The sequence below is a fragment of the Vibrio astriarenae genome (genome assembly GCF_010587385.1).
Lineage (GTDB): Bacteria > Pseudomonadota > Gammaproteobacteria > Enterobacterales > Vibrionaceae > Vibrio > Vibrio astriarenae.
In genome coordinates this window covers 1,556,472-1,614,142 of sequence record NZ_CP047475.1, presented here as the reverse complement: position 1 = coordinate 1,614,142, position 57,671 = coordinate 1,556,472, and the positions used below count along the sequence as shown (strand labels likewise).

The 57,671-nt window shown below is 45.0% G+C and carries 54 protein-coding genes (2 of these 54 cut by a window edge); 27 read left to right on the top strand and 27 right to left on the bottom strand.

Annotated elements, in window-relative coordinates:
• Positions 1-1,837 carry the 5' portion of a class 1a ribonucleoside-diphosphate reductase subunit alpha gene (gene nrdA, locus GT360_RS07700; RefSeq protein ID WP_164648304.1) on the bottom strand. 446 nt of this gene lie to the left of the window's left edge, so the window shows 1,837 of its 2,283 coding nt (coding positions 1-1,837); the start codon lies at positions 1,835-1,837; the stop codon falls past the left edge of the window.
• 490 nt (positions 1,838-2,327) lie between these two features.
• Positions 2,328-3,038, bottom strand: a complete 711-nt coding sequence (ubiG, locus tag GT360_RS07695; RefSeq protein ID WP_164648303.1) for a bifunctional 2-polyprenyl-6-hydroxyphenol methylase/3-demethylubiquinol 3-O-methyltransferase UbiG — start codon at positions 3,036-3,038, stop codon at positions 2,328-2,330.
• A gap of 315 nt (positions 3,039-3,353) precedes the next feature.
• Between ubiG and gyrA the strand changes: the two genes are divergently transcribed.
• Positions 3,354-5,999, top strand: coding sequence for a DNA topoisomerase (ATP-hydrolyzing) subunit A (gene gyrA, locus GT360_RS07690; protein WP_164648302.1), 2,646 nt, complete (start codon positions 3,354-3,356; stop codon positions 5,997-5,999).
• 333 nt (positions 6,000-6,332) lie between these two features.
• Positions 6,333-7,910 (top strand): BCCT family transporter, encoded by a 1,578-nt coding sequence (locus GT360_RS07685; RefSeq protein WP_164648301.1) that lies wholly within the window; start codon positions 6,333-6,335, stop codon positions 7,908-7,910.
• Positions 7,911-7,960: 50 nt separating this feature from the next.
• Here the strand turns inward: GT360_RS07685 and metA are convergent, their stop codons facing one another.
• Entirely contained in the window at positions 7,961-8,902 is a 942-nt protein-coding gene (gene metA / locus GT360_RS07680) for a homoserine O-acetyltransferase MetA (RefSeq protein ID WP_164648300.1), read from the bottom strand.
• Between the two features lie 123 nt (positions 8,903-9,025).
• On the opposite strand from metA, the gene GT360_RS07675 reads away from it, so the two are divergent.
• The 5 genes from GT360_RS07675 to queC all read left to right on the top strand — a co-directional run bounded on the left by GT360_RS07675 (position 9,026) and on the right by queC (position 12,851).
• Entirely contained in the window at positions 9,026-9,496 is a 471-nt protein-coding gene (locus GT360_RS07675) for an ATP-binding protein (protein ID WP_164648299.1), read from the top strand.
• Positions 9,480-9,968 carry a GNAT family N-acetyltransferase gene (locus GT360_RS07670; protein WP_164648298.1) on the top strand — a complete coding sequence of 163 codons (489 nt, stop codon included), beginning with the start codon at positions 9,480-9,482 and terminating at the stop codon, positions 9,966-9,968. The genes GT360_RS07675 and GT360_RS07670 overlap by 17 nt, the downstream gene beginning before the upstream one ends.
• Before the next feature lie 21 nt (positions 9,969-9,989).
• Positions 9,990-11,411: a bifunctional NUDIX hydrolase/phosphatase PAP2 family protein gene (locus GT360_RS07665; protein WP_164648297.1), complete on the top strand. Its 1,422-nt coding sequence runs from the start codon at positions 9,990-9,992 to the stop codon at positions 11,409-11,411.
• Positions 11,412-11,488: 77 nt separating this feature from the next.
• A complete protein-coding gene (queE, locus tag GT360_RS07660) occupies positions 11,489-12,157 on the top strand; it encodes a 7-carboxy-7-deazaguanine synthase QueE (RefSeq protein WP_164648296.1) in 669 nt (222 codons plus the stop codon).
• Positions 12,158-12,167: 10 nt separating this feature from the next.
• Positions 12,168-12,851: a 7-cyano-7-deazaguanine synthase QueC gene (gene queC / locus GT360_RS07655; RefSeq protein ID WP_164648295.1), complete on the top strand. Its 684-nt coding sequence runs from the start codon at positions 12,168-12,170 to the stop codon at positions 12,849-12,851.
• Positions 12,852-12,905: 54 nt separating this feature from the next.
• Here queC and GT360_RS07650 read toward each other — a convergent pair whose 3' ends face one another.
• The 5 genes from GT360_RS07650 to GT360_RS07630 all read right to left on the bottom strand — a co-directional run bounded on the left by GT360_RS07650 (position 12,906) and on the right by GT360_RS07630 (position 17,741).
• Entirely contained in the window at positions 12,906-13,703 is a 798-nt protein-coding gene (locus tag GT360_RS07650; protein WP_164649617.1) for a Cof-type HAD-IIB family hydrolase, read from the bottom strand.
• Between the two features lie 19 nt (positions 13,704-13,722).
• Entirely contained in the window at positions 13,723-15,186 is a 1,464-nt protein-coding gene (locus GT360_RS07645; protein ID WP_164648294.1) for an ATP-binding cassette domain-containing protein, read from the bottom strand.
• Between the two features lie 111 nt (positions 15,187-15,297).
• A complete protein-coding gene (locus GT360_RS07640; protein WP_164648293.1) occupies positions 15,298-15,648 on the bottom strand; it encodes a DUF2750 domain-containing protein in 351 nt (116 codons plus the stop codon).
• Positions 15,649-15,790: 142 nt separating this feature from the next.
• On the bottom strand, positions 15,791-16,435 hold the full coding sequence (locus GT360_RS07635) for an OmpA family protein (protein ID WP_164648292.1): 645 nt from the start codon (positions 16,433-16,435) through the stop codon (positions 15,791-15,793).
• A 1-nt stretch (position 16,436) separates the two neighbouring features.
• Positions 16,437-17,741, bottom strand: a complete 1,305-nt coding sequence (locus GT360_RS07630; protein WP_476718527.1) for a TolC family outer membrane protein — start codon at positions 17,739-17,741, stop codon at positions 16,437-16,439.
• 547 nt (positions 17,742-18,288) lie between these two features.
• On the opposite strand from GT360_RS07630, the gene ihfA reads away from it, so the two are divergent.
• From ihfA to GT360_RS07615, 3 genes are all read left to right on the top strand, one after another.
• Complete coding sequence (ihfA, locus tag GT360_RS07625; protein WP_164648291.1) at positions 18,289-18,585, top strand: integration host factor subunit alpha; 297 nt, start codon at positions 18,289-18,291, stop codon at positions 18,583-18,585.
• A 156-nt stretch (positions 18,586-18,741) separates the two neighbouring features.
• Positions 18,742-19,398, top strand: coding sequence for a thiopurine S-methyltransferase (locus GT360_RS07620; protein ID WP_164648290.1), 657 nt, complete (start codon positions 18,742-18,744; stop codon positions 19,396-19,398).
• A gap of 315 nt (positions 19,399-19,713) precedes the next feature.
• A complete protein-coding gene (locus GT360_RS07615; protein WP_164648289.1) occupies positions 19,714-21,117 on the top strand; it encodes a cytochrome c peroxidase in 1,404 nt (467 codons plus the stop codon).
• Positions 21,118-21,196: 79 nt separating this feature from the next.
• On the opposite strand, the gene purT is transcribed toward GT360_RS07615, so the two are convergent.
• The gene (gene purT / locus GT360_RS07610; protein ID WP_164648288.1) at positions 21,197-22,372 is read right to left on the bottom strand and encodes a formate-dependent phosphoribosylglycinamide formyltransferase; all 1,176 of its coding nucleotides are present in this window, start codon (positions 22,370-22,372) and stop codon (positions 21,197-21,199) included.
• A 261-nt stretch (positions 22,373-22,633) separates the two neighbouring features.
• On the opposite strand from purT, the gene GT360_RS07605 reads away from it, so the two are divergent.
• Positions 22,634-24,052, top strand: coding sequence for an SLC13 family permease (locus GT360_RS07605; RefSeq protein ID WP_164648287.1), 1,419 nt, complete (start codon positions 22,634-22,636; stop codon positions 24,050-24,052).
• A 16-nt stretch (positions 24,053-24,068) separates the two neighbouring features.
• Positions 24,069-24,545, top strand: coding sequence for a response regulator (locus GT360_RS07600; protein ID WP_164648286.1), 477 nt, complete (start codon positions 24,069-24,071; stop codon positions 24,543-24,545).
• Positions 24,546-25,042: 497 nt separating this feature from the next.
• Here the strand turns inward: GT360_RS07600 and cdd are convergent, their stop codons facing one another.
• The 4 genes from cdd to sbcB all read right to left on the bottom strand — a co-directional run bounded on the left by cdd (position 25,043) and on the right by sbcB (position 28,573).
• Entirely contained in the window at positions 25,043-25,930 is an 888-nt protein-coding gene (cdd, locus tag GT360_RS07595) for a cytidine deaminase (RefSeq protein ID WP_164648285.1), read from the bottom strand.
• 141 nt (positions 25,931-26,071) lie between these two features.
• Positions 26,072-26,752, bottom strand: a complete 681-nt coding sequence (locus tag GT360_RS07590; RefSeq protein ID WP_164648284.1) for an LrgB family protein — start codon at positions 26,750-26,752, stop codon at positions 26,072-26,074.
• 3 nt (positions 26,753-26,755) lie between these two features.
• On the bottom strand, positions 26,756-27,133 hold the full coding sequence (locus tag GT360_RS07585) for a CidA/LrgA family protein (protein ID WP_338062477.1): 378 nt from the start codon (positions 27,131-27,133) through the stop codon (positions 26,756-26,758).
• 12 nt (positions 27,134-27,145) lie between these two features.
• A complete protein-coding gene (gene sbcB / locus GT360_RS07580; RefSeq protein WP_164648283.1) occupies positions 27,146-28,573 on the bottom strand; it encodes an exodeoxyribonuclease I in 1,428 nt (475 codons plus the stop codon).
• A gap of 221 nt (positions 28,574-28,794) precedes the next feature.
• On the opposite strand from sbcB, the gene GT360_RS07575 reads away from it, so the two are divergent.
• Positions 28,795-29,727: a DUF3179 domain-containing protein gene (locus tag GT360_RS07575; protein WP_164648282.1), complete on the top strand. Its 933-nt coding sequence runs from the start codon at positions 28,795-28,797 to the stop codon at positions 29,725-29,727.
• Between the two features lie 59 nt (positions 29,728-29,786).
• On the opposite strand, the gene GT360_RS07570 is transcribed toward GT360_RS07575, so the two are convergent.
• From GT360_RS07570 to GT360_RS07555, 4 genes are all read right to left on the bottom strand, one after another.
• On the bottom strand, positions 29,787-31,220 hold the full coding sequence (locus GT360_RS07570) for an efflux transporter outer membrane subunit (protein WP_164648281.1): 1,434 nt from the start codon (positions 31,218-31,220) through the stop codon (positions 29,787-29,789).
• Positions 31,217-34,360, bottom strand: coding sequence for an efflux RND transporter permease subunit (locus tag GT360_RS07565; RefSeq protein ID WP_164648280.1), 3,144 nt, complete (start codon positions 34,358-34,360; stop codon positions 31,217-31,219). The genes GT360_RS07570 and GT360_RS07565 overlap by 4 nt, the downstream gene beginning before the upstream one ends.
• A gap of 10 nt (positions 34,361-34,370) precedes the next feature.
• The gene (locus GT360_RS07560; RefSeq protein ID WP_164648279.1) at positions 34,371-35,522 is read right to left on the bottom strand and encodes an efflux RND transporter periplasmic adaptor subunit; all 1,152 of its coding nucleotides are present in this window, start codon (positions 35,520-35,522) and stop codon (positions 34,371-34,373) included.
• A gap of 101 nt (positions 35,523-35,623) precedes the next feature.
• On the bottom strand, positions 35,624-36,310 hold the full coding sequence (locus GT360_RS07555) for an NAD(P)H-binding protein (RefSeq protein WP_164648278.1): 687 nt from the start codon (positions 36,308-36,310) through the stop codon (positions 35,624-35,626).
• A gap of 294 nt (positions 36,311-36,604) precedes the next feature.
• Between GT360_RS07555 and GT360_RS07550 the strand changes: the two genes are divergently transcribed.
• The 8 genes from GT360_RS07550 (at position 36,605) to btuD (ending at position 43,260) form a co-directional block, all read left to right on the top strand.
• Positions 36,605-37,216, top strand: coding sequence for a flavin reductase family protein (locus GT360_RS07550; RefSeq protein ID WP_164648277.1), 612 nt, complete (start codon positions 36,605-36,607; stop codon positions 37,214-37,216).
• Positions 37,217-37,237: 21 nt separating this feature from the next.
• Positions 37,238-38,266 (top strand): nicotinate-nucleotide--dimethylbenzimidazole phosphoribosyltransferase, encoded by a 1,029-nt coding sequence (gene cobT / locus GT360_RS07545; protein ID WP_164649614.1) that lies wholly within the window; start codon positions 37,238-37,240, stop codon positions 38,264-38,266.
• Positions 38,266-39,042 carry an adenosylcobinamide-GDP ribazoletransferase gene (locus GT360_RS07540; RefSeq protein ID WP_164648276.1) on the top strand — a complete coding sequence of 259 codons (777 nt, stop codon included), beginning with the start codon at positions 38,266-38,268 and terminating at the stop codon, positions 39,040-39,042. The genes cobT and GT360_RS07540 overlap by 1 nt, the downstream gene beginning before the upstream one ends.
• Positions 39,043-39,061: 19 nt before the next feature.
• Positions 39,062-39,607, top strand: coding sequence for a bifunctional adenosylcobinamide kinase/adenosylcobinamide-phosphate guanylyltransferase (gene cobU, locus GT360_RS07535; RefSeq protein ID WP_164648275.1), 546 nt, complete (start codon positions 39,062-39,064; stop codon positions 39,605-39,607).
• 2 nt (positions 39,608-39,609) lie between these two features.
• Positions 39,610-40,224: a histidine phosphatase family protein gene (locus GT360_RS07530; RefSeq protein WP_164648274.1), complete on the top strand. Its 615-nt coding sequence runs from the start codon at positions 39,610-39,612 to the stop codon at positions 40,222-40,224.
• Positions 40,225-40,462: 238 nt separating this feature from the next.
• Positions 40,463-41,494 carry a succinylglutamate desuccinylase gene (locus tag GT360_RS07525; protein ID WP_164648273.1) on the top strand — a complete coding sequence of 344 codons (1,032 nt, stop codon included), beginning with the start codon at positions 40,463-40,465 and terminating at the stop codon, positions 41,492-41,494.
• A 28-nt stretch (positions 41,495-41,522) separates the two neighbouring features.
• Positions 41,523-42,518, top strand: a complete 996-nt coding sequence (gene btuC / locus GT360_RS07520) for a vitamin B12 ABC transporter permease BtuC (protein ID WP_164648272.1) — start codon at positions 41,523-41,525, stop codon at positions 42,516-42,518.
• Positions 42,505-43,260 carry a vitamin B12 ABC transporter ATP-binding protein BtuD gene (gene btuD / locus GT360_RS07515; RefSeq protein ID WP_164648271.1) on the top strand — a complete coding sequence of 252 codons (756 nt, stop codon included), beginning with the start codon at positions 42,505-42,507 and terminating at the stop codon, positions 43,258-43,260. Before btuC ends, btuD begins: the two co-directional genes overlap by 14 nt.
• A gap of 250 nt (positions 43,261-43,510) precedes the next feature.
• Here the strand turns inward: btuD and GT360_RS07510 are convergent, their stop codons facing one another.
• Positions 43,511-44,086, bottom strand: coding sequence for a nucleoside triphosphate pyrophosphohydrolase family protein (locus GT360_RS07510; protein WP_164648270.1), 576 nt, complete (start codon positions 44,084-44,086; stop codon positions 43,511-43,513).
• A gap of 306 nt (positions 44,087-44,392) precedes the next feature.
• On the opposite strand from GT360_RS07510, the gene GT360_RS07505 reads away from it, so the two are divergent.
• Positions 44,393-45,256, top strand: a complete 864-nt coding sequence (locus GT360_RS07505; RefSeq protein WP_164648269.1) for a DNA ligase — start codon at positions 44,393-44,395, stop codon at positions 45,254-45,256.
• On the opposite strand, the gene GT360_RS07500 is transcribed toward GT360_RS07505, so the two are convergent.
• Together GT360_RS07500 and GT360_RS07495 are read right to left on the bottom strand one after the other, a co-directional pair.
• A complete protein-coding gene (locus GT360_RS07500) occupies positions 45,227-46,225 on the bottom strand; it encodes a DUF3080 family protein (protein ID WP_164648268.1) in 999 nt (332 codons plus the stop codon). The genes GT360_RS07505 and GT360_RS07500 overlap by 30 nt on opposite strands.
• 105 nt (positions 46,226-46,330) lie before the next feature.
• The gene (locus GT360_RS07495) at positions 46,331-47,701 is read right to left on the bottom strand and encodes an MATE family efflux transporter (protein ID WP_164648267.1); all 1,371 of its coding nucleotides are present in this window, start codon (positions 47,699-47,701) and stop codon (positions 46,331-46,333) included.
• Positions 47,702-47,832: 131 nt separating this feature from the next.
• On the opposite strand from GT360_RS07495, the gene GT360_RS07490 reads away from it, so the two are divergent.
• A complete protein-coding gene (locus GT360_RS07490) occupies positions 47,833-48,441 on the top strand; it encodes a riboflavin synthase subunit alpha (RefSeq protein ID WP_164648266.1) in 609 nt (202 codons plus the stop codon).
• A 78-nt stretch (positions 48,442-48,519) separates the two neighbouring features.
• Here the strand turns inward: GT360_RS07490 and GT360_RS07485 are convergent, their stop codons facing one another.
• Positions 48,520-48,723, bottom strand: coding sequence for a CPXCG motif-containing cysteine-rich protein (locus tag GT360_RS07485; RefSeq protein ID WP_164648265.1), 204 nt, complete (start codon positions 48,721-48,723; stop codon positions 48,520-48,522).
• 204 nt (positions 48,724-48,927) lie between these two features.
• On the bottom strand, positions 48,928-49,818 hold the full coding sequence (locus GT360_RS07480; RefSeq protein ID WP_164648264.1) for a fructosamine kinase family protein: 891 nt from the start codon (positions 49,816-49,818) through the stop codon (positions 48,928-48,930).
• A 285-nt stretch (positions 49,819-50,103) separates the two neighbouring features.
• Between GT360_RS07480 and GT360_RS07475 the strand changes: the two genes are divergently transcribed.
• Positions 50,104-50,448 (top strand): DUF3802 family protein, encoded by a 345-nt coding sequence (locus tag GT360_RS07475; RefSeq protein WP_164648263.1) that lies wholly within the window; start codon positions 50,104-50,106, stop codon positions 50,446-50,448.
• Positions 50,449-50,515: 67 nt separating this feature from the next.
• On the opposite strand, the gene GT360_RS07470 is transcribed toward GT360_RS07475, so the two are convergent.
• Both GT360_RS07470 and GT360_RS07465 read right to left on the bottom strand, forming a co-directional pair.
• Positions 50,516-50,965 carry an NlpC/P60 family protein gene (locus tag GT360_RS07470; protein ID WP_420825424.1) on the bottom strand — a complete coding sequence of 150 codons (450 nt, stop codon included), beginning with the start codon at positions 50,963-50,965 and terminating at the stop codon, positions 50,516-50,518.
• Between the two features lie 43 nt (positions 50,966-51,008).
• Complete coding sequence (locus GT360_RS07465; protein ID WP_164648262.1) at positions 51,009-51,794, bottom strand: sterol desaturase family protein; 786 nt, start codon at positions 51,792-51,794, stop codon at positions 51,009-51,011.
• Positions 51,795-51,921: 127 nt separating this feature from the next.
• On the opposite strand from GT360_RS07465, the gene GT360_RS07460 reads away from it, so the two are divergent.
• Both GT360_RS07460 and nagK read left to right on the top strand, forming a co-directional pair.
• The gene (locus GT360_RS07460) at positions 51,922-52,698 is read left to right on the top strand and encodes a tRNA-uridine aminocarboxypropyltransferase (RefSeq protein WP_164648261.1); all 777 of its coding nucleotides are present in this window, start codon (positions 51,922-51,924) and stop codon (positions 52,696-52,698) included.
• A 178-nt stretch (positions 52,699-52,876) separates the two neighbouring features.
• A complete protein-coding gene (gene nagK, locus GT360_RS07455; RefSeq protein ID WP_164648260.1) occupies positions 52,877-53,785 on the top strand; it encodes an N-acetylglucosamine kinase in 909 nt (302 codons plus the stop codon).
• Between the two features lie 94 nt (positions 53,786-53,879).
• On the opposite strand, the gene GT360_RS07450 is transcribed toward nagK, so the two are convergent.
• The 3 genes from GT360_RS07450 to GT360_RS07440 form a co-directional block, all read right to left on the bottom strand.
• Positions 53,880-54,140, bottom strand: coding sequence for a DUF2960 family protein (locus GT360_RS07450; protein ID WP_164648259.1), 261 nt, complete (start codon positions 54,138-54,140; stop codon positions 53,880-53,882).
• A 61-nt stretch (positions 54,141-54,201) separates the two neighbouring features.
• Positions 54,202-55,074, bottom strand: coding sequence for a mechanosensitive ion channel family protein (locus tag GT360_RS07445; protein ID WP_164648258.1), 873 nt, complete (start codon positions 55,072-55,074; stop codon positions 54,202-54,204).
• 2 nt (positions 55,075-55,076) lie between these two features.
• Positions 55,077-57,434 carry an ATP-binding protein gene (locus GT360_RS07440; RefSeq protein ID WP_239502607.1) on the bottom strand — a complete coding sequence of 786 codons (2,358 nt, stop codon included), beginning with the start codon at positions 57,432-57,434 and terminating at the stop codon, positions 55,077-55,079.
• Positions 57,435-57,642: 208 nt separating this feature from the next.
• Here GT360_RS07440 and cobB point away from each other — a divergent pair, with 208 nt between their 5' ends.
• A protein-coding gene (gene cobB, locus GT360_RS07435) for a Sir2 family NAD+-dependent deacetylase (protein WP_164648257.1) crosses the window boundary here: on the top strand, positions 57,643-57,671 show its 5' end (the start). It continues 703 nt past the right edge of the window; 29 of the gene's 732 nt are visible here — the first part of the coding sequence; the start codon lies at positions 57,643-57,645; its stop codon lies beyond the right edge, outside the window.

Here is a 57,671-nt window from a genome sequence, read left to right as displayed (position 1 = left end):
TACGCAGTCCATGCTCCATGATTTCCTGGCGCAGCCCATCCCAATCGTAGTGAAGAGGCTCATCACAAATTAGGTCGATATCTTTCTTGTACGTGTCGATTGGCAGTAGGCCTTTTGCGTAGTTTGTCTCGTTAAATAACGGACATGCACCTTGCTCTTTAGCCAGCTCAACTGACGCTTTCAGCAAGTAGTATTGCATGGCTTCAAACGTACGGTGAGTCAGGCCATTTGCACTGCCGTCAGAGTATTTGGTGCCATTTTTCGCTAGGTAGTAAGCAAAGTTGATTACACCAACACCGAGTGTGCGACGGTTCATTGTTGAACGGTAAGCAGCAGGTAGAGGGTAGTCTTGGTAATCAAGCAGTGCATCTAGGGCGCGAACAACGAGCTCAGAGAGTTCTTCAAAGTCATCAAGCGACTCAATTGCACCAAGGTTGAATGCAGAAAGAGTACAAAGCGCGATTTCACCTTCTTCATCTTCAACATTAGACAGCGGCTTGGTTGGCAGCGCAATCTCAAGACACAAGTTAGACTGACGTACTGGTGCTACCTGCGCGTCAAATGGGCTATGAGTATTACAGTGGTCCACGTTCTGAACGTAAATACGGCCCGTAGATGCGCGCTCTTGCATCAAGATAGAGAACATCTCAATGGCTTTAACCGTCTCTTTCTTGATTGAAGGATCGTTCTCGTATTTTACATACAGGCGTTCGAATTCTGCTTGGTCTTGGAAGAATGCATCATATAGACCCGGAACGTCGGATGGAGAGAACAGCGTAATGTTGCCACCCTCTACTAGGCGTTGGTACATCAACTTGTTAAGTTGAACACCATAGTCCATATGGCGAACACGGTTTTCTTCAACACCACGGTTATTCTTTAGAACCATCAAAGAAGGCGATTCACGGTGCCAGATAGGGTAGAACACTGTTGCAGCGCCACCACGCACACCACCTTGAGAGCAGCATTTCACCGCCGTCTGGAAGTATTTATAAAATGGAACACAACCTGTGTGGAACGCTTCACCCCCACGGATTTCAGAGCCTAGAGCGCGGATACGGCCTGCGTTGATACCAATGCCGGCACGTTGAGATACGTAGCGTACAATAGAGCTCGCTGTTGCATTGATTGAGTCTAAGCTATCACCACACTCGATCAGTACGCATGAGCTGAATTGACGAGTAGGCGTACGCACACCCGACATAATTGGAGTGGGTAGCGAGATCTTAAATGTTGATGTCGCATCGTAAAAGCGCTTGATGTAATCAAGACGCGTCTCTTTCGGATAGGTAGCGAATAGGCAAGCGGAAACCAACATATATAGGAACTGCGCACTTTCATAGATCTCACCGGAAACACGGTTTTGAACGAAGTATTTACCTTCCAACTGTTTAACTGCTGCATATGAGAAGTCTAGGTCGCGTTTATGATCGATGTAGCCATCAAGTAGCTCAAGCTCTTCTTTCGTGTAATCTTCCAACAAGTGGTGATCATACTTGCCCATATCAACTAAACGAGCAACGTGCTCGTACAGCTTCGGTGGCTCATATTGCCCATAGGCCTTCTTGCGAAGATGAAAGATAGCTAGGCGAGCAGCAAGGTATTGATAATCAGGAGTCTCTTCAGAGATAAGGTCGGCGGCAGACTTGATGATTGTTTCATGGATATCAGATGTAGTGATGCCGTCATAGAACTGAATGTGAGCTTTCAGTTCTACCTGAGAAACAGAAACATTGTTGAGACCTTCTGCTGCCCAAGTAATCACTCGGTGGATTTTCTCTAAATCGATACTTTCTTTGCGACCATTACGCTTAGTAACGGTAAGTTGTTGGTTCATTCTTCTTTATTTCCCTAAGAAAACTGATCAAAGCTGGAATTGTATGTAACTTTTGTATATGCGTGGTTTCGCTTTGTGATCATTATCCGCTTGTGCGATTGCTGAAAACACTACATATGGGGTCTTTCTCGTTAATGGTGTACAAGATAGTGCTATATTTCGTATTTGGCAAGAACACAGACCACTACAAATAGTGCCAAATGACGGCAAATTGAAAATAATTGTTAGTGACTACTCACCGATGAAGAAAGGGCAGGTTTAGCGACAGAAATTCGCAGTTTCTTAAATGATTAAAAGCTAGCCTTAGAAAAAAATATTTTGCTTGATCTTTTTTATCAGTTACAGCTCAAACTTTTGGTGCAATTTGCAACCAAACAGATGACATTTCTGTTAATGAGAGTTTTGAATGTTGTGAGTGATTGGTATGGCTTGTAATAAGCACCGTCGCTCAGAAAAGGCTACGATGCTTATAGATCAATCACTTGGTTGCTTAAATTGGTTTAATGCAATGAACGATATAGTTTACATCGACATTTGAGCCCAAGCGGTAGCTGTCTGTGAGTGGGTTATAGTGCAGTCCGGTTATCCCTCTTTCTTGCAGCACGGTGTGGTCGATCATTTTGATCATTTCCGATGGCTTGATGAATTTTTCATGGTCATGCGTACCTTCCGGAACGATTTTGAGTAACTTCTCGGCACCAACGATGGCAAATAAGTACGACTTAATATTGCGGTTCAGCGTTGAGAAGAAAACATGTCCGCCGGGTTTGACCAAGTGGCTCACAGCGCGGATGACAGACTGAGGGTCTGGTACGTGTTCGAGCATTTCCATGCAGGTGACAACATCGTATTGCTCTGGGTGGTCTTGTGCGTGTTGCTCTACAGTGCTTTGCGTGTAGGAGACTTTAATACCACTTTCTAAACTATGTAGACGAGCGACTTCTAATGGCTCTTTACCCATGTCCAACCCAGTGACAATAGCACCTTGCTTTGCCATGCTTTCTGCTAAGATGCCGCCACCGCAACCCACATCTAACACGTGCTTATCAAAAAGACCATTTGCGTTATCAAGGACGTAGTTTAGGCGTAGTGGGTTGATTTGGTGGAGAGGTTTAAACTCACCTTCTAGATCCCACCAACGAGAGGCCATCTCTTCAAATTTACGAATTTCCTTAGGGTCGACGTTTTGTCCGTTTGTCATGCTACGTGCTCGATAAAAAAGAGAATGCGCCCATATTAGCGAATGAAAAGGATCAGTCTAGTGACTTTTTACCGATAATTTAACCCAACTCTAAATTCCAAACTGGAGAGAATTGAGAAGTAACCGAATAAAAAATAAACACTTTTCAGTCATCTACACACTGATTGTATGGAAACTCACCACTTAGAGCGTAATACAGGTCACAACCAGCGAAAACGGTAGGGAAAGTAATGCCGTTACCAACTATTATGTGTTATATTTTTTCTCCTTATACGTATTGTAAATACGATCAAACTATAGAGGGACAATGGCTCTATGAGCGATCTAGCAAAAGAGATCACGCCCGTAAACATTGAAGATGAGCTTAGAGGTTCATACCTAGACTACGCGATGTCAGTTATCGTGGGTCGTGCTCTTCCAGATGTGCGTGATGGCCTAAAACCAGTGCACCGCCGCGTTTTATTCGCGATGAATGTACTAGGCAACGATTGGAATAAACCATATAAAAAATCTGCCCGTGTTGTCGGCGACGTAATCGGTAAATATCACCCACACGGTGATAGTGCGGTATACGACACTATCGTACGTATGGCGCAGCCGTTTTCGCTGCGTTACATGCTTGTCGATGGTCAAGGTAACTTTGGCTCAATCGATGGCGACTCCGCTGCGGCAATGCGTTATACCGAAGTTCGTATGGCGAAAATTGCCCACGAGCTACTGGCAGACCTAGACAAAGAAACTGTGGATTACGTACCAAACTACGATGGTACGGAGCAAATTCCAGCGGTTCTTCCAACTAAGATTCCTAACCTATTGGTTAACGGTTCGTCCGGTATCGCAGTAGGTATGGCAACCAACATTCCTCCTCATAACTTGGGCGAAGTGATTGATGGCTGTCTTGCATACATCAACAATGAAGCGATTACGATTGATGAGCTAATGGATTACATTCCTGGCCCTGATTTCCCGACTGCTGCATTGATCAGTGGCCGTAAAGGCATCGTTGACGCCTACAAAACGGGTCGCGGTAAAATCTACATGCGCTCTAAAGCCGATATCGAAAGTGATAAGAACGGCAAAGAGACCATCATCGTTACTGAAATTCCTTATCAAGTGAACAAAGCGCGTCTGATTGAGAAGATCGCCGAGCTTGTTAAAGATAAGAAAGTAGAAGGTATTAGTGCACTGCGCGATGAGTCTGATAAAGACGGTATGCGTATTGTTATCGAATGTAAGCGTGATGCTGTGGGTGAAGTGGTTCTGAACAACCTTTACGCTCAAACTCAGCTTCAGACGACGTTCGGTATCAACATGGTTGCGCTCGATAACGGCCAGCCTAAGCTATTCAACCTAAAAGAGATGCTGAAGTGCTTCGTTGATCACCGCCGTGAGGTCGTGACTCGTCGTACTATCTTTGAATTGCGTAAGGCTCGTGAGCGTGCTCATATCCTTGAAGCATTGTCACTAGCGCTAGCAAACATTGACGAAGTTATTGAGCTTATCAAGAACGCACCAACGCCAGCAGAGGCGAAAGTAGGTCTTGTTTCGCGCGGTTGGGATCTTGGCAACGTAGCATCTATGCTAGAGCGTGCGGGTACTGACGCAGCTCGTCCAGAGTGGCTAGAGCCAGAGTTTGGTATCCGTGATGGTCAATACTTCCTAACGGAAACTCAAGCGCAAGCGATTCTAGAGCTTCGTCTACACCGTCTGACGGGTCTAGAGCACGAGAAGATTCTCGATGAATACAAGGCCCTGCTAGAAGAAATCGCAGAGCTAATGCACATCCTTGCAAGCACAGAACGCTTGATGGAAGTGATTCGTGAAGAGCTAGAAGCTATTCGTGAAGGTTACGGTGATTCTCGTCGTACTGAAATTACAGCGGCTAGCCATGATATCGACATGGAAGAGCTGATTGCTCGTGAAGATGTTGTGGTGACACTGTCACATGAAGGCTATGTTAAGTACCAAATCCTAAGCGACTACGAAGCACAGCGCCGTGGTGGTAAAGGTAAGAGCGCAACGAAGATGAAAGATGAAGACTACATCGAACGTCTATTGGTTGCGAACACGCACGATAACATCCTATGTTTCTCGACGCGTGGTAAGACTTACCGTCTGAAAGTCTATCAATTGCCACTAGCAAGCCGTACCGCACGTGGTAAGCCAATTGTGAACATTCTGCCTCTAGAAGAGAACGAGCGTATCACTGCGATTCTGCCTGTATCTGAGTTTGATGCTGACAAGTACATCTTTATGGCAACAGGCGACGGCACCGTTAAGAAAACATCGCTAGACCAATTTGCCAATGTACGTGCGAATGGCCTTATTGCTGTTAACCTGCGTGATGATGATTCACTGATTGGTGTTGATATCACAACAGGTTCAAGCGACATTATGTTGTTCTCCAAAGCGGGTAAAGTTGTTCGCTTTAACGAAGATAAAGTTCGTGCAATGGGTCGTACTGCAGCGGGTGTTCGCGGTATGAAGCTGGCTGACGATGACCAAGTTGTGTCGTTGATTGTTCCTTCTAATGAGGGTGACATCCTAACTGTGACGCAAAATGGTTACGGTAAGCGTACAGAACTTGCAGAGTACCCGACTAAAGGTCGTGCGACACAAGGTGTTGTTTCTATTAAGGTTTCTGACCGTAATGGTCCAGTAGTCGGCGCAATCCAAGTTGAGGAAGGCGACGAAATGATGATGATCACTGACGCAGGTACGCTAGTTCGTACACGTGTTGCGGAAGTGAGCCAAGTTGGCCGTAACACGCAAGGTGTTACTCTGATTCGTACTGCTGAAGATGAGTCTGTCGTTGGCCTACAACGCATCGAAGAGATCGAAGAAGCGGAACTTGTTGACGGTGAAGAAGAGTCAGTGGAAGGCGGCGAAGCTACCGCAGCTGATACATCTGCACCAGAAGCAAAAGCTGATGACGCAACTGATGCAGAATCAGAAGACTAATCGCAATTAGTGTAAATAGAAACCGGGCTTTTTAGCCCGGTTTTTTTATGCCTTGATGTCTGAATAATCGACACTTAAAAGCCAGTTTTACGAAAAAGTGTTGGCAATTTGGCCATCAACTGGAATAGAACTGCTACTTTTGTACAATAGGCGCCGAATTCTTTTTGAATCAATTATTTGGTGTGTAGAAGAATTAAGCACTAAAGAGTGAGGTAAGTGACTTTGCGTACAAATTTGTCTAATGACGCTTTGTACCCAAGGTGATTTGAGTAGCTAAGCGATAATTCTGTTGCTTAATAGCTCGTGTCTCGCATGGATAATGTAGAGGGTCAAATGACTAAAGGTATAGATAAATATAGTATCGACAGTACCGACTATACGGTCGGTCAAGATAACGTTCAGAAGTGGGGTTTTGATGTCCATAATCCTGTTTTTGGCGTAAGTGCTGGCTTTATCATTCTGTTTCTTATTGCTGCGATGGTGATGGATGCGGGTGACGCGAAGGCAGCCTTAGATGGTATTAAGTGGCAGATCATCGGCACGTTCGACTGGCTGTTCATCTGGTCGGGTAACATTTTTGTTCTGTTTTGTTTGGCTTTGATTGTTACCCCTTACGGTAAGATCCGTTTAGGTGGTCAAGATGCAACGGCAGACTATAGCTTTTTCTCATGGCTAGCGATGCTGTTTGCCGCGGGCATGGGTATCGGCTTGATGTTTTGGAGTGTGGCGGAGCCGGTTGCTTACTTTACTGGTTGGTATGAAACTCCGTTAGCGGTAGAGCCAAATACGCCAGAGGCTGCTAAGGCGGCATTGGGTGCAACCATGTATCACTGGGGCCTTCACCCTTGGGCTATCTATGGTGTAGTGGCACTATCCCTTGCGTTCTTCACGTACAACAAAGGTTTGCCTTTGTCGATCCGTTCGATTTTCTATCCAATTTTAGGTGATCGCGCTTGGGGTTGGCCGGGTCACGTGGTGGATATTTTAGCGGTATTGGCGACCTTGTTTGGTCTAGCAACTTCATTGGGATTAGGAGCAAAACAAGCGGCAAGTGGTATTCAACATGTGTTTGGTTTTGAAGCAGGGCTCGGGCTACAAGTTGTCGTAATTGCGGTGGTTACTTTGCTTGCCGTTGTTTCAGTACTGCGTGGTATTGATGGTGGTGTGAAGGTCATCAGTAACATCAATATGATAGTTGCGTTTCTGCTTCTGTTCTTGGTTGCAGCGATTGGATTTGCTGTGTCGATGGGGTCACTGCCAACAACATTGATGGGTTACGTGGAGAGTTTCATTCCGTTGAGTAACCCGCATGGTCGTGAAGATGAGTTGTGGATGCACGGTTGGACTGTATTTTACTGGGCTTGGTGGATTTCATGGTCGCCATTCGTTGGTATGTTTATCGCTCGTGTTTCGCGAGGCAGAACAGTTCGCGAGTTTATGATAGCGGTATTAATTGTGCCGACGACAGTAACATTAATCTGGATGTCCGTATTTGGCGGTATGGCGATCGATCAAGTAATCAATAACGTTGGCCAACTTGGCTCTAAAGGCCTAACGGACGTTTCGCTGGCGATGTTCGAAATGTTTGATGTCCTGCCTATGAGTACGCTGCTATCCATTATTGCGGTTATTTTGGTGATGGTGTTCTTTATTACCTCATCTGACTCAGGCTCGCTTGTTATCGACAGTATTACGGCTGGTGGTAAGGTAGATGCGCCTGTTTTGCAACGTTGTTTCTGGGCGTTTATGGAAGGTGCGATTGCTGCAGCGCTACTTTGGGTCGGTGGCACCCAAGCAGTCGAAGCACTGCAAGCTGGCGCTATTTCAACAGCGTTGCCATTCACTTTCGTTCTGTTGGCGATGTGTGTGAGCTTGCTGATGGGTATGAATACAGAGAAAGAGTATCGTTAACTTCTCTTTCTGTGATTGAGAAGGGATGCCAAGTGGCATCCCTTTTTTGATTAATCGTCTTTTGTGAAGTTTGCTTCACTAAACTGGTCAAGATCATACGGTGTTTGTTGATATACACAATAATTGAGCCAGTTGGAGAAGAGCAAATGACCGTGGCTACGCCAACTTGCATTTGGCTTATTGTCTGGGCAGTTATTCGGATAGTAGTTAACTGGAATCGCAGGCTCCATACCTTCACCGAGGTCACGGGTGTATTCATTGTGTAGTGTCAATGCATCGTACTCTGGGTGACCAGTGACAAAGACATTTCGTTTGTCCTTGGTAGCAGCCAAATAGACGCCAGCAACATCAGAGGTCGCGAGGATGTCTAAGTCCGTATGCTCTTCGAGATATTGCGGCGAGAAATCAGCATAACGTGAATGTGGTGCTAGGAACGTATCATCGAAACCACGCAAAATCGGATGGAAAGGGTGGTGAATTTCATGATGGTAGACACCCGATAGCTTTTCTTTACGCGTTCGTTTTGGTAAATCGTAAAGCAGTTTAAGACCAGCTTGAGCAGCCCAACAAACATAGAGCGTAGATGTGACATGTTGCTTTGCCCAGTTCATGATGGTTTGGAGGTGTTCCCAGTAAAGCACATCTTCAAATTGGACAAGGCCTAGAGGTGCACCAGTGATGATCAAACCATCGAAATTACGATCTTTTACCATTTCAAACTGGCGATAGAAGGTATCCAAGTGCTCTTCAGGGGTATTCTTACTCGGTCTATTATCGATACGCAGTAGTTCGACATCCACCTGAAGTGGGCTGTTGGATAAAAGTCTTAAGAATTGCGTCTCGGTTTCAATCTTCTTGGGCATCAAGTTTAAAATGAGAACTTTGAGAGGACGAATTTCCTGAGTGGAGGCACGCGTCTCTGGCATAACGAAAATGTTTTCGTTGCGCAGTACATCGGAGGCAGGTAATTGGTCAGGTATCTTGATTGGCACAGCTTTACTCCCTAAGCTTTTGGACGTCTATACATCCAAACTTATCGCAAACTGTGATTTATGTCGATAGCTAAATCACATATTATCTAAATCATTTCGTTATCCTTATTGTTATGACTGACTATGTATCAACAAGATAGAGCCGCACTAATATTAATTCGGGGTTTACCCGGTGCTGGAAAATCAACCTTGGCCCAACATTTATCACTAGAGCTTGGGTGTCAGCACTTTGAAGCGGATATGTTTTTCATCGATGAGCAGGGAAGATATACGTTCGACGTCAATCAGCTATTGGATGCTCACGGCTGGTGTCAACGAGTGACACGAGATGCCCTGAGTCGCGGAGAGTGCGTGATTGTTTCGAACACTTTCGTTCAAAAATGGGAAATTGAACCGTACGTAAAAATGGCAAAACAGTGTGGTAAGAAGATTGAAATTATCGAGGTAAATGGCGGCTTTAACTCTATCCATGATGTGCCAGAGACAACGATCATGGCAATGGAGCGGAAGTGGTATTCCATCCCAAAGCGTTGGAAACATTTCGTCAAACACACTTTCTATACTCATGAGCAAACCGATGTCAGAACAAAGTAACTTCATCATTCGATCCGCTCGCTTTGATGATTTAGAAGAACTCAATGAAATGATGTATGACCTACATGATGAACATCATCAAATCGCACCGGAACTATTTAAGCCAGCGGAGCATATAGAGAAGTCAATTGCTCACTACCTTGAGCATCCCGAGTGTTTGGTATATGTCGCTATGTGCGATGACCATGTTGTGGGTTTTGTGTCCGGCTACTTTGGCCAGTATCAATCTCCCGTAAGCCAACCTGTGTTAATGGGAAGCGCCGATGAGTTGTATGTCGATGTCCAACACAGAAAAGGGGGTATTGCCCAAGCCTTAATGAAGCGTATTGAGTGCGAGTTTCGTGACTATGGTGCTAAATTTATGTTTGTGGAAGTGTGGGACAAAAATCAGGCTGCGGTAAGCTTTTATCGCCAATTTGGATTTGAAAACCATATCCATTGTTTGGTGAAACCATTGACCGAAAAAAATTAAGTCATTAATTAGAGGTGAATTTTGATTCGATTGCTATGGATAGCGTTGGTTTGTGCCGTTTTTCCGCCAACGGCTGCTCAAGCTCAGGAAGATAAGCTCCCTGCCGGTGTTCGAGGTTCGTTGTGTATTGTTCACGCTGACAACAAGCTTGTGATGGTTGAAGAGATTTTCAGTCGAAAACTCTCTCTTCCGGGTGGTACCATATCAAACGGAGAAGACCCACGGCTAACAGCTCAGCGGGAAACATGGGAAGAAGCTGGGCTGGTTGTTGAACCGGTAAGAAAACTTGGGTTTACCGATACTGCGGTTGTTTATGAGTGTGTGCCGCAATCTAAAGTGGTAGCTTTTACAAGCAGTGAAGCGCTAAAAGGGAAATCGATGCCAGCGTGGTTTGCTCCTCATTTTGGTATCGAGGTACGGTATGTCATGGCTGTGGAAACTCCGTTGGTTAACCCTGATGAGTACCGTTATCCAGAACAGTGGCCCGCCATTATTCAATGGGTTCATGAAACCCAATCTTATCCTATCGAATATGTTGATAACCTTATTGATCACAGCAACTCATGGCAAAGGGTTGAGTTTCTTATACTAAGCGCCTTACAAACACTGAGTGAGAAGTATACGTTACTCAAAGCATTCTTGGGTGGAATAGTGGTACTGAGTAACCTTATTTTGTCACCCGTAGCTCTAGGTTTCAGCTTGATTATCGCGGGTTGGAAAGGTGGGGTGCAACTCACTCAAAAGCTGTTGTTCATACAACTCATTACTGTTTTGATGGCGGTGGTGGCAAAGTTTGGCTTTGCTTTGCCAGCCCCTGGTCAATTTCTTGGCCTAATATCTGAGCAAAACATTGGCTTGAGTTTCCCTTCGGTTCGGGCAGCATTACTCTTCGCTACCGCGACATTCTTGCTCTATTTGGTCTCTGTTAATCGAGTCACTCTTTACCTAAGCATGGCTGCAATGACATTAGCCTGTCTTGGTATGTTCTTACAATATCAAGTCTTCATTACTGATATTGTGTTTGGTGCTCTTTTGGGTAGCTTAATTACAAGACACTTCTTTAAATTAGCGGTACAGCAAAACACTCAGCTTGCGAAAATAACACAAACCAAAACGGCATGGTGTGTGTTAACTCTGTGCGCATCGGTCTTTGCTTCTAAGTGGTATGCGACGTCACTGCTGCAGGTAGCAGCGGTATCGGCGATGGTATTACTGCTTATGTTGGTATTTCGCAATCGCCCATTAGCAAAGGCGAAGATCAACCCTGTTTTGAGTCTATTTGCTATCGTTGTCGGTTACTTCTTATCAGAATACCTCCACCAACGTGTGTCATCACATGCTTTGCTGGCATTAATGGTTGAAATTGCCTTCATGCCGTTAATTTTGACATTAATCTATATTCCATCGCTTATTGCCTTGAAAGTAAAAAATAGATCGGCTTAACAGGCCCTGGTGAGTTGACCTTATATCCTCGCTCCTTTATCTTTCAGGGCATTATTTCAGTATGAATGGAGTGAGCCTTGTACAAGCTCAACGAAATCTTCGAAACGATTCAGGGGGAAGGCAGCTTTACCGGTGTGCCTTCTGTCTTTATTCGACTGCAAGAGTGTCCTGTTGGGTGTGCTTGGTGTGACACTAAGCAGACTTGGTTGGCAGAACCGCAACACGAAACAAACTTTGGCGAAATCATCGCAAAGCAGCAGGACTCAGAAACGTGGTGTAAGGCCAGCGCGGAAGAGTTGGTCGCTATCTATCGCCAGCAGGGCTTTAATGCAAAGCACATTGTGATCACTGGCGGTGAACCTTGTATCTATGATCTTGTTCCACTGGCATCAGCTTTTGAAGCGATGGGTTGTCAATGCCAGATTGAGACGAGCGGAACTAGTGAGATCCGAACCACAGATGCCACCTACGTGACAGTGTCACCCAAGATCGCTATGAAGGGCAAGCTGCCCGTCCTAGAGTCTGCTCTGCGTCGTGCCAACGAGATCAAACACCCAGTTGGAACGAGCAAAGATATTGAACAGCTGGATGAGTTGATTAGTGATGTAGAGCTTCGTTCTGATGTGATCATCGCACTACAACCGATTAGTCAAAAAGCAAGAGCAACAGAGCTCTGTATTGATACGTGTATTGAAAGAAACTGGCGACTCTCCATTCAGACACACAAATACTTAAGCATTGCATAGGGGTAGGGAAATGAAAAAAGCCGTTGTCGTTTTTAGTGGTGGACAAGATTCTACGACTTGCTTAGTACAAGCCCTCAAACAGTATGATGAAGTACACGCGATTACGTTTGATTACGGTCAACGTCATAAGTTAGAAATTGAAGTGGCTCAAAAACTTGCGACTTCATTGGGTGTTAAAGCTCATAAGGTGATGGATGTAGGCCTGTTAAATGAGTTAGCAATCAGCTCACTCACACGCGATGACATTCCAGTGTCTCACGAGCTGCAAGAGAATGGCTTGCCAAACTCTTTTGTTCCTGGGCGCAATATCCTATTCCTTACGTTAGCGGGCATCTACGCCTATCAGATTGGCGCACAAGCGGTTATCACCGGTGTGTGTGAGACTGACTTTTCCGGCTACCCTGACTGCCGTGACGAGTTCGTCAAATCGATGAATGATGCGCTTGTTAAGGGTATGGACCGTCAACTGGAGATTGTTACTCCTTTAATGTGGCTTAATAAAGCAGAAACATGGGCTCTTGCTGATAAGTACGATGCATTGCAATTGGTTCGAGAGCAGACATTGACTTGTTACAACGGTGTCATTGGTGATGGTTGTGGTGATTGCCCGTCATGTCATTTACGTTCAGAGGGCTTACATAGCTACCTAGACAACAAATCGACAGTGATGGAAGAGTTAGACGCTAAGCTCTAACCCGTTTACTCCACACACCAAAGAAAAGAGTCGCTGAGTGCGACTCTTATTCGTTTAAAGAAGCAGTGACTTAATGGTCGTAATTACGCCTGACTCGGTATTACTGGGCGCGGTATATTTTGCGACTTGTTTCACTTTGTTGTGTGCGTTCTCCATTGCATAAGAATAATCGCAAACTTGCAGCATCTCGAGATCATTGAGGTAATCCCCAAATGCCATTGATTGCTCCCGACCAAAGTTCATGGTGTTGTGTAAGTGCGTGATGGCAGCCCCTTTTGACGCTTCGGCATTCATTACATCCAGCCAAATCTTTGCACTGACAACCACTTGGTGAGAGCTCGAGAATTTCTCAGACATCACTGGGTTTACCCACTCTTCCGTGCCGTCGAAATGACAAATAGCGACTTTGATAAAGTCGTCCTCGACGTCTAATAGGTCAGTCACATACTCACATTGGTGATAATACTTCTGTATCTCGTCTAGTGCCTTAGGTGCTTGCGTCTCAATGTAGGCGGAGCGTTTGCCGCAAAGAACAATGTATGCGCCTTTGATACTTCTCGCTGCATGAACGATATCGACAATTTCATGCTTAGGCATGGTGCAACTATAGAGTTCCTTATCTTGATACATCACAAGCGTACCATTCTCAGCGATATAAAGTATCTCGTCTTTGACTGGCGCAAAGGTGTCTTGCAGGCTGTGATATTGACGACCTGAAGCTGCAGAGAAGAGGATACCCTTTTGAGAAAGTTGCTGAATGATATTGAAGGTTTCAGGGTGAAGACGACCGTACTGGTCTAGGAGCGTGCCGTCCATATCTGACGCCACGAATCTAATATCAGGCTTTTGCATGTTATGCTCTAGAGTTGTTTTAGTCATCGAATTGACTGATTGTCGCTTGGTAGCATTTTAGTGTTTCATTGAAACTAAAGCTAAGAATATTGTTAATACCCTCTATTTTATCCTCATCGTAATGAGAGACGTAAAGGACTTGGCAGAGACTGTTCTTGACTAAGTACTGAACGGCATTCATAAAGAGTGTTCTACCAAGGTAGTCGAGGCCTTGATAGGGTTCGTCCAAAATCAGAAGCTTGGGTTGTTTGATGAGTGCTCGCGCTAACAAAACCAAGCGCTGTTGAGCATAATCAAGCTGCCTAAACGGTGTATTACTATGCTCACTTAAGTGGAGAATATCTAACCATTCATTTGCTGACTTGATTTGCTCTTTAGTCGGCTGTGAATAAAGCCCGATAGAATCATAATACCCAGATATCACGGCTTGTAACGTTGAGCAACTAACACGATATTGCAAATGCAAAGATGAAGATACCATGCCAATTTGCTGCTTAATTTCCCAAATAGTTTCTCCACTTCCACGTTGATAGCCAAAAATATGGATGTCGTTGCTGTAGCATTGCGGGTGGTCACCAAAAATTAGGCCAAGCAATGTGCTCTTTCCACAACCATTAGGGCCTTTGACTTGCCAATGCTGGTGTGTGTCGATTTGCCAATTTAATCCAGTGAAAATCGTTTTGTCTGAATAGGCAACATGGCCATCGACTATTTTGAATAGAGTGCTGTTTGAATCGGGCTTGTGACGATGCTTGGCAAGTGCCTGTTGAATTTGCTCGGTTTGACGCTGAGATTGATTGATCAAATTCTGGACGACGTCATTAGTCTGCCATTCATCAGCAGAGAATATGTCCTGTATCGTGTTATTACCAAACAGTGCTATTTTGTCGACCCAGTCTGGAATATCTTCAAAGCGAGAAAAGCAGCAAATGATGGGGATTGATGCATGTTGAGTGTGCAAATAATCCTTTAGACTGGCGCGATGTTCTTGATCTAGTCCGGCGAAGGGGTCGACTAAGATTAAGCCACTGGGCTGTGAAGCTAACGCTTTTGCTATTAGAACTCGTCTGCTTTCCCCTGTAGATAGAGCTCTAAATCCAACACCAGTTAATGATGTGAGGTCGAGTTCATTAATCAGTTGTTCATATCGGGTGGTATCAACACTACTTTCCATCACCAGGTGCTGGACGGTGCGCCCGTGGTCAACTCTATCAAGATAGTCGGTGTCATCATTAGCGATTTCCTCCTCAAGCAAGAGTTGCTGTTCGCGAAGAGAGACTTGTTTTATGTCTCGGGAACAGAACACATCGCCATCAACATCTAGGTCATGGTTTGCATCGGTAAGGACATCAATGAGAGAGGAGAGTGGGGAACTGTCACAGCAGAAAAGAGCCCAGCTTTCACTGTCGTTTACTTTCCATTGGTCAATGATGAGTGTTGCAGTATCAGATTTGATTTGGACGTTGTTGAGACAAATTTCCATACGTGACGTTCTCCATTGGTTTCTATTGTTATATCAGTATTTTGGAACCAATAGAAACAAAAAGCCCAGAGCATGATATCTCTGGGCTTCGAAAAAGTTCAGGTATTGACCTTACAGGTATTTTTTCGCCATATCTGCTGGCTCAACTTCTTTACCTTCTAGCTTGTCATTCCAGTTTGGACCAACGAGAACGCCATCTTCGTCAAGGGTAATTAGCCAATCTTCAACAAAGATATCCAGTGGAATTTCTAGAACTTCAAAATCGGCCCATTCTTCTACGTTATGAAGTTTTGCATCTGCTTCGTTAGACCAAAACGGCATCACCTCTGAGTTTTCAAATTCTGTTGAATCTACTGCAAGCCAACCATCTTCATTGCGTAAGCCCCAAACTTTTGCGGTCTCTTTTGTTTCGCTGATGAAAAGGTCTAGATTAGCTTCGATATTGTCAGTCAGTTTTGTCATTATGAAATTCTCAATAATAGTTAGAAGATGATTCTTCAATACGTGCGCACTATAGCACTTTTAATATCAAGCGAATACGCAAAGTGTACAATTACCCCAAACAAAAATGCTCCCGAAGGAGCATTAACTATAAAAAGTTCAATTAGCGTTTCCGTGGCAGGGTGGTGTAGATATCCCATTCCATATCCACTACATTTTCAAGCCCGACGACGGTAGCAACAACACGACGGTTTTGTGCATGACTGATCTCCTCATCACCCTCAGCGACGAGCTCAGACTCACCAAATCCAACGATTCTAATGCGATCGTCTGTGATACCGTATTTTTTCAGTGCAACTTTGGCGGAAGTCGCGCGACGCTTAGATAAATCTAAATTGTATTCGTCGCTACCCACTTTACTGGTATACCCTTTCAATTCGATTGAGGTTTGCGGGAAGTCTTTAAGGAACATCGCCATGTCGCGTATTTGATTCATAAACGGCGAACTTATCACGTCTGAATCGTTAGCAAACAAGATGTATATCTGCATTTGAGAGCGAGATGCAGACATGGTGCCGCAACCTTCATTGTTAATCTCAGCGCCAATGGGTGTGCCTGGGCACATATCACGGGCATTGATTACGCCATCTCTATCCTCATCGAGGAGATCAAAGGTCTGGTTAGCAACCGGCGTGTCAATATAGTCATACTCATCATCGGCATCTTTCTCAAAATACACGGCATCTGCCCAAGAAAGATTGGATATTAGAGCACCTAAAATGGCGACTGAAAGTAGGTTGGTCTTCATATTAGTACTCCATCTTCTCTTGCCACTCTTGAGGAGACTCTACGCGAAGCGAGTCTAGCAAAACACCTGTGGCGTTAAGGATCCGATATTTCGCATATTGCTCGCCGTACTTAGCATCAAGAAACTCTTTACGAGCCTCAAATAATTCGTTTTCCGTATTGAGAACATCAAGGAGTGTACGTTTGCCTATTTTGTATTGCTTTTCATAGGCAACAACAGTGGCGGAGGCTGAATCAACGTGATCCGCTAAGAAGAGCTTTTGTTGTTGGGTCAATTCTAAACCACTCCAAGCGAGTCGTAGACCTTCTTCGACTTGACGATAGGCGCTATCTCTTAAATCTTTTGCCTTGTTAAGTTGGTGTGCAAAATTGTCTTGGTTAGCAACATCGGAACCACCATTATAAAGGTTGTATCGCATTCGCAGCATTATCGATGCTTCATCATCGCTTCCTATGACACCATCCATGTCATCACGCCATGTTTGAGATGCTTCAATAGTAAAAGTGGGCAGGTTTACCCCTTTTGACTGTTTATACTGAAACTTGGCAGAGTCTACATCAGCGTGGCTAACTTGAATGACAGGGTGATCCTCAAATGCGATATCGATGGCATCCTGCAGCGTACGTGGAATAAAATTGTTATCTGCTCGGGGATAGATCAGTCCTTGTGGTGCCTGTCCAACAACTCTGGTGAACTCTGTGTGAACATCATACATGTTGTTTTGCGCAGCGAGCAGATTACCATGTGCCTTGGCGACACGTGCTTCTACTTGGGACAAATCAGCGGTAGAGCCAATACCGGAATCTACGCGTTTTTTAATGTCACTGTAGATCTTTTTATGGGTTCTCAGGTTACCCTCTGAAAGCGCTAAAAGCTCAAAGGCTTGAGTTGCGTCGAGATATATTCTAGCAACCTCCAAAGCGATATCTTCTGCATCAGCAAGCAATTGCAAGCGAACCGATTCAGCATCGGCGGCAGTGCGATCCATATCGTTGAGTGTGGCGTTACCATCCCACAGCAACTGTGTTAAAGATATTGAGACTTCATTACCGGTGTAATCCCCAAAATCCCATGCTTCTCTCTCTAAATCTTGAGTTCCGATCGCGGCGTCTAGGTCAATACTCGGTAGGTACTGACCTCCAGACGACTCTCGAAGGTAGCGTTTACTAATGAATTCGTTGTATTGGGCTTTGATGCTAGGATTCGTTTTTATCGTATGAGCTACCGCTTGCTCTAACGTTTGAGCATGAGTACTACTGGTGGCAAGTGCGATCATGCTTAGCGCTAATTTAGTATTCCACTTCACCTTGTATCTCCTTTGACACCTCTGAGGCGTAACCTTAAACAATCATCGTTTAAGCTAAGTATCGGATAATCATGATTTTTGTTATTTGTACCAACTACTTATTTAGGATAGTTGAAGAATGATCAATTTAAAGGTTAATGTAGTGAAAAATGACGATTTGTTAATGATTATCGTAATTGAGAAATGTGTGACTCTAAGCAGGCTAATAGGTGAACTTTAGTTCGATTGTGCTCTACACACTTTTGCTTGGCATCTTTAAAGCAATCTAACACAGACACTTAGCGACAATTAGCATTTGTACACTGTTGCTAATTTATGATTAAGTTACTGATATTTATATAGTTAGGAGCCTAGTCCTGAACGTTTTAAAAATGAAAGATGAGATCGGCTGATAATTTTTTAACGAATATTATTTAAAAAGTTGGCGAAAATCATAAGCTTGGCTTACACTTTCCCTAGTTTGGTCTCTAGGTCATTGAAAGATTGAACAAAAGTAAGGTGCTGCATACATGCAGCGATGAGTTAACACAGCTTTGAGGGAAGTTTTATGGCGCTCACTAAAGCCGATTTGGCAGAGAACCTGTTTGAGAAACTGGATTACAGCAAACGGGACGCCAAGGAAACGGTTGAAGTCTTTTTTGAAGAAATTCGCAAGGCTCTTGAGAATGGCGAACAGGTAAAGTTATCGGGTTTTGGTAATTTTGACCTACGCGACAAGAATGAACGTCCAGGACGAAATCCTAAAACTGGCGAAGACATTCCAATCTCAGCAAGACGTGTGGTTACGTTCCGTCCGGGACAAAAACTGAAATCTCGCGTCGAGAGTATAAAGGTTGATGGATAAGCCCCTCTCAAAATGAGAAAGCGACCCGAGTGGTCGCTTTTTTATTGCCTGGAGTGTGGAGCAGATTACCATTCAATTCGTCGATTATCTGAGGTAGCCACTCATTGGGTTTTTGACTTATCATAACCGGCAATCAACAAGCAGCACGGTAAGAGAATGAAAGATCCAGAGTTTTGGCACAGCAAGTGGGCCTCAAACAAAATAGGCTTCCATTTGGAAGATGTAAATCCATTACTGACAACCCATTGGCAAGCACTAAATCCACAGCGTGAAGATAAAGTTTTTGTCCCTTTGTGTGGAAAAAGCGAGGACCTCGTTTGGCTTGCGAGCAAACACGATGATGTCCAAGGGGTAGAGTTAAGTAACATCGCGGTACGCGCCTTTTTCTCAGAGCACTTTTACACTCCGATGGTCACCACACTGTCGGGGCAACATGAGCTGTACCAGTTTGATGAACTGTCTATTTATACAGGTGATATCTTTTCCGCCCCCATAGAACCTGTTGAACTCGTTTATGATCGAGCAGCACTTATCGCTCTGCCTATTGAGATGCGATCAGATTACGCAAAACGCATCGACTCTTTGCTAAAACCAGGTGGAAGAATTCTGTTGGTGACTCTGGAGTATGATCAAAGCGAGATGTCTGGACCACCGTTCAGTGTTTTAGAAAGGGAAATAGAATCGCTCTTCAAAGGCTATCAGATTGATCGCTTAGCGACAGATGTCGCTGACGAAAATCATCCTAAACGCGCCGGTAAAGGGCTAACGTACTTTTCCGAGACGGTTTTGTTGCTGACTAAACCCTCTTGCTAAGTCGATAGGCTGATTTCGAGTACGCGCAATACGAGTCTTTGACAGGTATTGCGCGTCTTAATTTCGAATTTACTCAAATTGTATAGTGAATCGCTCTATCATAACGACTTGATTTGTATCAATAAACCCTCTGATATAGTTTCAAAACAATCGTACACTATTTATAACATCTATGCGTAAGATACTGATTAGTCGGGCTAATAATGTTAAATGCTCGACTAATCGATTTTCTCGATAAACTTAATTCCACTATTTCATTGTTATAGTTCCCATATTTTCAATAGCTTACAACCAGATTGTTATTGGGGATATAAAATGAAGATCAAAACACTCGCAGGCGCCATCGGGATAGGTGTGGCCGCTTATCTAGGCACCGTCTATTTTGTTGGTCAAAGTGATCAAGTATTGGCAGAGCAGCAGTTGGAAGAGTTCGAGCATTTAGACAAGAGTTCGCTTGATTATCAAGCGATGCAGGTACTCACAGAAAAAGGCTGTGGTTACTGTCATACACCAAATAGTGACATGCCGTTCTACTCCCAGTTGCCAATTGCAAAACAGCTAATGCAAACCGACGTACGTGTTGCAATGCGTCATTTTGATATGCGTGTTTTACTTGACGACATTAAGCAGGATGACCCTGTTTCAGAAGTCGCTTTGGCTCGCTTAGAAAAAGTGCTTAATGATGATTCGATGCCGCCAGCGCTGTATCTGTCGATGCACTGGTCAGCCAGTATGAGTGATGATGATAAAACAGTACTGCGTGAATGGGTCAGCGAAAAACGCACTGAGCGTCACGCGAATTCACCCGTACCGGAAGAGCGCAAATCTAAAGTATTACAACCTATCTATACGCAGTTTGAAACCGATGCCGACAAAGTTGCACTTGGTAATGTTCTCTATCACGATGTAAGGCTATCAGGTGACAATTCTGTTTCATGTGCTTCGTGTCATGGTCTAGATACTGGTGGTGTCGATCGCATGGTGGGCTCTGTCGGGATTCACGGGCAAGTTGGTGGAATCAACGCGCCAACGGTTTTCAACGCTGTCTACAACAGAGTACAGTTTTGGGATGGACGCGCTGCTGACCTTCAAGAGCAGGCTGGTGGACCACCATTCAACCCAATCGAGATGGGGTCAAACGATTGGCAAGAGATCATTGATAAACTGAATGAAGATTCAGAAATCGTCGCGATGTTTAAACATGCTTACGATGGCGAAATGACGGGTGATACGATCACGCACGCAATTGCTCAGTTTGAGAAAACTCTCGTCACACCAAACAGCCGTTTTGACCAATATATGATGGGTGATGACGATGCGATGAGCGAGCATGAGAAACACGGTTTGGCGCTGTTTAAGAAATATGACTGTCAGACTTGTCACGCAGGTGAAGCACTTGGCGGTGAAACGTTTGAAACCATGGGCATGAAGGGCGACTACTTCGCATACCGAGGTACGGATGTAACGGAGGCAGATTTTGGGCGTTACAACTTTACCCAGAATGAAGAAGATATGCACAAGTTTAAGGTTCCAACGCTACGCAATATTGAACTAACAGAACCTTACTTCCATGATGGCTACGCAGATACTCTAGAAAAAGCCATTTTCTACATGGGTAAGTATCAAGTGGGTGTCGAAATGTCAGACAGTGAAGTTGAAGCCGTTAAGGCTTTCTTGATGACCTTAACGGGTGAGTACGAAGGCGTACCGCTTAGCTAACATTGGTATCAAGCGTTGAACTAAAAAAGGTCTAGCAATTTTGCTAGACCTTTTTACTTGGATAGGACGTGATGAAAAGTTAGTAAATGACTTTTACTTTTCCTGCTGCTTCAACAGCGTCTTGGATTGCTTGTTCAATACCAGAACGACGCGTGATAGCAACACCTAAACGGCGGCGGCCATTGATGTCTGGCTTACCAAATAGACGTAGCTGAGTTTGTGGAGCGCTCACTGCATCTGACAGGCCATCGAACTGAATGTCTTGTGATTGACCTTGGCCGAGAATAACGGCTGAAGCAGATGGGCCGTATTGCGTGATTTGTGCGACGGGTTGCTTTGTAAAGGCACGCACGTGGAGAGCAAACTCTGACATGTCTTGTGACATCAGCGTGACAAGGCCTGTGTCATGTGGGCGAGGGGAAACCTCGTTAAAGATGACAGTGTCACCTTTGATGAATAGCTCGACGCCAAAAATACCAAAGCCACCAAGGGCATTAACAATTTGCTCTGCGGCATGTTCCGCTGCTTTAAGTGCGGTATCTGACATGGCTTGAGGCTGCCAAGATTCACGGTAATCACCATCTTCTTGACGGTGACCGATTGGAGCACAGAAATGAACACCATCCACTGCACGTACTGTCAGTAGCGTAATTTCGTAATCAAAATCAATAAATCCTTCAACAATCACACGACCAGCACCAGTACGACCACCTTCTTGAGCATATTCCCAAGCGCGATCGACATCGTCTAGTGTCTTAATCACACTTTGGCCTTTGCCTGAAGAGCTCATCACTGGCTTACACACGCATGGAACGCCAACTTGATTCACAGCCGCTACAAAAGAGTCATAATCATCTGCAAACTGATATGGAGAAGTCGTCAGCCCAAGCTCTTCAGCAGCAAGGCGGCGAATACCTTCACGATTCATCGTCAGTTTCGTTGCTTTTGCGGTTGGAACAACATTGAGACCTTGTTCTTCCAGCTCGACAAGTTTGTCTGTTGCAATCGCTTCAATCTCTGGCACTACGTAATCTGGTTGCTCTTTTTTAATCAGAGCTTCTAGCGCATCACCGTCCAACATATCAATGGCATAACTTCGGTGAGCCACTTGCATTGCTGGAGCGTTCTCATAACGATCACAAGCAATCACTTCAAAACCAAGGCGTTGGCATTCGATAGCCACTTCTTTACCTAATTCACCAGAACCGAGTAGCAATACTTTTGTTGCACTCTTAGCCGTCGCAGTACCAAACATAGAAAATCCTCTTAGTGCTTTCGCGAACATGATTATTGGGTGCGGATGATACTGGATATTTGACTAAAAGCAAACGTTTGCGTGATGGTTGGTGCGCGTATCTGGAATTTTGTGCTTAATACGCTAAGTGTCTGACTATTCATTGATCTAACGCTAAGTAATGCTTTGTAACATTGAGTAAAAATACAACAGCTCAGTGTTTAGTTATTGAAACTGAACACTATTTGTTTATGGTACCGCTTAAATGGAATTAAAGACATTATGAAACTGTCGTTAAAGTTCGTTATTCCGCTAGTGATCCCGTTGGTCATCCTATTGCTACCAACGAGTGCTTTTCCTTTTGATGGACTAACGGTTATTCAACAACGCGTGATTGCGATCTTCTTTCTCGCTGCTCTATGTTGGGTCTTCGAGCCTATCCCGATTTACGCGACCTCAGTGGTTGTTATCGTACTTGAATTGCTACTTCTATCCGACAAAGGGATCTTGTGGTTTAGAAGCGGAGCGGGGCAACCTGAGTTTGGGGAAGTATTGTCCCATCAGGACTTAATGGCCACGTTTTCTAGCCCAATCATTATGCTATTCCTCGGTGGTTTCTTCTTGGCAATGGCAGCGACGAAATATCGTCTAGATGTAAACCTTGCACGTGTCATGCTCAAACCTTTTGGTAACCAACCTAAGTATGTGATGCTTGGTTTGATGCTCATTACTGGCATTTTCTCTATGTTTATGTCTAACACGGCGACGACCGCGATGATGCTCTCTATTTTAGCACCGGTTATCGCCGTATTTGGTCACGAAGACAAAGGACGAATTGCGCTGGCGCTCTGTATTCCGGTAGCAGCAAACATTGGTGGTATCGGCACACCGATAGGCACCCCCCCTAATGCGATCGCACTCAAATACTTAGTAGATGAGCACTCAATTACGTTTGGAGAGTGGATGGCATTTGGGATTCCTTTTGTGGTTGTGATGATGGCTATTGCTTGGGTTTTGATGTGCAAGTTGTATCCATCCGACCAAGCGACTGTTAACCTCGATATCAAGGGCAAGTTTCTTAAAACACCGAAGGCGATCACGGTTTACATAACCTTTGGCCTGACTATCTTATTGTGGTTAATGGGCTCTGCGCATGGAATGAACTCATATACTGTTGCGCTTATACCGGTCGCTGTATTTTCAATGACAGGCATCATTAACAAGGAAGATCTAAAAGGGATCTCTTGGGATGTGCTCTGGTTGGTGTCTGGTGGTATCGCACTTGGATTGGCGCTTGATAAAACGGGACTCGCCAAGTTGGTTGTTGGGAGTATTCCATTTGGGATGCTTTCTCCTTACGCTGTGCTCCTTGGAGCGGCAGCACTTTGTTTGTTAATGGCAAACTTTATGTCGCATACGGCAACGGCTAACTTGTTAATGCCAATCATGGCTGCGCTTGGTATGTCGATGGAGGGGCTCGTCCCGCTGGGTGGCATTATGACCTTGATTTTGGTTGTGACGTTTGCAGCTTCATTGGGTATGTCTTTGCCGATTAGTACTCCGCCAAATGCTTTGGCGCACGCAACAGGTTTTGTTAATACAAAGCAGATGGCACGTGTCGGAGTTATCTTAGGTGTGATCGGTGTTGCTTTAAGCTTTGTAATGGTGTGGATGCTAAACATCATTGGCTTTATTCAGTAGTTCATGGAGGATTAAGATGGAAGCATTGTATGTAATTTGTGTTGATGACCAACGTGAAGTGCTGAGCGCTGTGGTTGCAGACTTAGCCCCACTCAATGACTGGCTCAGAGTTGAGGATTGCGAATCTGCTGATGAAGCATTCGATTTGATGGAAGATCTCGATGCGGAGGGGCACTACGTTGCTGTTGTCGTATCTGACCATGTAATGCCAGATAAAACAGGTGTTGAGCTACTGAAGGAGATTCATACAGACAGTCGTTTTGTCGATACTAAAAAGGTATTGCTAACAGGACAAGCAACACACAGTGACACGATTCAAGCGATCAACGAGGCGGGCGTCGGCCACTATTTTGAAAAGCCTTGGGACGCGCAAAGATTGGTGGATACCGTAAGGGTTCTCGCGACCCATTATGTATTTGATCATAAGTTAGACCACCTACCCATGATTGAGTATTTAGACCCGCAGACGGTGTTCGAGAGAATGAAGGGCTAGTTGGTCAATGTTGTTCCCTTAATTGAAGGGCTTGGAATCAAATCCAAGCCCTTTATTTTTGCTCCAAGATTAAAATGTCATGAAATGACCTATCCGGTCGAGCCTGGTTTTCATACGCTGATAGAAAACAAAAACATGCGTCATTTAGAAAGCGTGTTGCAAAAATCTATTGGTACCACATGGAAGGCGAATACCTGATGGAATAGGGTTATGCGAGAACATCATGCAAAACTCATTAAATCAGTTCATTAAACCGAAGAAACGAAAAAGGCTCTCCGCTAAGCCAAACCCGCGTGAGTATGGAACGCCTTATGGAAGCGAAAGGGCTTCTGGAGGGAGACCCGACTCCAACGATGATGCGCCACCTCTACAAACATTTTTACGCGATCACGTTCGTTCGAGAAATCTAATTTAGAGATTGACTCTTAATAACAACAAAAAAGCGCAATGAGTTTTCACCTCGTTGCGCTTTTGTTGTTTCTTTAGTACTCAATGTTTCAGATTGAAGCGTATTCAACCGTAATTTCAGGGTTGATCGTTTCTAGCGTCGATTGAGTCTCAGGTAGATGACTGATTTTTCCACTTGATAGTTCCACAAGCGCTGCTGCTCTTATATCTGTTAGAGATAAACCAGCAATCAGCAACTGAACAATAGCTACTTGAAGTGGAGGGAGGCTAGGGTTAAACGCTGCGTTTTCAGCGTAAGCCCCCTTAAACACACGACCGTCTGCAACTTCGATTGCTACACCACTCAAGTTCTTGGTATATGGAGCATGGCTTCGGTTCAATGCGTCAACAGCAGCTTTCACCAAGCTATCGACATCTTCAAGTTGGTAGCCATGATCGACAGGTGTCATCAATCCTGATTGGATTCCCAAGTCAGAAGGGCCGAAAGACTCCGGTAAATACTCTTGTAGCGACATCGCATCGCGTTGCGGCAATTGAACTGTCAGAGTTTGTGCCGTGGATAGCTCATTCATGAACTGGCGACAGTGGCCGCAAGGGCTGTAGTTTATCGTAATGTCTGTTAGCCCAGATTCACCTTTCATCCACGCGTGGCTGATAGCAGACTGCTCAGCATGGACTGTTTGAGCAAGCTGCGCACCGAGAATTTCCATATTTGCACCAAAGTACAGGTCACCCGAGTTGCCTTGTACAATCGCGCCCACAAAAAATTCGGAGATTGGTGCGTATGAATAGGCAGCAGCGAAAGGCAATAGTGCTACCTTTAACTCACTCTTTTCCATTTTGGTTTTTTGTAGCAGTTCATCGAACTGCACTGAAGTAATGGCTCCAGAAAACGAATCGCTACAAAATAGCGCTTCGAAGACATGACGTTGAGGCTCTGGAATTTGTGATAGAGCCTGTTCAAAACGAGTTGACATAATTCATCCTCGAAAACAATGATTGTTTTATTGTAGATAGTACATTCAAGATTACAGTGATCGTAATCACTCAAATGTGATTGCTCAAATTTCATTTGCATAAAATAAGTGATCGCGATCACGTAAAATGGCGGGCGTGAGTTACTGAGTTGTTAGCCAGATGACGGTGCTCATAATAATTGGTGCTGCGATGGACGTGACAACGCCACAGATCACCAGTGAAAGAGAACTGAAGGCGGCATCTTGAGTGTTTTTTTCAGCACTCGTTGCCGTGCCAAGTGCGTGAGAGACACACCCCATCGTTAAGCCCCGAGATATAGGGCTTTTGATATTGAATAGGCGATAGATAGGATAAGCAAGAATAGCACCCACAAGGCCTGCGATAAGCACCATAATGGCGGCAATAGCAGGGACTCCACCTAAGAAACTCGCTATTTCCATCGCGATAGGGGTCGTTACTGACTTACCCATTAAGCTAGCAAGTAATTCAAAGTCAACGTCTAACAGCAATGCGAATAAAACGGTAGATAACATACTCAGCACACTGCCAAGGGTGCAGCTAACAAGAATGAGCTTCCAGTTGCGACGTATCTGCGGCAACTGCTCGTACAGAGGATAGGCTAGGGCGACGACTGCGGGTTGTAGTAGCCAAGTCACCCATTGATTGTCGGCATAGTAGGTCTCATAAGAGACGTTTAGGGTAACTAATAATGGGATAAGAACGGCAAGGCTAACCAAAAGAGGGTTAAACAGTGGCGATCGAATAATCCCACAAACTTTGCGCACGATGATAAAGACCATGAGTGTAATGATGAACCACATCGTTTAGCTATCCCTGCTGACTAGTTTTTCTATACAGTAACTCATAATGATGAGCACGAGCACGGAGCCTGCGACAACACTCGCAATGATCGCCACAAGGTTGTCTAATAGCAAATCGAAATGCACCATTAGCCCAACACTGATTGGAACGAACAAAAATATCATATGGCGAATGAACAGGCTTGCGCCAGGCTGTACCCAATGCGCGGGAACCAACCCCGATGCGAGGCCAATAAAAAGCACCGCCATGCCTAAAATACTTCCAGGTATTGAGATACTCAAATAGGTTTGCATCGCGATACCTATCATGAGCGCGATCCCGATAATGGCAAACGCGCGCATATACTCAAAACCTGTTTTGGCAATAGACTTCAATGTCACAACGTGGCGCTCCTAGCTAACCAATTTAGAAACGTACTCATAGACCGACTTCAACACGCGCATTTTGTGTTCATCAGTCTCATGCTCATGCGCTAAGTTTTCTAAGTTGAGTGTGTAGTCGGGTAAGCGAGTCTCAAAGTAGTCGCGACAATGACTCATCCAACGTTGCTGTTCTGTTTCGGTGAGTGTCCATGGATAATGTCGAGCACGATAGCGGAATAGTAACGGCTTAATTCGCCCATCATCAAAAGAGATGTCTAAGCTGCCAAGCGCTTCAGGTGGTTGGCTAAGAATGATGTCCATAGCGGCACGATCTGCAGGGCTAAAGAAGCCATCGTAGAGCATCGCATCAACATCTTTATTCTCATCAGAATAGTCACGTTCTTGCTGATACAGCGACAACAGCTTTTCACGAATTTCTGGATGCTGTCTCAATAGTGCGAGGTTTGCAAGACACTGCTCGCGGTTAATTCCGATATTTGCCGCATTTTCGGCAGTCAGTGTTTTTGCTGGTGCGAGAATAGGGCATTTATTGAGGTGGATGAGCTTGATTGGAACGGGCAATTCGTCGTCAGCAAGTTCAGAACGTTTTGTATATAAACGCTCTCTTAAGCTGTCTGAGTCCATCTCAAGAACCGGAGATACATCCTGGGCTAAATCCACCACGATTACGGCGTTTTTATTGGTAGGGTGCCATGCCACCGGAACAATCCAACTGGTGTACTGACAATCACGTCCCAGCATGCCGCTAACGTGCATCAATGGTTTCATCTCAACGATATCAATAAGCTCATTGAGCTTACGCTTGTGACGATATTGCAAGAAAAAGTCGAATAACTTGGGTTGCGCCGTTTTTATTTTTTTCGCCATCTCAATCGTCGCAATCACATCAGCCATCGCATCGTGGGCGTTGCTATGTTCGATGCCATTGGCAACTGAAAGATGTTCAAGTTTAAAGCTTGGGTAGCCTTCGTCATTTTCAGGCCAATTGATTCCGTCAGGACGAAGGGCATGACAAGCTCGCATCACATCAAGCAAGTCCCAACGAGAATTACCGTTTTGCCAACTCCATGCGTATGGGTCTAGAAAGTTACGGTAACAGGTATGACGTGTCACTTCGTCATCGAAACGAATACTGTTGTAGCCTAAGCTTGTTGTGTTCGGTTTAGACAATTCTTCATGAATACGGCGGATGAACTCAGGCTCTGGAAGTCCCTCAGCATTTGCCTTTTGCGGTGTGATGCCTGTGATCAGCGCAGCTTCAGGAGAGGGCAGATAGTCGGATGGCAACTGACAATAGATAACCAGTGGCTCACCGATGATGTTAAAGTTTTCATCGGTACGGACACCGGCAAATTGACTCGGTCTGTCAAGAGCAGGGCTAGTGCCCCAAGTTTCGTAGTCGAAGAAGAAAAAAGTCGGTTGGTTATCTGCGGGCATAGTGTCTTCCAGTGCTCGAAATTTATTATTTCAAGGGCTTATATCTGATGGAAGTATCCGACACTTTCCATTACTCAAGCAAGTGATATTCAAAAAAGATTTGGTTTTCAATAAACATCACTTACGCCTCAGCACATCGGCTGTCTAAGATTTACTCAATTGAAATGTAAATGGGTGATATCGGGTCTAATTAACCATAGTCACTTTTAAAGAGTCGCACGATGAATTTAGCTGTCAATCTTATGCTGACGCTATTGTTGTTCGTTTCTTCAACAGCATTTGCGTACACACCGAATGGTTTTGAACTTTCAAATCTCACTATCTCCCAGTCTGAAATATTACCTGGAGGCCCTGGAAGGGACGGCATACCAGCCATATTAGAACCCAAGTTTGTTGACGGAACACAAGCCCATTTCATGCAAGATACTGATGTCGTTCTTGGAATCGAGTTCAGTGGGATGACAAAAGCATACCCCATCAAAATACTGAATTGGCATGAAATTGTGAATGATGAGATTGAGGGCCAACAGTTTATGATTTCATATTGTCCACTTTGTGGCTCAGGCATGGGTTTTCTAGCCGGGTTTGGAGAGCAGAAGAAAACATTTGGTGTTTCAGGCTTACTCTACAACTCTGATGTTCTTATGTATGACCATCAAACCGAGTCACTTTGGTCTCAAATTCGTGGATCGGCCGTGAGTGGCCCCTTATCTGGCCAAAACCTAATTCAGTATCCATTAAAATTGACACGTTGGTCCCAGTGGATTGAAGACCACCCTAATACTAAGGTGCTGTCGACAGATACTGGCTTTCTAAGGGATTATTCTCATGATCCCTATGCCGGTTATAGTGATAAGCCACATTTGTATTTTCCAATATCAGAAACAACCCCTATGTCTTATTCAATGAAAGAGACCGTATTGGGCTTGAAGGGAGAAAATAGGGCAATTGCTTTTCCATTTAAAGAGCTTCGCCTTAAAGGGGAATCCAACTTTAAGTATGTGTTTGAAGGCGTTACGCTCACGATTCACTGGGATGAAGAAAACCTGTCGGCGTGGGTGACAGACGAGCAGGGCACTTTAGTTTCCAGCACTTTACTCTATTGGTTTGCCTGGCATGTATTTCACCCAGAAACCGAAGTGTACCGACCTTGATGTGGTCTACGAGTCGTAAATCAGAAACTAAAGCAAGGCCATCATTTGAGGCTTTTACTTTAGTCTTCAAAACCTAGATACATATCTTCAGTCAAAGGAACTGGGACGTCATCTGGGTTCCACCCGGCACCAAGCACTTTATACAGAGTCACTGTATTGAGTTGGGCGCTAAGTTCCGTCGTGATTAAGGTTTGCTGCGCGCTATAGTAAGAGCGTTGTGAATCTAACACACTAAAGTAATCGTCTACCCCCTCATTAAATCGCAGTTCCGAGAGGCGAAAACTTTCCTCGTACGCATCGACGAGCATCTGCTGGCCCTGTATCTGGTCATCGAATGTTGCCTGATTACTGAGAGCGTCCGCTACTTCCTGAAAAGCAATTTGGATAGTTCGTTCATAGTTGTTAACCGCAATTTTTTGGTCAGTCGCAGCGATGTCGGAGTTTCGCTCTCTAGCACCCCAGTCAAAAATAGGTAGCGTAATGGTCGGTGTGAATATCCATGAGCGGCTATCTCCGGAAAAGAGATCGTCAAGGTCAGCACTCAACAAGCCACCATTGGTCGTAAGAGCAATCGTCGGAAAATAAGCAGCCCGAGCAGCCCCAATATTGGCATTCGCCGCTCTTAGAAGATATTCAGCCTGTAGAACATCCGGTCGATTGAGCAATACTTGAGAGGGAAGCCCAACGGAAACCTCCCCGAAACGAGTTCCTTGGTCGCTAGTCGGTAATAATTCATCGGGTATTGGGGTGCCAACAAGAATGTTTAGCGCGTTAATGTCGACATTGACTTGACTCGTAAACCTCGCAACATCGACTTTTGAAGTCGCTACCGTGCTTTTAGCCTGTGCTAAATCTAGCCCTGAGGCGACACCATTGTCGAAACTGGTTTGAGTCAATTTTAGAGAGTCTTGTTGGGATATCAGCGTTTCTTTCGCCAATTCGAGTAATCGGCGGTCTGACTCTAGCGTCAAGTAGGCCTGGATAACGTTACTGATTAAGGTAATTTGCGTATTGCGGCGCCCCTCAATCGTTGCCAGATAACTTTCAAGGGCTTGTTGTTCTAGACTGTAAACACGTCCCCAAAAATCGATTTCATAGCTGCTTAGACCGATATTAAGGTTTTGAGTCCGGGAAATGGAAGAGTCTGCACCAGTAAAATTCTCAGATAGACGCTGATTAGCACTTGATGCTTCTAAGCCAATGGATGGATAACGAGAGGCACGCTGTAGGCCGAGTTGAGCTTCGGCTTTAACGATATTAAGTAGCGCTTCTTTAAGATCCTTATTGTTCTCTAACGACAACTCGATCAACATCTTGAGCTCTTCATTGTTCACGAAGGAGCGCCAATTCGTTACGCTGCTCTCCTCATACCCTTGCTGGTTAACGGGCCAGTCATTTGTCACTGGCAACTCCGGTCTTGAGTATTCAGGTATGAAGTTGGTGCATCCTGCTAGAGTCATAGTTAGGGTCAGTGCTTTAAATCGTGCATTCATGAGGCAGACTCCTCTTGATGAACTTTTTCAGATGTCTGATTATGCTGAGACTTACCAGTAAACAGGCGTTCAACAACGACAAAGAACAGAGGAACGAATAACACGCCGAGAACAGTAGCCGTTATTACCCCGCCGACTACCCCTGTACCCACTGCGTTTTGCGCGCCAGACCCCGCACCAGAACTAATCGCTAATGGTACTACGCCCATCCCAAACGCTAATGAGGTCATCAATATCGGTCTTAGACGAATGCGCGCCGCTTTCAGAGCTGCCTGCATTAGATCCTCACCCGCTTCATAATAACTTTTGGCAAATTCGACTATCATAATGGCATTTTTCGAGCCTAAACCAATTGTGGTTAAGAGTCCGACTTGAAAATACACATCATTCTCTAGTCCAAATAGCTCAGTGGCACTGACAGCACCCAATATTCCAAGGGGGATAATTAAAATGACAGAAAGTGGAACTGCCCAGTCTTCATACAGTGCAGCAAGACATAAAAACACAATCAATATCGACAGTGCGTATAAAAGGGGCGCTTGTCCCCCGGACACTCGCTCTTGATAGGACATCCCCGTCCATTCAATGCCCACACCTTGGGGCAGACCACTAACAATACGTTCAATCTCTGCCATTGCATCACCAGTACTCACGCCTGCAACGGGCTCACCCACAATTTCAACCGCCGAGACGCCGTTATAACGTTCTAAACGTGGCGAACCATATTGCCATTCACCTTCGGTAAACACACGCATTGCGACCATTTCGCCTGCACCGTTTCTAACTTTCCACTCCATGATATCTTCAGGTGTCATACGATAGGGGGTCAAAGCTTGTGCATAGACTTTTTTAATTCGACCTCTGTCGACAAAATCATTGATATAGCTACTACCGAACGCAGTGCCAATAGTGGCATTGATATCACCAATAGCGACTCCCAATGCCCTCGCTTTTAGTTGGTCTATTTCAAGATGATAAAGCGGGGTATCACTCAAGCCATTTGGACGTACGGCGGTGAGTAATGGGCTCTGGTTTGAGGTGCCGAGAAGTTGGCCTTGAATCGCCATCAATTGCTCATGCCCGAGTCCGGCTCGGTCTTGCAAAAAGAAATTGAAACCGGTGGCATTACCCAACTCCATGATTGCGGGTGGAGCGAAAGCGAAAACTGCCGCTTCAGTGATTTGCTGAAAAGAGCCCATTGCACGCCCAATGATGGCTTTAACATGTGATTCGGCAGTTTGTCGTTGATCCCAGTCTTTGAGGTTTATGAACATCATACCGGTATTCGCGCCAGAGCCAGCAAAACTGAATCCAGCAACAGCAAATACTGACTCGACGTTATCTTTCTCGTTAACTAAGAAAAAGTCCTCTACTTTGTCGAGTACAGCCAGTGTCTGTTCTTGTGTAGCGCCGCTGGGTAACTGAACCATTGCCATCATCGAACCCTGGTCTTCGTCAGGTAGGAAGCCGGTTGGTAGACGGACAAACAGAATACCGACAATGCCTATAATTGCTGCATAAATCAGCATAAAACGTACTGCTCGATGTGAAATGAACTCAACCATGCCGACGTAGCGGTCCGTTAATTTGTGGAAGTTTCGATTAAACCAGCCAGCAAAGCCTTTATTTTTGGATTCCTCATTATGGCTTAGAAGTGCAATACAGAGTGTGGGGGTTAGAATAATCGCAACCAGAACAGAGAGAGCAACCGCGGTTACAATCGTTATCGAGAATTGGCGGTAAATTGCACCAACTGAGCCGGAAAAAAACGCCATTGGAATAAACACCGCACAAAGCACCATACCAATACCAATCAGAGCGCTGGTTATCTCTTCCATGGATTTAATGGTTGCCGCTCTTGCATCAAGATGTTCCTCCTCCATAATCCGTTCAACGTTTTCAACGACAACAATGGCGTCGTCAACCAATAGGCCGATAGCGAGCACCATGGCAAACATGGTGAGTGTGTTAATCGAGTAACCGAGGGAAAGGAGAACCCCAAATGTGCCGAGAATAACGATTGGCACCGCGATAGTGGGGATAAACGTTGCGCGTAAGTTTTGTAAAAACAGCAGCATCACGAGAAAGACGAGAACGACCGCTTCAATCAGAGTGTGAACGACGCCTTCAATTGAAATTTCAATAAAAGGGGTGGTGTCATAAGGGTAGGTGACTTGGAGCCCTGGTGGAAAAAAGGGCTCTAGTTCGGCAATTTTGGAGCGAACGGCTTCTGCTGTATCCAGCGCGTTCTTCCCAGTAGCAAGACTCACAGACATACCAGCGGCGGCGAGTTTATTGTATGCCGAAACAGAACTGTATGTAGATGCACCAAGTTCAACGCTCGCGACGTCTTCAAGGAGTACTTGTGAGCCGTCCGCATCGACTTTAAGCAAAATTTGTCGAAACTGGTCGACAGTTTGCAGCCTAGATTGAGCAGTGATGGTTGCGGTCAACTGGGCCCCGAGATTCGCAGGCGGCGCCCCCATCTGACCAGCCGAAACTTGAGCATTTTGCTCCTGAACTGCAGCGATAACGTCCGAGGGCATTAACTTATAACTTTCAAGTTTGTACGGGTCGAGCCAAATTCTCATCGCATATTCAGCGCCAAAAAGTTGGGTTTGACCAACCCCATCGACACGGCTAAGAGGATCGAGAATATTACTCGAAATGTAATCCCCTAAATCGACATCTGTCATGCTGCCATCTTCTGAAACGAAAGCAATAACCATCAAAAATGAGCTACTTGCTTTTTCTACATTCACACCTTGTGCCTGGACTTCTGTTGGCAATAGTGGTGTGGCCGCTTGCAGTTTGTTTTGAACTTGGACTTGAGCGATGTCTGGGTCAGTGTCTGCCGAAAAAGTGAGCGTAATAGAAATATTACCGAATGAGTCGGAAGTAGATTTAAAATAGAGCAAATTGTCCAGGCCAGTCATCTGCTGCTCGATGACTTGTGTGACGGAGTCTTCGGCAGTTTTCGCGGAGGCGCCCGGATAATAAGCGGTGATTTGGATAGCGGGTGGAGCAATAGTCGGGTACTGTGCGACGGGTAGGTTAAGCAGAGCCAATAAACCCGCGAGCATAACCAAAATGGCTAACACCCACGCAAAAACCGGACGGTTGATAAAAAATAGCGCCATAGTGTTACACCTAGTTTTGGTATTTGTCACTTACGTCGTAAGTATTAGTAAGACTCATTCCAGGGCGAATAAACTGCAGCCCAACGGCGACCACTTTCTCTCCAGAATTGAGTCCTTCAGTAATTAACCATTGATTGTTAATCAGCTTATCTGCAGTGACAGTGCGAATGTCGACGACGCCATTTTCATCAATCACCCACACCTGAGCGGTTCCTTGTGGCGTTCTTGAGACCGATTTTGCAGGAACCAAAATGGCATCACTCGCAACACCTTTTGGGAGTGTTGCCCTTACAAACATTCCCGGAAGAAGAATGTTATCGGGGTTGGGAAATGACACTCTAAGAACGAAAGCTCCGGTTGATTCGCTGATATTCACGTCAGAAAAAAGGATAGTGCCCTTGTATTCATAGTCTGAACCATCTTCTAAGGTCAGTTGAATGTTGGTCGTGTCCTGCTCACTTCGAGAAAAATCGCCTGCTGATAGGGCGCGCCTGAAGGTAAGTAGGTCGTTGCTGGAGGCTGTCAGGTCTACAAACATGGGATCATAAGTTTGTACGATGGCAAGCGGTTCTGACTGGTTCGCTGTCACCAATGCCCCCTCTGTTACGCTGGAGCGACCGATGCGTCCAGAGATGGGAGAGGTGACTTGTGTGTAATCGAGATTAATTTGCGCCGAATCGATGGACGCTTGTGCTGTCTCTACATCGGATTGTGCCTGCTGAAGACTGGCTACGGCGTCATCATAGTCTTGTCTAGAAACCGCGTTTTGTTGCACCAATCTTTCGTAACGCTTGGCGCGATTACTCGCAGTGGCAAGGTTGGCTTTAGCTCTTCTAAGGTCGGCTTTCGCGCTATCGAGTGATACTTGGAAAGAGTCGGGGTCTATTTGATATAGTGGTTGCCCTTTATCAATAAACGCACCTTCCTGAAAGAGTTGGCTGAGTAAAATACCACCAACCTGGGGCCTCACCTCGGCCTTGAATGATGCTAGCGTTCTGCCTGGCATGTTGTCCGTTAATTCAAGCGGTTGTGCTTGAACGACGGTATAGCCAATGGATGGAGCGGGCAGCGCTGCAGAGGGTGCAGACGATTGCTGGTTGTCACACCCGAGCATGAAGATTGATGAGACAAGGTACAACTTACAAATTGGTTTGATGCTCATACGCCCCCCTTAAAATCTAAATCCAAGTATAGACTTTAATCTTGATAACAATATCAATAGGTATGCGTTGTCTCGTTTCTAAGCTTACTTATGGGGCTTACTTACATATAGATGCGGCGAACGATGGCTTCCATTTCTCTGCTGAACAACACCTGTGCTTTCTTATCTGACTTTATCCCTGCCAACATCGCTTGTGCGACCGTTTTACCATGTATCAACCGATAGTTGCGCAACTTTCCTTTCATTACTGGCTTAACCAGTTTGAGGATTGACGCAGTAATCACTTCACTCGGTCTGGTCTTTTCTCTCAGTCCTTCGAGCGGACCAGGTCTGACAATACATAGATTATCGAAGCTCATTGCTGCTATTTTCTCTTCCATCAGCCCCTTACATTTCAAATAGTGGCTCATGCTGGTTGCTGATGCGCCAATACTTGATACAACACAGAGACGTTCAGTGCCTAACTCTCTCATCTGCTGTGCAACGTCACAAACAAGTGTGAAATCAATATCGGCCAAAGCCTGCTTTGATCCAGCCTGTTTAATGGTGGTGCCTAGCGCTATGAAACCATAGATAGGTGCCTGGGATAGTTCGGGTAGGTGTTGAGAGCAAATTTCGAGTCGAGGATGCACGCACTGAATGAGGCGCTTATCTTGGTAGGGAATTTCTCGTCGAGTCATCACTAGGATTGCTTTGCAATGTGAGTCCTCTAACAGCTGTTTGACCAGTTCATCACCAATTAGGCCTGTCGCTCCGGCGACAATGGCTGTGTAAGGATGTGGGGGCATGTTGAGGCTCCGATTTGTGATCCAGTGACAATTCGTTAACTTATCACTGAATCACAAATTTACCAGTTTATGTCATTGAAAGTGGGATGTTTCTTTTGTTCTTTGATTTTTTCGTTGAGGTTGGTTTCTTTGTCTTTTGATTCGCAAACATAGCATCTCCTTATTGGTTATTTTTGTTGTGCCAACGTTTGATGTCCTTCAATTATAGCTAATCCACTAAGTGTCGATCACAGACCCTATAGCCGTGAGCGCTTAAGAAGGCTAAACTCATGAAAAATAAGAAAGGAGTTCTCCATGAAAATTGATTTTTCCAATCTGAGCGCAAGTGCACGTTATCATTTAATGACTCAAACCATCGTGCCAAGGCCGATCGCGTGGGTGCTAACGGAGTCCGGAGAGGAAAACTACAATTTGGCGCCTTTCTCTTACTTTACCGCAGTGTCGAGTCAGCCTGCATTGATGATGTTTTCAGTCGGTAAAAAGCCAAATGGGGATCGCAAAGACACGGTTGTCAATTTAGAGCAAACACAGCGTTGTGTACTCCATATTGCAAGCGGAGAGCATGCAGAACAAGTGACTCAAACTGCGGCAACGTTAGAGCATGGTGAGTCTGAAGTGACGCAAAACGATATTGCATTGACCTCGTTTGATGGCTTCCCGTTGCCGAGAGTTGCCTCAGCAAAAATCGCCTTTGGTTGCAAACTTCATGAAGTTATCGAAATGGGCGCGACTCCTCAATCACTGGTCTTCATCGAGATCGAAACGGTCTACTTAGATGACACCATTTCAGACATTGCAGATGATAGATTGAATGTCGATGCCACGTCTCTAGACCCATTAATGCGTCTAGGGGGACAAGAATACGCGATGCTTAAAGACGTTTTTACTGTCAACCGCCCCAAATAACAAGGAACGAAGAAAGCAATGATGCCGATCTCTCCACTAATGAAATCCATTCAACACAAAATCGACAATAAGACCAAGCCATTAGGCGCACTTGGCCAACTCGAAGAAGTTGCTCTACAAATGGCGCTCATTCAGGCTCGGGGCAGCGAGCATGCACCAGAAAAAATAGAGATAAACCAGCCAACATTGATTCTATTTGCAGGTGACCATGGTATTGCTGAACAAGGAGTGAGTATTGCACCAAGTGTCGTTACCCAGCAGATGGTGGCTAACTTTCTCGTAGGGGGAGCGGCTGCGAACTGTTTTTGTCGTGTAAACGACGTTGCAATGCAGATCGTCGATTGCGGTATGATCGCACGCGTGTCCTCGGATAACCCTGACTATTTTGAGCAACCCTTAGGAAATGGCACACAAGATTTTTCAGCAGAGCCAGCAATGACGCCTGAGCATGTAGCGCGTGGGCTTAAGATGGGTGCAGAACGGGTGCATCAGATTGCAACTCAAGGCTGTAACACCGTGTTATTCGGTGAGATGGGGATCGCTAACACCAGTTCGGCTTCGGCAATCTTGGCAGCACTGTCTCAACAGCCTGTTGAGCAGTGTGTTGGCTATGGCACTGGAATTACAAATGATCAGCTAGAATTGAAAAAAGCGTTGATCGAAACGGCTCTGGCTCGATTTGACAGTAGAGACCCTAACGAGGTGCTGGCAGAAGTCGGTGGCTTTGAAATAGTGCAGATGGTTGGTGCATTTATTGCCGCGCAAGAGCGTAATATCGCTGTTTTGGTCGATGGCTTTATCGTGACCGTTGCTGCGTATGTCGCTAGCTTGATAAAACCAGCCTGTTTGCAACAAATGATCTTTGCACACCGCTCACATGAATCTGGTCATCAACTTGTATTGTCACTGCTAGAGGCGAAACCATTACTCGATTTAGACTTGAGACTAGGCGAGGGTACCGGTGCACTGTTGGCACTGCCTTTACTGAGAGCAAGCGCCGAGTTTTACAACAACATGGCGAGTTTTGAACAAGCGGGAGTCACCGTTTAATGAACAAAACGTTAAAGTACCAAATGGAGCTATTTTGGCTCGCGATGGGCTTTTTTACTCGTATCCCAATTCCAAGTGTCACACCCTATTCAGAAGAGCGTATGAATCGCGCTGGCCGCTACTTTCCTCTTGTCGGGATGTTAGTCGGCTTTCTTGTGTATCTTGGATATTGCGTATTTAGCCTGTTCTTACCGCTAGAGGTAGCAGTCTTGCTCGCCATGGTGTTAAGCGTACTTATCACTGGTGCATTTCATGAAGATGGTCTTGCCGATATGGCGGATGGTATTGGCGGGGGCATGACCATCGAGCGCCGCTTGGCCATTATGAAGGACAGTCGGCTTGGTACTTACGGGACAATAACACTATCACTCGCTTTGTTGCTTAAGTGGCAACTGTTGGTAGCGCTGTTAGGTTCAGGCCTTGTTTCTCCTGCTTTGATACTTATCTCTGCCTACACGCTAAGTCGAGCTGTGGCGGTAACGCTTATCTACGATATGAACTATGTGAGTGAGAGTAATGGCAGTAAAAGCAAGCCACTCGCACAGAAGCAAACGTTGTCAGAATTTTGGTGTGCCATCGCTATCGGTGTAACACCATTACTTTGTCTAAATGGCTACTCTTCAATGTTCATTGTCACTGCAATGATAGTACTGCGCTCGATATTCAAAATTTGGTTAAACAAGCGCTTAGGAGGCTTTACGGGGGATTGCTTAGGCGCTGTCCAACAAATTGCAGAAATCACCATTTACATCGTGATGCTGTCACTAATGCAATAAAGAGAACGAAGAATAAACCATGATTACCTTAGTCTTAGGTGGCGCCCGTTCCGGTAAATCAAGTTATGCCGAGGCAAAAGTCGCTGCTTGTACCGAATACTCAACCAAACACTATCTGGCGACAGCTCAGGCACTGGATGAAGAGATGGAACGAAGAATTTCCCATCACCGCACCAGTAGAAGTCATGATTGGCTGGTAGAGGAAATACCATTGGCTTTGGCTGAACGTATTGAATGCGCTGCACAATCAGAAGTGATATTAGTTGACTGTCTAACGCTATGGATGACGAATGTCATTGTTGAGGTTGGTGACAGCGTCACGCCAGAGCGGGCAGATAGAATGATTCAGGCCAGAGTCGCTAAACTTATTGATGCGTTGAATAACACGCCGGCAACTGTGGTGTTAGTATCGAATGAAGTAGGACTCGGTATTATGCCAATGGGCGAGGTGACACGACGATACGTAGACCACGCAGGTTGGATGAACCAAGCCATTGCCAAGGTTGCGGACAATGTGGTGTTTATTGCTGCGGGTTTGCCACTTAAGCTAAAAGGCGAGGGATAGCGATGGCGAATATTTATTTATTGCGACACGAAAAAGTGTTAGGACCGCCTGCGCTTTATGGACATTCTGATGTCGATGTTGCGACTGAACTCCAAACTAAGTTAGCGGACAAAATTAATCAAAGTTTGCGCTTCCAACATGTGATTACATCACCACTCAAGCGTTGCAACGAGTTGTGTAAAGTACTCACACGTCAAGATGCTAATTTAACGTATGAGGTGACTCCTCATCTTCAAGAAATGAATTTTGGTGATATTGATGGCGTTCCATTTAGTCAACTCCCGGAGTATGAAAGCCAGCTTGATGAGTTCTCTCGAAACCCAGCAACGACTCCACTGCCCAATGCAGAATCACTATCAGAGTTTCATGTTCGAGTGGCAGAAAAGTGGTGGGATTTATGTAAAACCGTGAAGCAAGATACGTTAATTGTGACACATGGTGGTGTGATTAGAATGATACTGAGTGAGGTATTGAAACTGGACTGGAAGCAAGCTGAATTATATAACAAGCTGCAAATACGTAACGCGACAGTGACTCATTTAGAGCTATTTCCAGAGCATGGTTATTGGGTGTCAGTAAAAAGTATCGGTGCGCCGTTGACTGACTGTGTGAGTTAAAATTCAGCACTTGAGTCTAAAAAGTGCTGCAGACGTGAGCACACACGCCTAGATTACCGTTTAACGTCACAAAACCGACAAAATCATGATAGGATGTCGCAAGTTCTCGCTCAATAACGTATATCATTGCCGACTGATGTTTTCATTAGAGCTATTGAAAACGTTAAGGAAACAAGCGGAACAAAGCAATGAAAATCAACACCCAATCTAGTTGGTGCGTAAGGTCAAGGAGTAACGCATGACATCATCACCATTTCAGCAATCCTTCTTAAAAGACACGTTGGATCTCGCTGTACCTTTTCAACCCAAGACACTGGAGTTAGATAACGGTACAACGCTGAAATTACTGCAACGTGGTGTTGTTGAATGCGTGCCTGCCGACTTTGAAGCAGACAACGGCAAGCATATTATCGTATCGACTGGCATCCATGGTGATGAAACAGCACCGTTAGAGTTAGTGGATAAGATTGTTGAAGACATTTCGAGCGGCTTTCAATCCATTCAAGAACGAACGCTGTTTATCATTGCTCACCCAGAGGCAACGACGCTTCATCAACGCTTTGTCGATGAAAACTTGAACCGTCTGTTTGATAGCAAGAGCCGTCCGGCAACGACCGAAACTCAGATTGCTGATAACCTAAAAACGGTGGTGAGCGAGTTTTATCAAGGTACTCCTGAGCAAAACCGTTGGCACTTAGATCTCCACTGTGCAATTCGCCTCTCGAAACACTATTCGTTTGCAGTCAGTCCTAAAACGCGTCACCCAGTGCGTAGTAAAGCTCTGTTTGAGTTTGTAGAGCTGTGTCATGTCGAAGCGGTGCTACTTTCAAACGCGCCCTCAAGCACCTTTAGTTGGTTCTCCGCAGAGAAGTTTGGTGCTCAAGCGATGACCATTGAGCTGGGGCAAGTGGCTAAGATTGGCGAAAATCAACTGGATAAGTTAATGGCATTCGATATGACTTTGCGTGATCTTATTGCGCGAATCAAGCCAGAGCATCACCCACGTCGCGTTGTCCACTATCGTGTGAGTCGTACCATTGTGCGAATGCATGACGATTTTGATTTCATGTTTGGCGATGATGTAGAGAACTTCACAGAGTTTAAGCATGGTGAAGTATTCGGCCATGACGGTGACAAACCTCTAATGGCGAAAAACGAAGGTGAAGCGGTAGTATTTCCAAATCGTCACGTAGCGATTGGTCAGCGCGCTGCTCTCATGGTGTGCCCGGTACGAACACGCTACGACGCTGATCAATTAGTTTATGATTGATCTTGGCGTTAAATACTGAAACTTCACGATGAATTTAGATCATATCATTGCCAAAGAGCGCGTACGTTGGAGACGCGCTTTTTTCATTTTTACTAGCCTACTTACGACCATCTCTGCGTTTTATTTAGCGTTGGGAGAATTGACCATCTTCCCTTTTTGGGAGTTAAGTGAAATCGAGCAACAGTTACTTTTACAACTGCGTATGCCACGACTTATTTCAGCGATCACCATTGGGGCCTCTCTCGCTGTTGCTGGTGCTGTGTTACAAACATTGCTTGCTAACCCGCTTGCAGAGCCTGGTATCATCGGTATTTCTGGCGGTGCCAGTTTGGGTATGGTGGTTGTCCTCTTCGGCCTTCCATGGTTAGCGTCACCCCTTGGGTTTATGGTGGGCGCGTTTTTAGGGGCATTGGCGTTTACATTGTTATTGGTTTTTGTTGCCACCCGTTTAAAGCTCAACACGTCGCGACTATTACTCGTGGGTGTGGCTCTGGGAATATTGTCGAGTGCGGTTGTGACTTGGGCATTTTACTTTAGTGATGACATGAGTTTGCGTCAGTTGTTGTACTGGTTGATGGGGAACTTGGCTGGAAATCAATGGTATCAATTGTCTATCGTAGGACTCGTTGTACCAATATTGCTGTGGGTAGTAACCCAGGCCTCTAACCTAGATAAGTTAATGCTTGGAGAAAGTCATGCGAAGCAGCTTGGCGTCGACATTTTAAAGCTGAGATGGGTCATGATTGTCTGTGCAGCATTGTTGGTGGGCAGTTCGGTTGCGTTGGGTGGCGTTATCGGATTTATTGGCTTAGTCGTCCCACACTTGATTCGCCTTTGGTTTGGTTATGATCACCGCTATCTATTGCCGTTAAGTGCAATGGCTGGAGCCAGTTTAGTGGTTTTCGCTGATCTGATCGCAAGGCTCGCTTTAAGCTCTGGCGAACTACCAGTTGGCGTTGTGACAACGACTATCGGCGCGCCTATTTTCATATGGATGTTGGTGAAAAATCATGATTACCGTTAAAGATTTAGCGGTAGACCACCGCCTTTTACCATGTAGCTTTCACATTGATGCCGGTGAAGTGCTTCATTTACTTGGCCCGAATGGGAGTGGAAAAAGCACATTGATTGCCGCTTTGGCGGGGGATATATCATATCAAGGCAAAATAAAAATGGGGGGTAAGCTCCTCAACGAGACGACGTTAATTGAACAAGCCGAATTAAGAAGTTATCTGCAACAGTCAGGGCGACCAACATTCAATGTACCCGTATTTAAATATCTTCAGGTGTCAGTGCCTAAATGGGTAAACCAAGCAAGTGACGTATTTACTGCAGTGTTTACTCATTTAACGGAGCAATTTGAACTAAAGGATAAACTCCACAAGCCGATTAGCCACCTATCAGGAGGAGAGTGGCAACGCGTGCGTATAGTGGCAACGTGCTTGCAGATTTGGCCAGAGTATAATCCACACGCTAAGTTCGTCCTATTTGATGAACCCGCCGCGGCTCTCGATATTCGTTTTGATAGTAAGTTTCATCAATTAGCTAAGCATCTTGCCGACATGGGATTGACGGTCATCATAGCAAACCACGACCTAAATCGAAGCCTCCACCATGCGGATCGCGTGATGTTGTTAAGTAATGGCGTATTAAAGTATTCCGGCTTACCGAGTGAAGCTTTAACGGAAGAGCGAGTCAAAGAGGTGTATCAAACGTCGGTTGTCTTGCATGATTTAGGGAAAAATCGATTATTTGTGTTCGATTAATGTGCGCTAAATTGGGGCAGGTTGCGCGCAAACGGAGCGCTGTAAGTAACAGTTTAAAATAGCTAAAGACTTGTTTGTAACGTTACTTTCTAAATAAGGCACTGATAAATAAGGGGTGAATAAATTAATCACCCTAAAGTGGTATGTTGGCACGCCGCTCGCATTATCTATATCGATACATTCTCGTTCTTATCTTTATTAAGCTACAGTTTGGCGGAGGCCACCGATTCGGTGGCCCTTTTTTTATCTGCTATTTGGTCAGTGGAGCAAGATCAGCCGCTCGGTAGTATACTGATTTCAATACTTTACCCTGACGAATCGTTTTTTCTGCGGTCACGACGTCCTGCGCGCATTTCGCGATGATGTAATCACCATTCACTACCGCTTGCAGTTGAATACCTTGCTTTGCGTAATGTGCTTCAGTGTCTGCAAACTCCTGTTCGTTACGGCATACTTTACTCATATTGCTTGAGTGGACTTCATCCCAACAAGGAAGGAAATCAATAGATAGGTTGGCTGCTACATTGAGTAAAAGATCGATCATGTAGTTGATTGATAGGTTGTCTTCAATCTTGTCTTGGCCAAGGTGCACAAGGCGGCCCATCAAAACATATACGCTATCCACAATCGCGTCTGCACGCTCTGTTTTATCAGGCGCTTCTGCTAATTCCGTCAACTCTTCGATAATTAGAGACGTGTGTAGCGTGTCGGCTTTGTCGTCAAGGGTTGAAGGCTGCGCGACAGGTAGGTCGAATGTAGTACGAAACTCTGTAATGTCACGGTAAAGGTGGTTAAAGATTTCCGGCGTTAGTTTTGAAAGGTGCATGATTCAACTTATCTAATAGTGATTTTCGATGCATGCATCATATCAGACCGCAGAGCGAGATGTCATTGCGTGAGGTGGATCGCGCGCCTAATCAAGGTTTGTTTGCTGACTAAGCGCACAGATTTAAGTCTCTCGCAAAAACAGACTGCACACATACTTTATACAAGCTTGCTGAAATAGTATTGCCGTATTCGCGATAGATAGGCACACACTCGGTTTCACCTATTTATTTGCTTTTTACTTTTCAGCCTCGGTCCATGCAATGTCAAAGTCGTTGGTGGGACGAGCCACGGTATAAGGTATCACATGAGAATACGTCTCTCTTTATTAGCGCTTGCCATTGTCGGCTCTTTCAGCTTATCAGCCACGCCACCTAACGAAGACTTTAAACCCTTGATGTTGGCAAAGGACTATCAACCTGAAACGGCGCTTGAGAAATATTGGGTAAGTGAAAAGCTAGACGGCATTCGTGCTTATTGGGATGGTGTCAACTTAAAAACTCGGAATGGTCATGTTATCCACGCCCCAAAATGGTTTACGCAAACGCTACCGTCTTTTCCTGTTGAAGGGGAGCTTTGGGCTGGGCGAGGGCGGTTTCATGTTGTACAAACCACGGTGATGGATACGCAAGCAGATGATATCGCTTGGCGTAATATTGGGTTTTATCTGTTCGATTTGCCGCATGATCTCGATACGTTTGATAATCGCTATGCAAGACTGTCGCGTTGGCTCGAATCTTCAAAACAACAGGGGGACTATTCCCATTTAGCATTGGTAGAACAATATGCAATCAATTCAGAAGTCGAACTCAATCAGAAGCTTTTAGCTTTAAGTGAAAAGGGCGCAGAAGGCTTGATGCTCAAGAGGATAGATGTTGAGTATCAATCAGGTAGAACCGATGCACTTTTGAAGCTGAAGACTTATCAAGACCGAGAGGCGGTGGTCATTGGATATAAAGCGGGAAAAGGGAAGTACAAAGGACAAGTTGGTGCTTTGCTTGTAAGAAACTCAGATGGGGTTGAATTCTACTTAGGTTCAGGGCTTTCTGATCAACTAAGAGACAAGCCGCCGAGTATCGGCACTACCGTTACATATCGATTCAATGGTTTAACGCAGTATGGAAAACCTAAATATGCGAGACTACTGCGTGAGAGACCCGCAACGTTCTGACAACTGTTTCCATAACTCAACATGCTCTAAATTAGCGGTTTGAAAACGACCGTAATGCTCATCGATATTGTAATGATACGCCAGTGTGCCATTGCGTAAGGTGCTAATATGGGGTGAAATCTGATAATACATCTGATTCAGCTCGGCCGTGTATCGCTGAATATTCTCGATATATTGCTGCTTTAAAACATTGGTTAGATATCGATACTGTGTGTTGTCTCTATTTTCACCACACTTCACGTTTGGGAAACGCGTAGAAATAAAGTGATTTATGTGCTCAATGTAGTTCGCAGTGTTATGAAGAGAGTATGACAGGCGCCCCAATATGGGTTGCTTTTCCAATGTTTCTTGCGCGCTTTGTAAGTGATGTAGTACCTGCCATTGATGGGCCGCAGCTTCGTTGAAGTTGTCATCGATTGCAGCCAGCGCATCGACGACCACTGCACTGTGGTGTGCATCCGCATCACTGAACCAACGGTTGTCACTTAATTGGGTTCTCATTGCCGTTGACGTCCAGACTAGGTTGGAAAGGTATACAGCGTTGACTTCATTTTTCTTTATCTCCAGCGCTTGTTGTAGTGCGGCAGACACATCATCTGAGATATCCTCATGTGCAATGCACTGCTCTACCGTTTGTATAAAGCTGACTTGGTAGTCGTATTGGCGAAAAGAGTCGGCGACTTTACCCATAATTGAGTTGTTGTCTGCGACCAACTGGAATAAGCCACATTGACGCAGTGAATAGCTATCAAGAAGACCGAGAGTTATTCTAGTCGGAGCCCGATGTAGCTCTCTTACTTCAGGAAGGGAGGAAGGGTACGATTGGGGTAAAGGTCCAGCTTCGTCATCTAGAACGTTAGACAAACGATCTAGATAACGACTAAACATGTCTTCTTGCTCCGACTTACAACCTACGATGCCTAAAGCCATCAATAGATAGGCAGCTAAACGCCAAGCTTTCAAACCCATTCCCCTTTGAATGTTCCCTTATAGGTACGCTCCAAAGCAAGATTAGACCAAGCGATCGACAGATTGAAGCTTAGCGGTTCCTCAACAGATTCGATCAAGTCTATTTTATGACTCTACGAACCGTAATTGCTGTTCCTCGGGCTGCTTGTGTATCCAATAAAGGCGCGCTGCCAGCATGAGTGCTGCACTTGATAGGCCAATGATAAAGCCTATCCAAAATCCATACGAGCCCATCGGTTCCGTGAGCCAATCTGTCAACGCTAGGATGTAACCAATAGGGAAGCCCAACAACCAATAAGCGATGAAAGTACAGTAGAAGATCGCGGTCATGTCCTTATAACCACGCAGAGCGCCAGCGGCGATAACTTGTATCGTATCAGTGACTTGGTACACCGCCGCGATGATCAAAAGTGACATCGCTACATTAATTACCTCAGTATTGTCGGTATATAGTGTCGCAATGGACTCTCTAAGTAGAACGGTACCAATCGCGGTAAAGACAGCAATAAATACCCCAACCAAAATGCCGACATGCGAAGCGATTTTTGCGCCTTCAACACTTCTCTCTCCTAGCTTGTGACCAACTCTGATGCTCACCGCTGCACCAATACTCATCGGTAACATAAAGACTAATGAGGAAAAGTTCATCGCCACTTGATGCGAGGCCACCACTAAAGGACCGAGAGGAGCGAGTAGTATCGCGACGACCGCAAATAAGGTGACTTCAAAAAACATAGCGGCAGCAACTGGAAAACCGAGCTTAAATAGGCGCTTTAACGCTTTTAGTTCTGGCTTATGTATTTGCGAAAACAACCCCACACTGGCAAACCTTTGCGTCTTGTAAACGTAACCAAATAGCATTAAGAACATTGCCCAATACACAATGGCGGTTGCCACACCGCAGCCGACACCACCAAGGGCTGGAGCGCCAAATTTACCGTAAACAAAAATCCAGTTGAGAGGGATATTAATGAGTAAGCCTATGAAGCCAATAATCATTGCCGGTTTCGTGTAGGACATCCCGTCAGTAAAACTACGCAAAGTTTGAAATAGGAGGTATGCAGGCACGGCAAAGATCACTGCTGTCATGTAACCATTCGTTTTTTCCGCCATAACAGGCTCAATGTTCATGACATCAAGAATGACCTGGCTTTGCAGGAAAATTAGGATAATCGGGACAGAAACCAGAAAAGAGAGGTACGCGCCTTGGTGGACTTCTTTGGCAATCTTCACTCGACGACCAGAACCATTAAGTTGAGCAACGATAGGCACCAAAGCGAGCAATAACCCAACGCCAAACAAAATAGAAGGAAGCCATATACTCGCAGCGATGGACACTGCCGCCATATCTGTCGCACTCACGCCACCAGCCATTACCGTATCGACAAAACTCATGCTGGTTTGAGCCACCGAAGCAACAAGCACAGGAGTAGCGAGTTTAATCAATCGAACGGCTTCTTCTTTATATCGATGCACGAGGGCTCCTTACACAACAAGGGAATGAAAACATTAATAAAGTCTATTGAAACAATCATAGTGTGGCTGTTGGCGTGATGATAAAGAAATGTCACACTGTCCGCTAGAAAAAGTGTTTACGGAGCTAAAAAATGTTCACTGGTATTGTTTTAGGAATGGCAGAAGTCATCGGCATCGATAAAAAAGACAAATTTCAGACTCACACTCTACGTTTCACTGACAAGATGAGAGATGGCCTAGAAGTGGGGGCATCGGTCGCTCACAATGGTTGCTGCCTAACGGTCACTGAAGTTAAAGGTGAATCGGTTAAGTTTGACCTGATGCAAGAGACCTTGCGAATCACTAACTTGGGAGAGCTTTCCATTGGTGATTTCGTGAACATTGAACGAGCTGCTAAGTTTGGTGATGAAATTGGAGGTCACAGTATGTCTGGTCACATAAACCGAATGACACATATCGTGGCGAGAGAAGAATCTAAAAATAACGTCACTCTTTGGTTTGAAATAGATGAATCGACTCGAAAGTATGTACTTGAGAAGGGATACGTTGGCTTAGACGGATGCTCTTTAACGATTGGAACGGTTGAAAACGATAGATTCTGTGTTCATCTTATCCCAGAAACGTTACAGCGTACCTTATTTGGTAAAAAGCAGGTGGGTAGCTCAGTCAACATAGAAATTGATCCTCAAACCCAAGCGATTGTTGATACCGTAGAGAGAGTGCTAGCATCGAAAGCATAGCAATTTAGTTGAGCCTTTCCGCTAAATGATGACTCAAAAACGACCGCTTCAGTTCAGAAGCGGTATACGTCATTCTTATTAGAATATTTGCTCGTCATCAGCATCTGAATACAATTCGATTGTGTCATGAACTTCGTCGACCACGACGTTCATATGAATGGCGTGACAACAAGCTGGGCAATCATCGTAGTATTGCTGACTGCCATTCGAGGCGTCGATAGTGACGTTGATTAGATGGTCGCAGTGAGGGCAATGTACGCGTCTCTCTGTGTAGGTTTGCATAACTCATCTCCTTACTTCTTATATTGAGACACCCACTGCATGTTGAATCGACAAAAGGGGGGAGATATGCAGTGGAGGGTAGTGATGTATGCGTGTGCATCACTACTCATACAAATAGTTTAGCGACATAAGTTGATTTAAGGCGGAAATTAAGCACGTTGTGTGAGTTTATCGCCGAATATGACATTTTTATTTCGGTCAGTGTTACATAGGTAACTGTTCTTGTGTTTGCTCAGTCATTATCTTTTCAATCATGCTTTCAGCTTGAGAGAGATACTGTCCTCCAAATAAATTGAGGTGATTGAGAATGTGGTAGAGCTGGTAGACCGGTTTACGCCACTGATACTGATGGTCTAGCGGCCACTCATCTTCATAGCCTTTATAGAAATCACTATCAAACGCACCAAATAACTCAGTCATGGCGATATCACACTCTCGGTCTCCCCAATAGCTCGCCGGGTCATACACCACAGGTCCCGATACACTTTGCGCGACATTACCATGCCAAAGATCGCCATGAAGTAGAGAGGGGCGTGGGGAGTGGTTGAGTAGACGTTGATGCACTTCCTCAATACAGTCATCGATATCGACAATATGAACACCTTTCTCTTTAAGCAGTTGTAGCTGCCAACCAATTCGCTGCTCAGAAAAAAAGCGGGACCAATTTTTCATCCAAGAGTTTGGTTGTAGGGTGTCGCCAATGAAGTTATCAATGTCGTTGCCATACTCCTTTTGATCGCCCCAACGGTGTAGTTTCGCGAGTTGTTTACCAAACTCATATGACCCACCGGCTTTGTCTAAGGATTTAAGGACGATGTACTCAAGGACTAAAAATGCATGCTGTTTACTGTTACCGGAGGTAATGACTTGCGGGGTGTTGACGGTATTGGATAGTTTTAGCTGGTTGAGCTGTTCCGCTTCTAATTGAAAGCGCTCTAGATGAGCCTTATCATTAACTTTGACAAAGTATCTTTGATCTTCTCCACTGATCACATACGCCTGATTGATATCACCTCCCGATAACTTCTCGTGCTCCTCTATGCTAAATGGGGTACCGAAGTGCTCAGAAATTGCCTGCTCAATTGCTCGCCACATAGAGGCTTCTCCATCGTCAGTTACGGAAGATTCCTCCTAATTGTAGATGAATCCTCAATACAAGCTCAGATAACTGTCACCTTTTATTAATAAATCAGTCCTGCTATCAGGGAATTGTGAGAATTATCACCAATGTGGATAATCATTAATCTAACACTCTAAATAAATAAGGTTATTAACTTGAAGTGATTGTTTGAGGCCAATAGTATAGGACAGATAATATGTTGATAGTTTTAAGCGCGCTATCGACAACAAACAACACTCAGCATTGAGTAGGAGCATTGTGTGGTTGTAGAGACGGATGGCTATCTTGCCCTGATTGAACACCTGACGTTTAATCTGGATTTATTTTCAAACAACATGGACGATACTGGGGCTGAAAGTATTGAAGATGTTGTTACTGATCTCATAGCATCTAATATCATGGCGGTTTTCGATCAAAACCCTGAACTTCATTCAAGTGTTCGCTTCACTCTGTTAAAAGAGGCCGATTCTGTTGTTGCTGATTTAGGGGAAGTATTGGCTGGTGTTTGGGCAAAGCCAGCCACCAATAGTCAAATCGCATTCTTAGATGAATACATTAGCCTAGTTAAGAACTTATTTGATTCAGCGGTTGCCAAATACGACTAGGTTAGCTCGCAACTCAACAACAAATCGGGCTCTTAATGTAGCCTGGTTTGTTTCTACCGATTTGTTTCTAGATAACACTTCGAAAATGCCAAAACTTATCCGCCCAGTAGGGGTTATCAAGCCTTGATATGATCACACCTCGTGATGTCGACGCATGAAGAAACTGGTTCCCTCCCAGATAGATGCCGACATGTCGAGTTTTGTATCCGGTTTTAAAGAACACTAAATCGCCTTCTCTTGCCTTGCTGTACGCGACTTTTTTACCGACTTGGCTCTGTTCACTAGTAGTACGCGGGAGATGCTTTCCATGAACAGTGGAGTAGGCGACCTGAACAAAAGCCGAGCAGTCAATGCCTTGCTTGGTGTTGCCTCCTAAAACATAGGGCACGCCTTGCCAACTTTGATAGAGCGAGTTGTATTGATGGTCAAGTGTATGCTGTGAATAATCATTCGATGGAGCAGTAGCACAACCAGTGATGAGTATAGCCAGCGCTAAAAATGGGGTTTTGTAGTTCAAACTCTCGTCCTTTAGCCAAATCTTGTTCTTACCAATGGAATCATTATTTCGACCTGAATGGCTGGGTTAACATCTTATCAATACGCTGCTCATTGCGTGCCCTGAAACGATCGACACCTATTTGCATGCCTTGATGTCCGTGTTGCGGTTGGTCGATATAGCTACCAAAACAGCGGTCCCATATCGACAAAAAGAAACCGTAGTTGGAATCGCACTCCTTTCGTATTGTTGAATGGTGAACGCGGTGCATGTCAGGCGTCACGATAGCGGTTCTCAGTAAGCGGTCTAAGTCAGTGCTTAGGCGAGCGTTACTATGATTGAACATCGCACTGCCGTTCAGAAGTATCTCAAAGATTAGTACGGCAATCGCGGGTGCGCCAATGATTGCGACGGCAACGATTTTAATCAACATAGACAGTACAATTTCTATGGGATGAAAACGTGCTCCGGTTGTGACATCAATATCTTGGTCACTATGGTGCATTCGATGTAGCTTCCACAGTAAAGGCACCTGATGAAACAGTCGATGTTGCCAGTAGATAACACAGTCCAACACGAATACGGTTATTGGCACTGAAAGCCAAAGTGGCAGTGACAACCAATTGAAAACACCAAACCCTTGGTCTTCTGTCACGAGTGCAACGTCGATGGCTAATAAAGGGAGGGTGATTTTTAACAATAAGCCATTAAGAGCCACGAGCCCTAAATTGTTTGACCAACGAAACCATTTTGATTGTGTTAGTGACCGTTTGGGTACGATAATTTCCCATACTGTGCAAATGAACAGTATGCCTATAAAGAATCCAAATCGGATTGATTCAATCTCCATGTACCTTCTATCCTCATGGTCGTGATCTGTCTTCACTGTGATCTATCTGCATCGGGACATAGCTTCACAGTCTAGGCCTAGCTGTGTAAAATGCGCTTCCTTTTGACAAGATAACACTGTGTTTGCCATGAGAATACACGCTTTCCACTTATTACGTGAAGAACGTTTAAAAACATCAACTAAGCCATTTAATGCAAGGGGAGCGAAGGTCTCTCGCTGTCGTCACTGTTTGGTTGCAGAGCACAACTGTTTATGTGATTTACAACCGCAGGTTGAATGTAATATCGCAGCACTGATTCTTGTCTCTGACAACGAAACCTTTAAGCCCAGTAATACAGGGCGGCTGATTGCTGATGTTGTTCATGATACCTGCGTATTCGCATGGAATCGTACTGAGCCACAACAAGAGCTCCTAGGACTGCTTAAAGACACACGCTACCTGCCTTTTGTTGTCTTTCCAGATGAATACGTTGATGACCAAACTCGTTTGGTAGATAGTTATAAACTCCTTGAGCTGCAGGGTCGAAGCACAAGTGATGGCATTGACAGTAGTAGAACGTTACTCCCAATCTTTTTAGATGGTAGTTGGAGAGAAGCGCGTAAGATGTTTCGCCGTTCCGATTATTTATCTCATCTCCCTGTATTATCGATAGAACCGCAACAGATTTCTGAATATCTGATGCGTAGCTCCGATAATGAACAGCACTTATCGACGGCTGAAGTTGCTTCACTGGTTCTTGAGCAGCTAAATGAACAACAAGCAGGCAAAGCATTGCAGCTTTGGTTTGAGTGTTTCCGTGAAACTTATATGCTAAGTAAGACGCGCTACAAATCAGATCCGACACGCCCAGCACTCAATCAATGGAAAAATTTCATAAATTTCGAAAATTCTAACGGCGAATAGAGAAACCGCTCTCAATTTTTCGATTTAGGTGATGAAGCTTTGCCCAAACAGACTCAATCCAGAAAATAATACGCGGTTCATCACGGTTTGTAGGCGTAGGTATATGGATAATACTCGAAGTTGAAAAAATTTATGGCAATAACGAGACGTTTGCCAGGCTTTTTAAGGAGAGAATTCAATGTACTACGGCTTTGATGTAGGCGGAACTAAGATCGAATTTGGCGCATTTAATGACCAGCTTCAACGTGTCGCCACCGAACGCGTACCAACACCAACAGATGACTATCAATTATTAGTAGACACGATTGTAGGTCTGGTGGAAAAGTACGATGCAGAACTGAACTGCGAAGGCAAAATTGGCCTTGGTCTTCCTGGTATGGAAGACGCAGATGATGGGACAGTATTAACCGTTAACATTCCTGCTGCGAAAGGCCAGCCACTGCGTGTAGATTTGGAAGCAAAGATTGGCCGTACGGTTAAAATCGAAAATGATGCTAACTGTTTTGCACTGTCAGAAGCTTGGGATGAAGAGCTTCAAGATGCACCATCAGTGATGGGTTTGATCCTAGGTACTGGTTTTGGCGGCGGATTGATCTATGACGGTAAAGTGTTCTCTGGTCGCAACAATGTTGCTGGTGAAGTCGGCCACATGCGTCTGCCGATCGACGCTTGGTTCCACCTAGGTGACAATGCTCCGCTGCTTGGTTGTGGCTGTGGTAAAAAAGGCTGTCAAGATAGCTACTTATCTGGTCGCGGTTTTGAGCTTATCTACGCTCACTACTTCGGTGAAGAGAAGAAAGCCATCGATATTATCAAAGCGAATGAAGCTGGCTGTGAGAAAGCGGCAGAGCATGTTGATCGCTTTATGGAGCTTCTGGCTATTTGTTTTGCAAACCTATTTACAGCGAATGACCCACATGTCGTTGCATTGGGTGGTGGCCTATCTAACTTTGAGCTTATCTATGAAGAGATGCCAAAGCGTATTCCAAAGTACCTACTGTCAGTAGCAAAATGTCCTAAGATTGTGAAAGCAAAACACGGCGATTCTGGTGGTGTGCGCGGTGCAGCCTTCCTGAACATCAAATAGTCTGAGTTTGAGTTAATGAGAAAGCCCCGGTGATGATTCATCGGGGCTTTTGATTAATGACAATTAACGTCAAGTTTTAGCACTAAGTCAGGTGTTATTTTTTACCCACACCGCGATTTTCACGCTGCTCAAGTGTGATTTTACCAAAACCCAACTTTCTAAAGTGGTTATCACGATAGTTACGAACCGCTTTAGTGTCTGAAATCGCTTCGATCTGCTGTTCCATTTTTAGAAACTCCGAAATATCGATACCTTCAGCCTCAGCAACGGCTTCATGGATATTGCGGTGCTGTTGGTATGAAAACGTTAAACGTTTCTCTTCGTCTTTGTAGGTATAGATAATGGTTCTAGCCATGGTAACTCCTTAAATTCTTGGCCGCCGATTGTGACCGCTTACGTGGCGATTGTCACGCATATTATCGATGAGAGACCGCTATCTGTGGTGGATTAATGCCTGCTTTTTTAAACTCACTCATGACTCTAAGTGTCACATCGGTTTCAAATAGCTTTTCGTAGGCCGTATCAACCACATACGCTTTACAGGTGAGCGTGATGGCCAGATAGTTATCGGTGATGGTTTGTTTGACCAACACCACCACGGGTTTAGGGAGGTGAATGTAGCGACTTGAGGAAGCGGCTTCCTGTATCAGGTTTCGAGCGAGTTCAATATCTTCGTTCAGTCCTATATAAAAGGGGATAACGACCTGCATATCAAGTGCACCATAGTTACCGCTAACCACGACTTCATTCAAAAACTTATTGTTGGGTATCGTAATAATGTCGTCACTTAACGTCCTCATACGTATGGAGCGCAGGCCAATCGCCAAAATATCGCCATAGTTACCCTCAAAAGTGACGCGGTCACCAACTTGGAACGGTCGGTCAATCATAACCGTGAGCCCGGCGATAAATGAGGCAGCAAGATCTTTAAGAGCAAAACCCACAGAAACCGCGAGAGTACCGCCTATGAGGGCGAGTATATGATCGTTGATTCGAAAACTGATCATGAACACAACCAATGCTGCTGTCAGATAGATAAAGAACTGCAGAAACGATTGTACTTTTTGCAGCAACATTCGGTACTGCGCAAACTGACTGCCTATGGACTCAACGATTGAGTTCATGAATTTGAGCAGTAACCAGGTTGCCGCGATAACAAGCAGAGAAAGCATGACACCGCTCCAACGAATGAGAGAGGCAAACTGCTCAATGTCTGTAAGCGTATTCTCTTCGCTCGCCGATGCGAGAAAACTCACCAAAAAAACAAGTAGACCTAAAACTCGCACCATAATTACTTCACCAAAAGATGTTGTCGGTCGAGGACATTCGTTATGTACCTAAACCAGTGATCAGAAATCCGCGCTTGTTGCTCATTAAACTCTATCAGTCCGCGACTTTGGAAAAAACGAAGAACGCCAGTCACTTCAACGAGGCTAAGCTGTGTGCATTCAGACACTTCTTCAGGCGAGGCGACCTCCAGTTGGACAATCGAGCGCAATACCGCCAGCATTGGTTTAGGCATTTGTTCTAGTTCTTCAGAGCTTGGGGCTTTGAATAGGCGCACCACCACTTCATCGTTAGATTTATCTCTATGGAGCGAATAGCGCATAAAGCGCAGCGCAACGGTAGGATTCCCATCAGAGTAATGCCACAAGATCCGATAGAAACCTTGCTTTGCTCTTTGTTCTTCACTTGTGTCGTCTTGTTCCCACTGCTTGGGTACAACAATACCCTCAAAGGAAACACTTGCTGCTTCAGATTGATTGACGCGGGTTTCCAATAACGAGTGGATCTGCTTTTCACTCCACCGAGGCAGGAAGGTCACCCAATCAAAAATTAAACGTTCCCCTCGAGCTCTGTCGACAAAACGCCAACTCGCTTTTTCAATGGATAAAAGAAATCGATGTTTATTGCCTGTGCTTCGCAATAGTTGCGTCAGCTTAATGAGGCTCTCTAAGCCACCGACCTTGGGCTTAATAAGACGCTGAGCGTTATCGAGCACGACGAGAACGGGTTTATCAAGTTGAACAAGGTGGCGATAGATAAGCGTTTCAAGATCACCATCTTGATGCGCGAGCCCCAACTGGTTAGCGAAATCATCTAAAAGGGGAATATAGCCTTCGTAAGGGCAGTTGATGTAATAAGGGGAGGCATTCTTTACTCTGTGCAGCAATTGCTTTTGCACTGTGGTTGAGCCTATCCCTCGTTCGCCACTAATCACACAAAAGGCGGGCTTGTCTGTCAATAAATACTGAGCCAGCTTTTTGAGCTCCTCATTGCCATAGTCTATGAGCTCGCTGTCCTCATTTCCGGGAAGTACATAATCAAAAACATCTTTGCCTTTAAGACGTGCAAAGTTACTGTCGGTCGAAACATCGCCAGACTGCTTGGCGACTTCTACTCGAAATAAGTAAGCAAGAACTTGGCTAAACGCGGCATAGTTCGATAATGATGAGACAACTTGATGTTTAAATCGGTGAATCACTAGCCAGAGAATGGCCAGTAACGTCGCAGGAAAGCGCATCAACCAGTGGGTAGATTGGCTCTCTGCCCACACAATAAAGTTCGGTTTACCACTCATTGAAGCGATACGCTCAAATACCACTTTTCGCCACCGATTGAGAATGACCAGGGTGATCAACCCAAGCCACGTGATAAAAACATAGGTAATCCAATGGTAAATGGTGCCTTTACCAAGAGTGCGTGTTGATATTTGCAGCACGACACCGACGATAATCAAGGTCCAGACATAGTAACGAATGGTACTCAGTCTAAGGATTTTTAGAGCCGGTGTGGTGTGACGACTATAGCGATAGGTCACCTCAAGCAACAAATTGACGGCAATAGCCCCACCGAGCACCCACCAAGTAAAGATTTCTAGAAAAATGAGATGTTGAAGGCTAGGAAGAGAGGCGATGATTCTAAGTGAAGCGGTAATCGCGACTAGCCAAGCAAGCGATTTATCCGCTTTTGTGAGATACCAAATCGTACGATGGACAATATGGGGGTGTGGTTGGTTGTCTAGGTATAGCTCGCGGTATTTCGCTATGAAGCGTTTACGATTCTTTAGCCACCAACCGAGCAGCCATATAACTAGGAGCACTTTCAGCGCAACCCAAACAACGGGGACAGGGGAGATGAGCAAATCTCCGATAAAAGCCTTAAAGCTTGCTAGCTGAAAGTAAAACATGAACTCAGCGTTTAACCGAATCAACTTTAATTCGGCCTTGACTTGGGTAACCCCAACGGGTCCAAAGCCTGTGAGTTCGTCCTTGACGTCACTGCGTACAACCGTAATCAGCTTCTGCTTGCTGGCATTGAGGCTCTGTAAGTTGAAAAAGCTCTGACTCGCCTGACGCCAACTCTCTTCGTCTTTATAGGCGCGATAAGAGTGTAAGGTTTGGTCAAATTGATTCGCTTCAACATCGATAAGTTGCAGTGTCTTTATCAGGACCTGTTTAGCCTGGCTGTAGTCTGAAGCCTCCATAAACAGAGCTTCGGGAAAAGCGTCTACTTGGGTTGCTAACTCCGATACGTTTTGCGAAAGCGTCGGTCTTTGATTATCTTCGAGACCTAATGCAAAAACATTGTGATGCATCATCACCAGTAGGAGTAGCCAGCCCTGTTGTATCCAACTATAACGTCTCAATGTCTGCGTCCATTTTCATTGTGATATCAATGAGTTTAGCAAACATATTTACAAGCCCCTTTCTCTGACAAGAATTTGTGCTCAAACCGACAATTTAAGATAGAGAGCGTTAGTCAAAGCCAGTTTAGACCAATGTCTAATAACCTGGATATAGCATTTCGTACAACAAGTGTTAGGCTAAAAGCCACACGGTTGACAAGGATGTATCATGAGTAAATCAATCCATAATATTGTAAT

Bases quoted from the DNA above. Each gene is read 5' to 3' on its own strand.
- GT360_RS07465 (WP_164648262.1), bottom strand. From the start codon at position 51,794: ATGGAGATTGAATCAATCCGATTTGGATTCTTTATAGGCATACTGTTC.
- GT360_RS07615 (WP_164648289.1), top strand. From the start codon at position 19,714: ATGAAGATCAAAACACTCGCAGGCGCCATCGGGATAGGTGTGGCCGCT.
- ubiG (WP_164648303.1), bottom strand. From the start codon at position 3,038: ATGACAAACGGACAAAACGTCGACCCTAAGGAAATTCGTAAATTTGAA.
- btuC (WP_164648272.1), top strand. From the start codon at position 41,523: ATGAATTTAGATCATATCATTGCCAAAGAGCGCGTACGTTGGAGACGC.
- gyrA (WP_164648302.1), top strand. From the start codon at position 3,354: ATGAGCGATCTAGCAAAAGAGATCACGCCCGTAAACATTGAAGATGAG.
- GT360_RS07560 (WP_164648279.1), bottom strand. From the start codon at position 35,522: ATGAGCATCAAACCAATTTGTAAGTTGTACCTTGTCTCATCAATCTTC.
- GT360_RS07675 (WP_164648299.1), top strand. From the start codon at position 9,026: ATGTATCAACAAGATAGAGCCGCACTAATATTAATTCGGGGTTTACCC.
- GT360_RS07530 (WP_164648274.1), top strand. From the start codon at position 39,610: ATGGCGAATATTTATTTATTGCGACACGAAAAAGTGTTAGGACCGCCT.
- GT360_RS07590 (WP_164648284.1), bottom strand. From the start codon at position 26,752: ATGTGGTTCATCATTACACTCATGGTCTTTATCATCGTGCGCAAAGTT.
- GT360_RS07685 (WP_164648301.1), top strand. From the start codon at position 6,333: ATGACTAAAGGTATAGATAAATATAGTATCGACAGTACCGACTATACG.
- GT360_RS07540 (WP_164648276.1), top strand. From the start codon at position 38,266: ATGAACAAAACGTTAAAGTACCAAATGGAGCTATTTTGGCTCGCGATG.
- GT360_RS07555 (WP_164648278.1), bottom strand. From the start codon at position 36,310: ATGCCCCCACATCCTTACACAGCCATTGTCGCCGGAGCGACAGGCCTA.
- GT360_RS07605 (WP_164648287.1), top strand. From the start codon at position 22,634: ATGAAACTGTCGTTAAAGTTCGTTATTCCGCTAGTGATCCCGTTGGTC.
- GT360_RS07620 (WP_164648290.1), top strand. From the start codon at position 18,742: ATGAAAGATCCAGAGTTTTGGCACAGCAAGTGGGCCTCAAACAAAATA.
- GT360_RS07510 (WP_164648270.1), bottom strand. From the start codon at position 44,086: ATGCACCTTTCAAAACTAACGCCGGAAATCTTTAACCACCTTTACCGT.
- GT360_RS07500 (WP_164648268.1), bottom strand. From the start codon at position 46,225: ATGGGTTTGAAAGCTTGGCGTTTAGCTGCCTATCTATTGATGGCTTTA.
- GT360_RS07505 (WP_164648269.1), top strand. From the start codon at position 44,393: ATGAGAATACGTCTCTCTTTATTAGCGCTTGCCATTGTCGGCTCTTTC.
- btuD (WP_164648271.1), top strand. From the start codon at position 42,505: ATGATTACCGTTAAAGATTTAGCGGTAGACCACCGCCTTTTACCATGT.
- ihfA (WP_164648291.1), top strand. From the start codon at position 18,289: ATGGCGCTCACTAAAGCCGATTTGGCAGAGAACCTGTTTGAGAAACTG.
- GT360_RS07490 (WP_164648266.1), top strand. From the start codon at position 47,833: ATGTTCACTGGTATTGTTTTAGGAATGGCAGAAGTCATCGGCATCGAT.
- GT360_RS07645 (WP_164648294.1), bottom strand. From the start codon at position 15,186: ATGGAAATTTGTCTCAACAACGTCCAAATCAAATCTGATACTGCAACA.
- queC (WP_164648295.1), top strand. From the start codon at position 12,168: ATGAAAAAAGCCGTTGTCGTTTTTAGTGGTGGACAAGATTCTACGACT.
- GT360_RS07575 (WP_164648282.1), top strand. From the start codon at position 28,795: ATGAATTTAGCTGTCAATCTTATGCTGACGCTATTGTTGTTCGTTTCT.
- GT360_RS07650 (WP_164649617.1), bottom strand. From the start codon at position 13,703: ATGCAAAAGCCTGATATTAGATTCGTGGCGTCAGATATGGACGGCACG.
- GT360_RS07525 (WP_164648273.1), top strand. From the start codon at position 40,463: ATGACATCATCACCATTTCAGCAATCCTTCTTAAAAGACACGTTGGAT.
- GT360_RS07570 (WP_164648281.1), bottom strand. From the start codon at position 31,220: ATGAATGCACGATTTAAAGCACTGACCCTAACTATGACTCTAGCAGGA.
- GT360_RS07485 (WP_164648265.1), bottom strand. From the start codon at position 48,723: ATGCAAACCTACACAGAGAGACGCGTACATTGCCCTCACTGCGACCAT.
- GT360_RS07460 (WP_164648261.1), top strand. From the start codon at position 51,922: ATGAGAATACACGCTTTCCACTTATTACGTGAAGAACGTTTAAAAACA.
- GT360_RS07670 (WP_164648298.1), top strand. From the start codon at position 9,480: ATGTCAGAACAAAGTAACTTCATCATTCGATCCGCTCGCTTTGATGAT.
- nagK (WP_164648260.1), top strand. From the start codon at position 52,877: ATGTACTACGGCTTTGATGTAGGCGGAACTAAGATCGAATTTGGCGCA.
- cdd (WP_164648285.1), bottom strand. From the start codon at position 25,930: ATGTCAACTCGTTTTGAACAGGCTCTATCACAAATTCCAGAGCCTCAA.
- GT360_RS07445 (WP_164648258.1), bottom strand. From the start codon at position 55,074: ATGGTGCGAGTTTTAGGTCTACTTGTTTTTTTGGTGAGTTTTCTCGCA.
- cobT (WP_164649614.1), top strand. From the start codon at position 37,238: ATGCCGATCTCTCCACTAATGAAATCCATTCAACACAAAATCGACAAT.
- GT360_RS07600 (WP_164648286.1), top strand. From the start codon at position 24,069: ATGGAAGCATTGTATGTAATTTGTGTTGATGACCAACGTGAAGTGCTG.
- GT360_RS07635 (WP_164648292.1), bottom strand. From the start codon at position 16,435: ATGAAGACCAACCTACTTTCAGTCGCCATTTTAGGTGCTCTAATATCC.
- GT360_RS07480 (WP_164648264.1), bottom strand. From the start codon at position 49,818: ATGTGGCGAGCAATTGAGCAGGCAATTTCTGAGCACTTCGGTACCCCA.
- GT360_RS07640 (WP_164648293.1), bottom strand. From the start codon at position 15,648: ATGACAAAACTGACTGACAATATCGAAGCTAATCTAGACCTTTTCATC.
- sbcB (WP_164648283.1), bottom strand. From the start codon at position 28,573: ATGCCCGCAGATAACCAACCGACTTTTTTCTTCTTCGACTACGAAACT.
- GT360_RS07450 (WP_164648259.1), bottom strand. From the start codon at position 54,140: ATGGCTAGAACCATTATCTATACCTACAAAGACGAAGAGAAACGTTTA.
- purT (WP_164648288.1), bottom strand. From the start codon at position 22,372: ATGTTTGGTACTGCGACGGCTAAGAGTGCAACAAAAGTATTGCTACTC.
- cobU (WP_164648275.1), top strand. From the start codon at position 39,062: ATGATTACCTTAGTCTTAGGTGGCGCCCGTTCCGGTAAATCAAGTTAT.
- GT360_RS07550 (WP_164648277.1), top strand. From the start codon at position 36,605: ATGAAAATTGATTTTTCCAATCTGAGCGCAAGTGCACGTTATCATTTA.
- GT360_RS07565 (WP_164648280.1), bottom strand. From the start codon at position 34,360: ATGGCGCTATTTTTTATCAACCGTCCGGTTTTTGCGTGGGTGTTAGCC.